42 protein-coding genes (1 of these 42 cut by a window edge) are annotated in these 45,710 nt (G+C 62.2%); 31 read left to right on the forward strand and 11 right to left on the reverse strand.

Annotated elements, in window-relative coordinates:
- On the forward strand, window positions 1-648 hold the 3' end of the coding sequence (locus CSQ95_RS15165; protein WP_099410097.1) for a lactate permease LctP family transporter. 1,059 nt of this gene lie to the left of the window's left edge; only the last 648 of its 1,707 coding nucleotides appear in the window; the start codon falls outside the window, past its left edge; its stop codon occupies window positions 646-648.
- 58 nt (window positions 649-706) lie between these two features.
- Here the strand turns inward: CSQ95_RS15165 and CSQ95_RS15170 are convergent, their stop codons facing one another.
- Window positions 707-1,234: an NADPH-dependent FMN reductase gene (locus CSQ95_RS15170; RefSeq protein WP_099410123.1), complete on the reverse strand. Its 528-nt coding sequence runs from the start codon at window positions 1,232-1,234 to the stop codon at window positions 707-709.
- A gap of 98 nt (window positions 1,235-1,332) precedes the next feature.
- Window positions 1,333-1,566, reverse strand: coding sequence for a DUF3563 family protein (locus tag CSQ95_RS15175; RefSeq protein WP_080698581.1), 234 nt, complete (start codon window positions 1,564-1,566; stop codon window positions 1,333-1,335).
- 436 nt (window positions 1,567-2,002) lie between these two features.
- On the opposite strand from CSQ95_RS15175, the gene fucP reads away from it, so the two are divergent.
- Window positions 2,003-3,304, forward strand: coding sequence for an L-fucose:H+ symporter permease (gene fucP, locus CSQ95_RS15180; protein WP_099410124.1), 1,302 nt, complete (start codon window positions 2,003-2,005; stop codon window positions 3,302-3,304).
- Window positions 3,305-3,355: 51 nt separating this feature from the next.
- On the opposite strand, the gene CSQ95_RS15185 is transcribed toward fucP, so the two are convergent.
- Complete coding sequence (locus tag CSQ95_RS15185; RefSeq protein ID WP_070310298.1) at window positions 3,356-4,249, reverse strand: LysR substrate-binding domain-containing protein; 894 nt, start codon at window positions 4,247-4,249, stop codon at window positions 3,356-3,358.
- A 160-nt stretch (window positions 4,250-4,409) separates the two neighbouring features.
- On the opposite strand from CSQ95_RS15185, the gene CSQ95_RS15190 reads away from it, so the two are divergent.
- Window positions 4,410-5,906, forward strand: a complete 1,497-nt coding sequence (locus CSQ95_RS15190; RefSeq protein ID WP_099410098.1) for an acetyl-CoA hydrolase/transferase family protein — start codon at window positions 4,410-4,412, stop codon at window positions 5,904-5,906.
- Between the two features lie 56 nt (window positions 5,907-5,962).
- Here CSQ95_RS15190 and CSQ95_RS15195 read toward each other — a convergent pair whose 3' ends face one another.
- Both CSQ95_RS15195 and CSQ95_RS15200 read right to left on the reverse strand, forming a co-directional pair.
- On the reverse strand, window positions 5,963-6,334 hold the full coding sequence (locus tag CSQ95_RS15195) for a hypothetical protein (RefSeq protein ID WP_099410099.1): 372 nt from the start codon (window positions 6,332-6,334) through the stop codon (window positions 5,963-5,965).
- A gap of 96 nt (window positions 6,335-6,430) precedes the next feature.
- Window positions 6,431-7,093, reverse strand: a complete 663-nt coding sequence (locus CSQ95_RS15200; RefSeq protein WP_099410100.1) for a TetR/AcrR family transcriptional regulator — start codon at window positions 7,091-7,093, stop codon at window positions 6,431-6,433.
- A gap of 299 nt (window positions 7,094-7,392) precedes the next feature.
- On the opposite strand from CSQ95_RS15200, the gene CSQ95_RS15205 reads away from it, so the two are divergent.
- On the forward strand, window positions 7,393-8,514 hold the full coding sequence (locus tag CSQ95_RS15205; RefSeq protein WP_099410101.1) for a M14-type cytosolic carboxypeptidase: 1,122 nt from the start codon (window positions 7,393-7,395) through the stop codon (window positions 8,512-8,514).
- Between the two features lie 12 nt (window positions 8,515-8,526).
- Window positions 8,527-8,991, forward strand: a complete 465-nt coding sequence (locus CSQ95_RS15210; RefSeq protein WP_070310307.1) for a CYTH domain-containing protein — start codon at window positions 8,527-8,529, stop codon at window positions 8,989-8,991.
- Between the two features lie 261 nt (window positions 8,992-9,252).
- On the opposite strand, the gene CSQ95_RS15215 is transcribed toward CSQ95_RS15210, so the two are convergent.
- The 5 genes from CSQ95_RS15215 to CSQ95_RS15235 form a co-directional block, all read right to left on the reverse strand.
- Entirely contained in the window at window positions 9,253-10,506 is a 1,254-nt protein-coding gene (locus CSQ95_RS15215) for a DUF2863 family protein (RefSeq protein ID WP_070219186.1), read from the reverse strand.
- A gap of 213 nt (window positions 10,507-10,719) precedes the next feature.
- Window positions 10,720-13,440, reverse strand: coding sequence for an aconitate hydratase AcnA (acnA, locus tag CSQ95_RS15220; protein WP_070219187.1), 2,721 nt, complete (start codon window positions 13,438-13,440; stop codon window positions 10,720-10,722).
- Between the two features lie 87 nt (window positions 13,441-13,527).
- A complete protein-coding gene (locus CSQ95_RS15225; RefSeq protein WP_099410102.1) occupies window positions 13,528-14,073 on the reverse strand; it encodes a hypothetical protein in 546 nt (181 codons plus the stop codon).
- 13 nt (window positions 14,074-14,086) lie between these two features.
- Window positions 14,087-15,085: a CoA ester lyase gene (locus tag CSQ95_RS15230; protein ID WP_099410103.1), complete on the reverse strand. Its 999-nt coding sequence runs from the start codon at window positions 15,083-15,085 to the stop codon at window positions 14,087-14,089.
- 113 nt (window positions 15,086-15,198) lie between these two features.
- The gene (locus CSQ95_RS15235) at window positions 15,199-16,188 is read right to left on the reverse strand and encodes a malate dehydrogenase (protein WP_070219190.1); all 990 of its coding nucleotides are present in this window, start codon (window positions 16,186-16,188) and stop codon (window positions 15,199-15,201) included.
- 305 nt (window positions 16,189-16,493) lie between these two features.
- On the opposite strand from CSQ95_RS15235, the gene CSQ95_RS15240 reads away from it, so the two are divergent.
- The 9 genes from CSQ95_RS15240 to CSQ95_RS15280 all read left to right on the forward strand — a co-directional run bounded on the left by CSQ95_RS15240 (window position 16,494) and on the right by CSQ95_RS15280 (window position 24,035).
- Window positions 16,494-17,378: a GntR family transcriptional regulator gene (locus CSQ95_RS15240; protein WP_086136318.1), complete on the forward strand. Its 885-nt coding sequence runs from the start codon at window positions 16,494-16,496 to the stop codon at window positions 17,376-17,378.
- A gap of 307 nt (window positions 17,379-17,685) precedes the next feature.
- Window positions 17,686-18,108: a succinate dehydrogenase, cytochrome b556 subunit gene (sdhC, locus tag CSQ95_RS15245; protein WP_034752080.1), complete on the forward strand. Its 423-nt coding sequence runs from the start codon at window positions 17,686-17,688 to the stop codon at window positions 18,106-18,108.
- A 2-nt stretch (window positions 18,109-18,110) separates the two neighbouring features.
- Window positions 18,111-18,476, forward strand: coding sequence for a succinate dehydrogenase, hydrophobic membrane anchor protein (sdhD, locus tag CSQ95_RS15250; protein WP_034752078.1), 366 nt, complete (start codon window positions 18,111-18,113; stop codon window positions 18,474-18,476).
- A gap of 2 nt (window positions 18,477-18,478) precedes the next feature.
- Window positions 18,479-20,260 carry a succinate dehydrogenase flavoprotein subunit gene (gene sdhA / locus CSQ95_RS15255; protein ID WP_099410104.1) on the forward strand — a complete coding sequence of 594 codons (1,782 nt, stop codon included), beginning with the start codon at window positions 18,479-18,481 and terminating at the stop codon, window positions 20,258-20,260.
- 9 nt (window positions 20,261-20,269) lie between these two features.
- A complete protein-coding gene (locus CSQ95_RS15260) occupies window positions 20,270-20,980 on the forward strand; it encodes a succinate dehydrogenase iron-sulfur subunit (RefSeq protein ID WP_034752075.1) in 711 nt (236 codons plus the stop codon).
- Window positions 20,981-21,097: 117 nt separating this feature from the next.
- Window positions 21,098-21,379 carry a succinate dehydrogenase assembly factor 2 gene (locus CSQ95_RS15265; RefSeq protein ID WP_034752073.1) on the forward strand — a complete coding sequence of 94 codons (282 nt, stop codon included), beginning with the start codon at window positions 21,098-21,100 and terminating at the stop codon, window positions 21,377-21,379.
- A gap of 121 nt (window positions 21,380-21,500) precedes the next feature.
- Window positions 21,501-22,802 (forward strand): citrate synthase, encoded by a 1,302-nt coding sequence (gene gltA, locus CSQ95_RS15270; protein WP_034752071.1) that lies wholly within the window; start codon window positions 21,501-21,503, stop codon window positions 22,800-22,802.
- Window positions 22,803-22,925: 123 nt separating this feature from the next.
- Window positions 22,926-23,267: a helix-turn-helix domain-containing protein gene (locus tag CSQ95_RS15275; RefSeq protein WP_099410105.1), complete on the forward strand. Its 342-nt coding sequence runs from the start codon at window positions 22,926-22,928 to the stop codon at window positions 23,265-23,267.
- A gap of 225 nt (window positions 23,268-23,492) precedes the next feature.
- Entirely contained in the window at window positions 23,493-24,035 is a 543-nt protein-coding gene (locus tag CSQ95_RS15280) for an NAD(P)H-dependent oxidoreductase (RefSeq protein WP_099410106.1), read from the forward strand.
- Window positions 24,036-24,052: 17 nt separating this feature from the next.
- Here the strand turns inward: CSQ95_RS15280 and CSQ95_RS15285 are convergent, their stop codons facing one another.
- Complete coding sequence (locus CSQ95_RS15285; protein WP_099410107.1) at window positions 24,053-24,508, reverse strand: hypothetical protein; 456 nt, start codon at window positions 24,506-24,508, stop codon at window positions 24,053-24,055.
- Between the two features lie 116 nt (window positions 24,509-24,624).
- On the opposite strand from CSQ95_RS15285, the gene CSQ95_RS15290 reads away from it, so the two are divergent.
- From CSQ95_RS15290 to CSQ95_RS15370, 17 genes are all read left to right on the forward strand, one after another.
- Entirely contained in the window at window positions 24,625-25,599 is a 975-nt protein-coding gene (locus CSQ95_RS15290) for a LysR family transcriptional regulator (RefSeq protein WP_099410108.1), read from the forward strand.
- 257 nt (window positions 25,600-25,856) lie between these two features.
- Entirely contained in the window at window positions 25,857-28,709 is a 2,853-nt protein-coding gene (locus CSQ95_RS15295; RefSeq protein WP_034752063.1) for a 2-oxoglutarate dehydrogenase E1 component, read from the forward strand.
- 116 nt (window positions 28,710-28,825) lie between these two features.
- On the forward strand, window positions 28,826-30,082 hold the full coding sequence (gene odhB / locus CSQ95_RS15300) for a 2-oxoglutarate dehydrogenase complex dihydrolipoyllysine-residue succinyltransferase (RefSeq protein WP_099410109.1): 1,257 nt from the start codon (window positions 28,826-28,828) through the stop codon (window positions 30,080-30,082).
- A gap of 94 nt (window positions 30,083-30,176) precedes the next feature.
- A complete protein-coding gene (locus CSQ95_RS15305) occupies window positions 30,177-30,560 on the forward strand; it encodes a PspC domain-containing protein (protein WP_099410110.1) in 384 nt (127 codons plus the stop codon).
- On the forward strand, window positions 30,550-31,980 hold the full coding sequence (gene lpdA / locus CSQ95_RS15310) for a dihydrolipoyl dehydrogenase (protein WP_035820749.1): 1,431 nt from the start codon (window positions 30,550-30,552) through the stop codon (window positions 31,978-31,980). Before CSQ95_RS15305 ends, lpdA begins: the two co-directional genes overlap by 11 nt.
- A gap of 70 nt (window positions 31,981-32,050) precedes the next feature.
- The gene (gene zapE / locus CSQ95_RS15315) at window positions 32,051-33,148 is read left to right on the forward strand and encodes a cell division protein ZapE (RefSeq protein WP_070290592.1); all 1,098 of its coding nucleotides are present in this window, start codon (window positions 32,051-32,053) and stop codon (window positions 33,146-33,148) included.
- A 16-nt stretch (window positions 33,149-33,164) separates the two neighbouring features.
- A complete protein-coding gene (locus tag CSQ95_RS15320; RefSeq protein ID WP_180279061.1) occupies window positions 33,165-33,884 on the forward strand; it encodes a hypothetical protein in 720 nt (239 codons plus the stop codon).
- A 133-nt stretch (window positions 33,885-34,017) separates the two neighbouring features.
- Window positions 34,018-34,218 carry a YdcH family protein gene (locus CSQ95_RS15325; protein ID WP_034752051.1) on the forward strand — a complete coding sequence of 67 codons (201 nt, stop codon included), beginning with the start codon at window positions 34,018-34,020 and terminating at the stop codon, window positions 34,216-34,218.
- Between the two features lie 43 nt (window positions 34,219-34,261).
- Window positions 34,262-36,316, forward strand: a complete 2,055-nt coding sequence (locus CSQ95_RS15330) for an ATP-dependent DNA helicase (RefSeq protein ID WP_373632067.1) — start codon at window positions 34,262-34,264, stop codon at window positions 36,314-36,316.
- A gap of 269 nt (window positions 36,317-36,585) precedes the next feature.
- Window positions 36,586-37,191, forward strand: coding sequence for a toll/interleukin-1 receptor domain-containing protein (locus CSQ95_RS15335; protein WP_070290594.1), 606 nt, complete (start codon window positions 36,586-36,588; stop codon window positions 37,189-37,191).
- Between the two features lie 19 nt (window positions 37,192-37,210).
- Window positions 37,211-39,676 (forward strand): tetratricopeptide repeat protein, encoded by a 2,466-nt coding sequence (locus CSQ95_RS15340; RefSeq protein ID WP_180279062.1) that lies wholly within the window; start codon window positions 37,211-37,213, stop codon window positions 39,674-39,676.
- A gap of 94 nt (window positions 39,677-39,770) precedes the next feature.
- Window positions 39,771-40,508 (forward strand): 5'/3'-nucleotidase SurE, encoded by a 738-nt coding sequence (gene surE, locus CSQ95_RS15345; protein ID WP_070290596.1) that lies wholly within the window; start codon window positions 39,771-39,773, stop codon window positions 40,506-40,508.
- Window positions 40,509-40,517: 9 nt separating this feature from the next.
- The gene (locus CSQ95_RS15350) at window positions 40,518-41,408 is read left to right on the forward strand and encodes a protein-L-isoaspartate(D-aspartate) O-methyltransferase (RefSeq protein WP_099410111.1); all 891 of its coding nucleotides are present in this window, start codon (window positions 40,518-40,520) and stop codon (window positions 41,406-41,408) included.
- A gap of 42 nt (window positions 41,409-41,450) precedes the next feature.
- Window positions 41,451-42,368 carry a peptidoglycan DD-metalloendopeptidase family protein gene (locus CSQ95_RS15355; RefSeq protein WP_099410112.1) on the forward strand — a complete coding sequence of 306 codons (918 nt, stop codon included), beginning with the start codon at window positions 41,451-41,453 and terminating at the stop codon, window positions 42,366-42,368.
- A gap of 8 nt (window positions 42,369-42,376) precedes the next feature.
- Complete coding sequence (gene rpoS / locus CSQ95_RS15360) at window positions 42,377-43,408, forward strand: RNA polymerase sigma factor RpoS (RefSeq protein WP_070223369.1); 1,032 nt, start codon at window positions 42,377-42,379, stop codon at window positions 43,406-43,408.
- A 244-nt stretch (window positions 43,409-43,652) separates the two neighbouring features.
- Window positions 43,653-44,996, forward strand: coding sequence for a 23S rRNA (uracil(1939)-C(5))-methyltransferase RlmD (gene rlmD / locus CSQ95_RS15365; protein ID WP_099380785.1), 1,344 nt, complete (start codon window positions 43,653-43,655; stop codon window positions 44,994-44,996).
- A 398-nt stretch (window positions 44,997-45,394) separates the two neighbouring features.
- On the forward strand, window positions 45,395-45,710 hold a 316-nt coding region (locus CSQ95_RS15370; protein ID WP_373632071.1), incomplete at its 3' end, for a carbohydrate-binding protein.

Genomic DNA, 45,710 nt, shown 5'->3' on the forward strand with positions numbered 1-45,710 from the left:
ATTCACGTGCCCTATCTCGATAAACTGGTGATGAAGACGATGCCCATCGTGGCGGAACCGAAAGCGTATGACGCCGTGTTCAAGCTCGATCTGCTGTCGGCCGTGGGCACGGCGATCTTGCTGACGGCCGTGCTGTCGATGCTGATGCTGCGCATGAAGCCGCGCGATGGCGTCAAGGCGTTCGTGGAAACCGTGGTGGAATTGCGCCGTCCCGTGCTGTCGATCGGCCTGGTGCTGGCGTTTGCCTTCGTTGCCAATTACTCGGGCATGTCGTCCACGCTGGCCCTGCTGCTGGCCGGCAGCGGCGCCGCCTTCCCGTTCTTCTCGCCGTTCCTGGGCTGGCTGGGCGTCTTCCTGACGGGCTCCGACACCTCGTCGAACGCCTTGTTCTGCTCCCTGCAAAACACGACGGCGCACCAGATCGGCGTGTCCGACACCTTGCTGGTGGCGGCCAATACGACGGGCGGCGTGACGGCGAAGATGATCTCGCCCCAGTCGATCGCCGTCGCCTGCGCGGCAACGGGGCTGGTGGGTAAGGAATCGGACCTGTTCCGCTTCACCTTGAAGCACAGCCTGTTGTTTGCCATCATCATCGGCATCATCACCATGCTGCAAGCCTATGTGTTCACCGGCATGATCCCGCATTGAGCGGTCCGTAGAAGTACGTAGTAAAACTAGATGAATTGATAGTAAAACGTGCAGGCGGTCATGAAAATGACCTGATGCGCTGCAACATATCGAGGATGGCCCGGCGCAATGCCGGGTCTGCGGCGATGCCTTCCGCATCGAGTCCCGACCCCAGCAGGGGCAGGCTGATGCAGGCCTCGTCGATCAGGCGCGCCGACATGGTGCGCACCGTTTCGCGCAGGGCCGCCTGCGCGTGCGTGGCGCGCGGCGAGGCGTTCAGCAGCACCAGCGGCTTGTCGATGAACGATTCATTTCCCACCATCCAGTCCAGCGCATTCTTCATGGGTCCGCTCACGCCGTGCGCATACTCGGGGCTGGCCAGCATCAGCACGTCGGCCGCCAGGATGGCGTCGCGCAGACCCGTCACGGCGGGCAGGCTGTCGGCGTCGAGGTCGGGATTGAACAGCGGCAGTTCACCGAGTCCCGGATGGATGCGGATGTCGAATGACGGCGGGGCAAGCCGGGCAATGGCGCGCAGCAGGGCGGTGTTCAGGGAGGCGGCGCGCAGGCTGCCGGCGATGGCGAGGATGGTAATGGGCGTTTGCATCCCGCCTGTATAGCCCATCCTGTGCTCAAGCGCAAGGCGAGCAGGATGGCGCTATCGATGTTGCAACAGCCGGTGGGCGACTGGGTACTGCGTCACTCTTAACGGCTCAGACCGCTCATCCAGCTTGGCTGCGGGTTGGCACGGGCCAGTTCGCGCATGCGGTATTCCAGATCGTAACGGTCGGTCGATTCGGCCAGGTAGGCTTCTTCGTAAGCGCGCTCGCGGCGGTCGCTGCTTTGGTTCAGCCAGGCACCGACGCGTTTGGCGGCGTGGACCAGGGTGGCGACGATATTGCTGTTTTGCGTGGTGTGGTAAGTAAATGCGGTAGACATGGCAGACTCCTTATGTGGCGTGCCGCGTTGTGCTGCACTGCAATATAAGTATAGCGACTCCAAGTTATAAGGCTACTTTTGATTTCAAATGTCAGCTATTCAATTTTTAAATAACAGGCAGGAAAGCTGCGCAATACGGGGCTTTAAGGCATAATGCCGGCGCAGTATCGTAGTTTTACTACAAGACTGTTTTGCCCCGAATGTTGTTTTCAGACGCAGCCCGCAGGCGTGCCGCGCCCACAAGACATCATTCTGGCGAGAAACGGTCGGCCGTGCGCCTGCCGCGCGCAAGAAGCGCCCAGCCTGCCCCCGTATCGCTGATGGCAGTCATGGCCCACGCTGATATCTGCGTGGCGCTTGCGCGTCCTGGTGCTGCCCGGGTGGAAACGCTTCCATGCCTGGCAAGATCAACTTGGAATTGAAAAATGGAGAAGGTATGGAATACGTAAAGCAAGGCCAGGGCATGCAGTCCGCACAGGCCGGCACGCAAAACAATACAGGCGCCCTGATCATTGTCACGGTACTGTTTTTCATGTGGGGACTGTTGACCTCGCTCAATGATGTGCTGATTCCCCATCTGCGCTCGATCTACACCTTGACCTATGTCCAGGCGATGCTGGTGCAGTTCTGCTTCTTTGGCGCCTACGCCATCGTCTCGCTGCCCGCCGGCATGCTGATCAAGAAAATCGGCTACCAGCGCGGCGTCGTCGCCGGCCTGCTGATCGCCGCCGCCGGCTGCGCCATGTTCTACCCGGCCTCGACCGGCAGCTATGCGTTGTTCCTGTTGTCCTTCTTCATCCTGGCGGCCGGCATCACCGTGCTGCAGGTGGCGGCCAACCCGTACGTGACGGAACTGGGCGACCCGCAGACGGCGTCGAGCCGATTGACCCTGACGCAGGCGTTCAATGCGCTGGGCACCACCGTGGCGCCTGCGCTGGGCGGCATGCTGATTTTGTCCGGTACCGTGCTGACAGTGCAGCAGTTCGACCTGCTGCCGGCGGCCGAGCAGCTGGCCTACCGCGCCAAGGAAGCCGCTTCCGTGCAAGGCCCGTACCTGGTGCTGGCTGCCACCCTGGTGATCCTGGCCGTGCTGTTCGCGCTGGCCAAACTGCCAAAGATTTCGCATGCCGACGATGCGGCCGCCCTGGCGCAGGACGGCAACAAGGTCTCGATCTGGTCGCACCGCCACCTGGTGCTGGGCGCGCTGGCCATCTTCCTGTACGTGGGCGGTGAAGTGAGCATCGGCAGCTTCCTGATCAACTTCCTGGGCGAGAGCCACATCGCGGGCCTCAGCCACGCAGACGCCGCCTATTTCGTCAGCTATTACTGGGGCGGCGCCATGCTGGGCCGCTTCGTCGGCTTTGCCGTGATGCGCTATGTCAGCCCGGGCAAGACTCTGGCCTTCAACGCCGCCGTCGTCATCGCGCTGATCCTCGTCGCCGTGTTCTCCAGCGGCCACACGGCCATGTGGGCATTGATCGCCGTCGGCCTGTTCAACTCCATCATGTTCCCGACCATCTTCAGCATGGCCTTGAACAAGCTGGGCGCGCAAACGGGACAAGGTTCGGGCATCCTGTGCATGGCCATCGTCGGCGGCGCCATCGTGCCGTTCATCCAGGGCTTCCTGGCCGACCACATCAACCTGCAGCTGTCGTTCCTCGTGCCGGCCCTGTGCTACACGTTTATTTTGTACTTCGGCTGGAAGTACGCGAGCATGTACAGCGACGACGCCAAGTAAGCAAGGTAGCGTTATCAATATAAAGGGTGGCCTCGGCCACCCTTTTTTACGTCAGTGCGCGAACTGCGTGCCCAGCACGTCCTGGCACACTTCGAGCCAGGCGCGCGCCGCGTGCGACAGATAGCGCCCGCTCCAGACGTGCGCCACCTGCCACGCCACCTCCGGCTCGACGAGGCGCACCGCCTCCAACGGTTCGCCGGCCAGGCGGTGGATGAACGGCTCGGGCAGCAGGGCCACGCCCAGGCCGGCCGACGCCATCGCCACCAGCCAGTCCCATTGGCCGCTCTGCGCCGCGATCGTCGGCGCGAAGCCGGCTTGCGCGAAATGCTGGCGCAGGCTGCGCGTGAGGGCGAAATCATCTTTCAATAACACCAGCGGCAAGTCGGCCAGCGCCTTGAAGGGCAGCGTCGTGCGGTTTTTCTGGAACGTGCCCGGCTCGGCCAGGGCCCAGATCGGGTAGCTGGCCACTTCCACGGCCACGAGATCGAGCTCCGGGTCGGCCGGCAGCACCGTCATGCCGATTTCCAGTTCGCCGGCCGCCACCTTGCGCTCGATCTGCTGGCCCGTGTCTTCCTGCAGGGTCAGGCTGATGTGCGGATGGCGCGCGCGGAAGGCTTTCAAGACGGGCGTAAACAGCACATTGATCATGGGCGGGATGCCCACCGTCAGGCTGCCGCGCTGCAAGGCCTGGGTATCGCGCACTTCCAGGGTCAGCTGGCGCATGTTTGCCAGCATTTCCTGGCCGTGCTGGTAGACGATGCGGCCCGTGTCCGTCAAGGTCAGCTTGCGCCCGTCGCGCACCAGCAGCTGCGCGCCCACCTCGTCTTCCAGCTGGCGCACCATCTTGCTGATGGTCGACTGGGTCAGGTGCAGCGATTCGGCCGCCTGCGTAAAGCTCGACAGGCGCACGGTTTCGACGAAATAGCGCAGGGAACGGATATCCAAGAGGGTGCTCGGCAGTGGCGCGACATGAAAATATCGACTGGATGTAGCGAAATTAATTCATGCCATGCATGTAAGCGGGATTTTATACTGAAACCACTTATGGGGTTGGTGTATGACAGCCATCCAGTTTGAGAATATTAAGAATATCAGGAGCATCACGATGTACGAGGACCGTATCCGCCACCCAGGCTTGCTCAGTAAAATCATGAGCGCCGACGAGGCAGCCAAATTGTTCCACAACGGCATGCGTGTCGGCATGAGCGGCTTCACCCGTGCCGGCGACGCCAAGGCCTTGCCGCGCGCACTGGCCGAGCGCGCCCTGCAAGATCCGTTGAGCCTGACCCTGATCACGGGCGCCTCGCTGGGCAATGGCAGCGACGGTCTGATGGCCGAGGCGGGCGTGCTGGCGCGCCGCATGCCGTTCCAGGTCGACCCTGTGCTGCGCGGCAAGATCAACAAGGGCGAAGTCATGTTCATCGACCAGCATCTGTCGGAAACGGCTGAGCAGCTGCGCTCGGGCAACCTGGCTGCCGTCGACATCGCCGTCATCGAAGCGACGGCCATCACGGCGGCCGGCGCCATCATCCCGACCATGTCGGTGGGCAACTCCGCCGCCTTCGCCCAGCAGGCGAAGCAAGTCATCATCGAAATCAACCTGTCCACGCCGCTGGCGCTGGAGGGCTTGCACGACATTTATATTCCACACACCTTGCCGGGCCGTGAACCGATACCCCTCACGCGCGTGGACCAGCGCCTGGGCAGTACGGCCATCGCCATCGACCCGGCCCGCATCGCCGCCATCGTCATCACGGACAGCCCCGACAGCCCGTCGAACGCCTTGCCGCCCGACGCGGAAACGCAGGCGATCGCCGGCCATGTAATTGCCTTCCTCGAAGGCGAAGTGGCGGCCGGGCGCATGGGGCCCGAATTGCTGCCGCTGCAGGCGGGTATCGGCACCATCGCCAACGCCGTGCTGCACGGCCTGATCGGTTCGCCCTTCCAGAACATGACGATGTATTCGGAAGTGCTGCAGGACAGCGCCATCGAACTGCTCGATTCGGGCCAGTTGGCGTTTGCCTCGGCTTCGTCGATCACTCTGTCGGCCACCGTGCACCGGAAGCTGATGGACAATATCGACCACTACCGCTCGAAAATCGTGCTGCGCCCGCAAGAGATCAGCAACCACCCGGAAATCGTGCGCCGCCTGGGCATCATCGCCCTGAACACGGCACTCGAGTTCGATATCTATGGCAACGTCAATTCCACGCACGTGTGCGGCACGCACATGATGAACGGCATCGGCGGCTCGGGCGACTTCGCGCGCAACGGGCAAGTGTCGATGTTCGTGTCGAAATCGGCGGCCAAGGGCGGGCGCATTTCCAGCGTCGTGCCGATGGTCTCGCATGTCGACCATACGGAGCATGACGTCGACGTGCTGGTGACGGAGTGGGGCTATGCGGACTTGCGCGGCCTGGCGCCGCGCGAACGGGCACCGCTGATCATCGAGCGCTGCACGCATCCCGAGTACCGCGAGCAATTGCGTGCCTATTACGACGCGGCATGTCAGCGCGGCGGCCACACGCCGCACATCCTGGAGCAGGCCCTGTCGTGGCATACGCGCTACCAGGAAACGCAGAGCATGCTGGCAGCGCGCTAAGGCCGGGGCGGCGCAAGGGCAGGGCGGTACGGCACCGCGCCTGCCTTTTTCACTACTCAATACATATGCAGCGCCTTGGCGCCCAGGCCCAGCAGGGCAAACGTGGTGGTGGCCTGGATGCCCATGAACCACAGGAAGTGGGTGTGCATGTGCTTGCGGATGTCGCCCAGTTCCGTGTGCAAGGCGTGGCAGTCGCCGCGCAGGTCGCCGCGAAATTGCGTCAGGTCGGCCCGCAGCAGCTGCGACTCGTCGCGCAATTCCGCACGCACGTTGTCCAGGCCTTCGCCAAGACGCTGTTCCAGGGTCTTGAACCATAGCCGGTCATGTTCCCGGTCCGTTTCCAGTTTTGTCAGGCGCGCTTCCATGCGTACAGCATTGTTCGCGCTTTGCTGTTTGTCAAGCCGGTCCGTGGCATAGGCTTCGTTCATCTCGCACTCCTTCGCGCGAGCCGCGCTGCACCAGCGCAGGCGGCGTCACCCCACTGTCCGCCTTTTCCGTCCGGGCGGTTTGCGCTGGGTCAAACGTCACGAGGACGGTGCAAAGCGCAGGCGGATGCCTGCCGTGACGACGGCCAGCAAGTCGTCGATATGTGCGTTCATTTCCAGGTGCGGCGTCCATGGGTCGCCCGCATCCATGACGATGCGCAGGGAAACGAGGCCGTGCAGCGATTGCCAAAAGATTTGCGTCATCGTGTGCAGCGCCGGCTCGTCCTGGCGTACCTGGCCCGCCTGCGCCAGTTCGCCGAACAGGTGCAGCGCGTAGGCATACGGGTCTTGCTCGATATTGCCGTGTTCCACTTCGACGGCGTCGACTTCCGCGTGCGGACGCAGCTCCATGAAGATCAGCGAATACTCGTCCGGATGCTGGAAGCCGTACTCGATGTAGGCGCGGCCGACCAGGCTGATGCGTTCCCATGGATCCATGCTGGTGTCGCAAGCAGTGCGCATGGCGCGTACCAGTTCCAGCAAATCCTTGTCCATGGCTTGGGCGATCAGGGTGGCCTTGTCGCGGAACAAGGCGTACACGACGGTGGTGGAGAAACCGGCCGCCTCGGCTACCTTGCGGATGGAGACGGCGCGCGCGCCACCCTTCTTGATGAGGTCTTTGACGACGTCGATGATGTGTTCGCGCCGCGCCTGCGCCTCGCGCAACTTTCTTTCCTGAATATTGGTCAACTTCTTGTCCACGACTCTTTCCTGGCGACTCTATGAAAGCAGGAATTATAGGGGCGCGATGGCCCGCTAATGTGTCTGGCATTGTTACAATTCAGTTTTTTGTCCGGTGGATGCGACAGTAGACCGATTTTTCGCGCTTTTGACCCCCGCTTTTCCATCGATGCCCCGGAATGGTGCACGAATCGACCGGCCAGGCTTTGCGAACGGGGACAAAGGGCGGAAAATAGAGGGATAGCTTACACTGCGTTTAGCGCAACGGCGGCCGCCCGCGAGGCGACGCCGGCACACTTACATTCGGACGGGATCATTACATGACCATTAAAATCAGCCAGAACTTCGACTCGGGCGCCATCGACGTGGTGAGCGCCACCAGCGCCGGCGCCATCGACCTGAACTTGCGCAAGGATAGCCACGCCGACATCCACCAGTGGTTCCACTTCCGCCTGCAGGGCGCGCGCGGCCAGGCATGCACGATGCGCTTCCTGAACGCGGGCCAGGCCACCTATCCGGCCGGCTATGAAGACTACCAGGCCGTGGCCAGCTACGACAGCGAAAACTGGTTCCGCGTGCCGACCTCGTTCGACGGCCAGGTCATGACGATCTCGCACACGCCGGAACTTGACAGCGTGTACTACGCCTACTTCGAACCGTACACGTGGGAACGCCATTTGCGCCTGCTGGGCGAAGTGGCCGAGCATCCGCTGGCGCGCGTATCGGACCTGGGCAGCACGGTCGACGGCCGCGACATGAACATGGTTACCATCGGCAATCCGCAGGCGGAAAAGAAAATCTGGGTCATCGCGCGCCAGCATCCGGGCGAATCGATGGCCGAATGGTTCGTCGAAGGCTTGATCGACTCGCTGCTCGACGACGCCAACCCGATCGCACGCAAACTCTTGCAGCGCGCCGTGTTCCACATCGTGCCGAACATGAACCCGGACGGCTCGATTCGCGGCAACCTGCGCACGAATGCGGCTGGCGCCAACCTGAACCGCGAATGGATGACGCCATCGCTGGAGTCCAGCCCGGAAGTGCTGTGCGTGAAAAACAAGATCCACGAAACGGGCGTCGACATGTTCTTCGATATCCACGGCGACGAAGCGCTGCCGTACAACTTTGTGGCCGGCAACGAAATGCTGGAAAACTTCACGCCGGCGCAAGCGGCGCACCAGAAAGCCTTTATCGAACGCTACAAGCAGGCCAGCCCCGATTTCCAGGACAAGTTCGGCTATGCCGCCAGCAAGTACAAGTCGGACATGCTGACCCTGGCGTCGAAATACATCGGCCACCACTTCGGTTGTCTGGCGCTGACCCTGGAAATGCCGTTCAAGGAAAATGCCGACTTGCCGGATCCGGCCGTGGGCTGGAACGGGGCGCGCAGCGCGGCCCTGGGCGCGGCCATGCTGCAGCCTATCCTGCTGTCGCTGGATTGAGCGGCGTTGATCATGGGCGTCGAGATCGAGCGTAAATTCCTGCTGCAAGGCGATGCCTGGCGCGGCCTGGGGCAGGCAGTACTGCTGCGCCAGGGCTATTTGTCGTCCGCGCGCGAGCGCGTGGTGCGCGTGCGCATCGAGGGCGAACAGGCGATGCTGACCATCAAGGGCGCCAACGTGGGAACGACGCGCGGCGAGTGGGAGTATCCGATTCCGCTGGCCGACGCCGTCGAACTGCTCGACGGCCTGTGCGAACAGCCGCTGATCGAAAAATACCGCCACCGCATCGAACACGCGGGCATGGTGTGGGAAGTCGATGAGTTTCTGGGCGTCAATGCGGGCTTGCTCGTGGCCGAGATCGAACTGGCCTCGGAAGACCAGCCCTTCGAGAAGCCGGAATGGATAGGCGCGGAAGTGTCGGGCGATGCGCGCTACTACAACGCGAATCTGATCCGCCACCCGTTCTCGCAGTGGTGATGGTGCGTTAAGCGTAGCGTGAAATGCAAAAAAGGCGGAACCGGGGTTCCGCCTTTTTTATGCGCCAACGCTGTTGTCGGATTACGCCGTTCCGGCTAATCCGACTTGCGGTCTGCCTTTCAACTATTGCATCGACATCTCTTCAAACCGTAGCGAGCAAGCCCGATATCGGGTTGAGTAACGCAGCTGTACTAAAGGTACAGCGAGTAACGCCGACCTGAGAGTGGGCTGCGCAGTAGGTTTGAAGAGTGTGTCATCAGATCAATGGAAATGTTCGGTGCCCTGTGGCGTATCTTCCGGCATTTCCGCATGCGCCAGCTCGCCGACCGGGTCGGCAAACAGGGGGGCGCCGCAATCGTCGCAATACTCTCCGACAAAACGTTCCGCGTGGCGCTTGATCTGCGTCACGCCGGCGGCGTTCAGATGTTCGATGATTTCATCGACGGGCGTCTTTTGCTTGTCCAGCGCGGCGATGCCGACCTGGATCAGGCCTTCGATCGGCGTGCCATCCTCGTCTTCCTGGCCGTACAGGGGCCAGACGATGCCGTAGATGACGTCCGGCGCCTGGCGCAGGGTGAAGGCGATGCGGTACTCGTCGACCTGGCCGTCGGCCGCCTCTTCGCCGAAGCCGGCGATCACGGCGCGCAGTTCCGACGGCTCGATGGCCAGCGTGTGCGTCAGGTAGTGCACGGCGGCGCGCACGGACACGGGACGTATCAGCTTGTCCGCTTCGCGGCAGGCCACGTAGTACGCTTCCGGCAGCAGCAATTCCAGGCCGCAGCCGGGCAGCAGGCGGGCGATGGTCGGCGTCGCCTGCGTGCGCCATTGTTCCAGGGCGGCGCTGCGCTCGGCGATGAAGTCGAGCTGGCTCGAAGGCGTCTGCCAGCGGAACAGCGGTGCGCCGGCAGGCGCCACCACGGCCACCAGCAGGTAGCGCGTATCGGCCAGGAAGGGCGCCGTTTCCGCTTCTTTGCTGGAGGGCTTGACGGCCGTGCCCTTCAGGGCGGCCAGGGCCAGCTTTTGCGTCTTGGCATAGGTCTCGACGTGGCTGCGCGGCAGCTGGTCGATCGAATACAGGGTGGGCGCCATGGCCATCTTCGTGCCGTCGGCCAGCAGGTGGGCGGCGAAATGCGCGGACAGCACGCCGTGCGCGTCGCCGGCCATGGGGCCGGAGGCGATGGAAAAGCGCGTCCACGCGAGGATGGGCACGGCGACGAGCAGGGCGTCGTAGCGCACGTCTTCATGTGTGACGACGGTCGATTCGCTGATGGCTTCAACGCAGTCCATCAGCACGTCGTAGGCGTTCAAGTCTTCCTTGAACAGGCTGCCCAGGGTGTTGTCGATGGTGTCCTGGTGGCCGGTTTTGAGTAATTTCTGGAGCTGCGTATCCAGGCTGTGTTCCCAGGACCGCTCTTCGAGACGGCTGGCTGCCTGTACGATCGCCTGGGCAAAGGTGACCAGGCGCTGGCTGTCGGCAGTCAGTTTATGGGATGAATCTTTGGAAGGACGACGCATAGCGGGATAAGAGTCTCGGAAAGTGAAAAAAATGGATCAGTCAAACAATGATAAACCCTTATAACCGTATTGTAGAGGATTCAGCCGCACGCAATACGTAAGCTGTCCTTAGATCATGCCAATAGTCGAAATTTCAAGTCGGAACGGGGCGCAGGGGCGAAAAAAAGCGCCGGTCGAAACCGGCGCTTTTATCTTACCTCACAGCTGGGCTGATTACTCTGCCAGCAGTTGACGCAGCACGAATGGCAGGATACCGCCATGCTTGTAGTAATCGACTTCGATCGGCGTATCGATGCGCAGCAGGACTTTGACTTCCTGGCTGCTGCCGTCGGCGCGGTGGATCACCAGGGTAGCCAGTTGCTGTGGCTTGATTTCGCCTTCGAGGCCTTTCAGGTCGAAGGTTTCATTGCCGGTGATACCCAGCGTCTGCACGCTGTCGTCGCCGATGAATTGCAGCGGCAACACGCCCATGCCCACCAGGTTCGAGCGGTGGATGCGCTCGAACGAACGGGTGATCACGGCTTTCACGCCCAGCAGCTGGGTGCCCTTGGCTGCCCAGTCGCGCGACGAACCCGTACCGTACTCTTCGCCGCCGAAGACCATGGTTGGCGTGCCTTCAGCAACATATTTCATCGCTGCGTCGTAGATCGACATTTGCTCGCCGGAAGGCTGGTGGATCGTGATGCCGCCTTCGACCGCCGAACCGTCCGCCTTGGCAGGGATCATGCGGTTTTTGATACGCACGTTGGCAAACGTGCCGCGCATCATGATTTCATGGTTGCCGCGACGCGAGCCGTAGGAGTTGAAGTCCGCTTTCAGGACGCCGTTTTCCTTCAGCCATTTGCCTGCAGGACCGTTTTCCTGGATCGAGCCGGCTGGCGAGATGTGGTCGGTGGTGATGGAATCGCCGAACACGCCCAGTGCGCGCGCGCCTTCGATGCCGGTGGCCACTGCCGCAGGCGTCATCGAGAAGTTGTCGAAGAACGGCGGTTCCGCGATGTAGGTCGATTTCGGCCAGTTGTAGACTTGGCCGGAGACGGTGGTGACTTTCTCCCACAGCTTGCCTGGCGCGCCCTTGACGTCGGCGTAGTTGTCCTTGAACACCTTGGCATTCATGGCGAACTTCATCATGGCCGAGACTTCAGCCGAGGTCGGCCAGATGTCGCCCAGGTAGACGTCCTTGCCGCCCTTGCCCTTGCCGACAGGCTCCGTCATCAGGTCGCGCGTCATGTTGCCGGCGATGGCGTAGGCGACGACCAGCGGTGGCGAAGCGAGGAAGTTCGAGCGGATGTTCGGGTGGATACGCGCTTCGAAGTTGCGGTTGCCCGACAGCACGGCCGACGCGACGATGTCGTGCGTGGCAATCGCTGCGTTCAGCTCAGGCGTCAGGTCGCCCGCATTGCCGATACAGGTGGTGCAGCCGTAGGCGGTCACGCCGAAGCCCAGTTTTTCCAGGTAGGGCAGCAGGCCGGCGGCGGTCAGATATTCGGTCACGACGCGCGAGCCGGGAGCCAGCGAGGTCTTGATGTGCGGAGCGACCTTCAGGCCGGCTTCCACGGCTTTCTTGGCCAGCAGGCCGGCAGCCAGCATCACGCTCGGGTTCGAGGTGTTGGTGCACGAGGTGATCGCGGCGATCAGCACGTCGCCGTTCGACACTTTCACGCCGTTCGTCGTTTCGTACACGGCAGCCAGGTCGGCCGGATTCTTGTTGAAGCCGTTTTCGGTCGTCGGCTTGGCGAACAGCTCGGCGAAGTTGGCCTTGACGTTGCCGATTTCGATACGGTCTTGCGGGCGTTTCGGGCCGGCCAGCGACGGAGCGACCGACGCAAGGTTCAGTTCCACCACGCGGGTGTAGTCGATGTCGCCGGCTTTTGGCACGCCGAACAGGTTCTGCGCCTTGAAGTAGCCTTCGAACGCGGCGATTTCAGCCTTGCTGCGGCCGGTGCCCTTGAAGTAGTCGATGGTCGCTTCGTCGACGGGGAAGAAGCCCATGGTCGCGCCGTATTCCGGTGCCATGTTGGCGATCGTCGCGCGGTCCGTCAGGGTCAAGGACTCAGTGCCTTCGCCGAAGAATTCGACGAACTTGCCGACGACTTTTTCTTTGCGCAGCAGTTCGGTAATCGTCAGTACCAGGTCGGTGGCGGTGCAGCCTTCGCGCAGCGCGCCCGACAGGTTCACGCCGATGACGTCAGGCGTCAGGAAGTAGACCGGTTGGCCCAGCATGCCGGCTTCCGCCTCGATGCCGCCCACGCCCCAGCCGACTACGCCGATGCCGTTGATCATGGTGGTGTGCGAGTCGGTGCCGACCAGGGTGTCAGGGTAGTACACGTCGCCGGCTTTCTTGCCTGCGTGGTGCACGCCGCGCGCCAGGTATTCCAGGTTGACCTGGTGGACGATGCCGAAGCCCGGCGGCACGACGCCGAAGGTGTCGAATGCCTGCATGCCCCATTTCATGAACTGGTAACGCTCGTTGTTACGCGAGAATTCCAGCTTCATGTTCAGGTCCAGCGCTTTCTTTTCGCGGTAGTGGTCGATGGTCACCGAGTGGTCGACCACCAGGTCGACCGGCACCAGCGGTTCGATCTTCTTGGCGTTGATGCCCATCTTGGCGGCCACGTTGCGCATCGCTGCCAGGTCGGCCAGCAGCGGTACGCCGGTGAAGTCTTGCAGCACGACGCGCGCCACTACGAACGGGATCTCGTCGGTGCGCTCGGCGGTCGGGCCCCAGCTCGCCAATTGCTTGACGTGTTCTTCGGTGACTTTTTTGCCGTCGCAGTTGCGCAATACCGATTCGAGCACGATACGAATCGACACTGGCAGGCGGGAGACATTGATGCCCAGGCTTTTTTCCAGCGCAGGCAGGGAATACAGCTTGCCCTTCTTGCTGTCCGAAATATTAAAGTCCTTGAGCGTGTTCAGAGTGTTGCGGGACATGACCTCTCCTTGTTGGGTATCGTCTATTATTGATTATTCAAATTACAAAACATGACTGAGCCCCCGAAGAGGCCCTTGCTACGCACATCAGCCGCCGGTCGCCGGCAGCACGCCCAGCGATGGCGGGGCTTCCACCACTGCCGCCGGCTTGGCTTGCTCCGCGTCCTTGCATTCATTGGCCAGCTGGCGGCCCTGCTTGGAGTCGAGCAGCATGCCTTTGGCCGGGATGCCGATCCACACGAGACCATACAGACGGTTCTCGAAGCGGTTGGCGCCGGTGGTGGTGCCAACGCGGCTCAGGCGGTGCAGGCGCTTCTTCCAGCGCAGGGCGATGTGTTTGTCGTCAGTAGCATTGGTGTAGATGGTAATTTTATTACCAAGTTCACAATTGAAATCGGTGGAGGCCGAGCCTGCCGTGTTCGGTTCATCGGCTTCTTCCTTGTCGGCGACCGACATGGCGAGCGGATGGGCTTCCTTGGCGGCAGCTTTTGCCTTGGCGGCCTTGGCCTTTGGCTTGGCCTTGACGGCCTTGGGATTTGCCTCTGCCGTGGCGGCGAAGCTGGCTGGCGCCAGCGTGAGGGTCATGGCGCCCAGCGCGACGCTGCAGGCAATTGCTAATTTGGAGAGGGACATCGTGTAATTCCTGTCAGTTTTCAGTGGTGCTGGAAGAGGGGGTGTTGAGTAATGCAGCAGCCGCCTCGGGCAGGCCGAGGCCCGCCAGTTTGGCGCGTTGCAAAACGGTCCAATAATATCGGTAGCTGGCGCGGTCGTGCAAGCGGCCATTTTGCGCAATCGGCCCCCAGTTGGCGCGCAGCGCTTCGTTGAGGATGTTGCTGGCCTCGTTGACTTCGGACAGGCGCGGCGTAAAGGCCTTGATGATGGGCTTGATCTGGTCCGGGTGGATGCTCCACATGCGCGTGTAGCCGAACTCGGCTGTCGCGCGCTGGGCGTCGTTGGCCACCACGGCCGAATCGCGCACGTCCGTCGTCACGTTATGCGACGCCACCTTGCCGTGCGCGTGGCAGGCGGCCGCCACTTCGAGCTTGGCGCGCACCACCAGCGGGTGCGTGAACTGGCCCGGCGTGCGCATGGCGGCGGCGGGAATGGCGCCGTAATGGGCCGAGACGAAATCCATGATGCCGAAGGACAGGCATTCGACCTGGGGCAGGGCGGCGATCGCATAGGCGTCGCGCAGCGCGCCGTGCGTCTCGATCAGGATGTGCACGGGCAGGTTGTCGCGGCCGGCGCGGCGCGCGTGCAGGTTGATCAGGTCGATGGCCAGCATGGCGTCCTGCACGCCGGCCACCTTGGGCACGGCGATGTAGGCCAGGCGGGATGCGGCCGTGCAGATGATTTCCACGTCGCGCGCGAAAAACGGGCTGTCGACGTCGTGCACGCGCACGCCGATGCGGTTGAACTGGTTGTCGTCGCTGGCCAGCAGGCCGGCGATCATCAGGGCGTGGGATTCTTCATTGCCGGCGCTGGCGCCGTCTTCGCAGTCGAACGTGATGTCGAACAGGGGACCAAGCTCTTGTTGCAAAGCAATCGATTTACGCATCAGCTTTTCAGAGCCGGCGTAGTGGTCGCAAGCGGCGAGCAACAGCGGCTGGCGTTTGCCTTGGAATAAAACCTCGGAAGGGTGCATGCTTAAGGCATTTCTGCAGGTAAAGACTACTTGATAAAACAGCCGCGCCGCGAATCTCGCGGGGCGGCCTTCGTGGCGGGCGGCACGTTTGCGCCGCGCCGCCAGAACTGGACTTAGGCCAGCAGGTGTTTCACGCCTTCGCGCTCTTCGGTCAGTTCTTTCAGGGTCAGGTTGATGCGCTCTTGCGAGAATGCATCGATTTCCAGACCTTGAACGATCGTGTACTCACCGTTGTCGGTGGTGACCGGGAAGCCGAACACGGTGCCTTCCGGGATGCCATACGAGCCATCCGAAGGAACACCCATGGTGGTCCACTTGCCGTTCGTGCCCAGCATCCAGTCATGGATGTGGTCGATGGCCGCGTTCGCTGCCGACGCTGCCGACGACAGGCCGCGCGCTTCGATGATGGCCGCGCCGCGCTTGCCGACGGTTGGCAGGAACACGTTGGCGTTCCATTCCTGGTCGTTGATCAGGTCTTTTACAGCCTTGCCGTTGACGGTGGCGAAGCGGTAGTCGGCGTACATCGTTGGCGAGTGGTTGCCCCACACGGTCAGCTTTTCGATGTCTTTCACGGCGGTGCCGGTCTTGGCAGCGACTTGCGACAGCGCGCGGTTGTGGTCCAGGCGCAGCATGGCGGTGAAGTTTTTCGCCGGCAGCGATGGCGCCGATTTCATGGCGATGTAGGCGTTGGTGTTGGCAGGGTTGCCGACCACCAGCACTTTGACATTGCGCGAAGCGACGGCGTCGAGCGCCTTGCCTTGCACCGTGAAGATCTGGGCGTTCGCTTCCAGCAGGTCCTTGCGTTCCATGCCTGGGCCGCGTGGGCGCGCGCCAACCAGTACGGCCACGTCGACATCCTTGAAGGCGGTCAGCGGATCGGAGTGGGCGGTCATTTCCGTCAGCAGCGGGAAGGCGCAGTCGTCGATTTCCATCATCACGCCCTTGAGCGCCTTCTGGGCTTTTTCGTCCGGGATTTCAAGCAGTTGCAAGATGACAGGCTGGTCTTTGCCGAGCATGTCGCCATTGGCGATGCGGAACAACAGGGCGTAGCCGATCTGGCCGGCGGCGCCGGTCACTGCAACACGCATTGGGGTTTTAGCCATGATGAATCTCCAAAAATGGGAAAGAAAACGGGCTTGAAGCTGGGCTTACGCTTATCCGGAAAAACTATAATGATACCAAAACCGGCCCGCGCCACCGAATTGCTGGTGTACGCTGCCGTCACGCTCGTGCTGCACGAAGCCAGAGTGGCTGGCCGACAACATAAAACGCGGGCTCACATGTTTTATCGAGGGCAGTTTAGGCCTCCGATCCCTATCTGTCAATCATATCTTATGTCTTATATAAGACAGATAACCGCGTCTGTTTTACTGGACGCGGGCAGTGATTTGTGTTGAAATGTCGGACTATGAATTCCGCCTCGTCCAATCTGACCAACAATGCCACTGCTGCAAGCGGGGCGGTCAGTCCGACCGCGGGCACCCCGGCCACGCCCGTCGCTGCGGCGGCCAGTACGCCAGTCACCGTGACGGCTGCCAGCAATACCACTGCGTCCGCCGTGCCTGCAGTCACTGCTTCGCCCACCTTCAGTCCCCTGTACCAGCAGATCAAGGCGCTCATCACGCAAAGCCTGCAATCGGGCGAATGGAAGCCGGGCGAGCTCATTCCCAGCGAGGTCGAGCTGGCCGGCCGCTTCAAGGTCAGCCAGGGCACGGTGCGCAAGGCCATCGATGAACTGGCCGCCGAGAATCTCGTCATGCGCCGCCAGGGCAAGGGCACTTTCGTGTCGACCCACCATGAGGCGCGCGCGCATTTCCGCTTCCTGCGCCTGGTGCCGGACGAAGGCGTGCCGCATTATCCCGAAAGCAAATTCATCGAAGTCAAGCGCGTGCGCGCGCCGGCCGACGTGGCGCGCCTGATGGACCTGAAGTCCGGCGACGCCGTCATCTTCATCAAGCGCGTCCAGTATTTCGACGGCGTGCCGACCATCGTCGAAGAGCTGTGGCTGCCCGGCCTGATCTTCAAGGGCCTGACGGCCGAGCGCCTGGTGGAATACAAGGGGCCCATGTACGGCCTGTTCGAAACGGAATTCGGCACGCGCATGATACGCGCGTCCGAGCAGATCCGCGCCGTGTGCGCCGACGCGGGCGCCGCGCAACTGTTGAATATCGACCTCGGCACGCCCTTGCTCAGTTCCGAGCGCGTGTCGTTTACCTACGGCGACAAGCCGGTCGAACTGCGCCGGGGCTTGTACCTGACCAGTCGCCACCATTATCAGAATGAACTCAGCTGAAGCTGCGGGGCGCCTGCGGGTGTCCGCACAAGCGGCAAGGCTGAAGTGCATCGCTTGCAAGATGCCTGCCGCAAGGCGGGCTACGGAGACAACGGAAAGCGCAGCGACAACATGGCCCGCCCCCGGCGGGCCGTGTTTTGCCAGCGATTCTGTAATTAAATTACGTGAACTACGGAAAGTAGCGCGGTATTTTGTAGTAAAAAACCATTTTGGTTATATGTAACAATAGATATTGGTATGGGTTGCGAAAATCGGCGAAAATCGCGGCTTCAATATTTAGTTGAAATTCAAAGGGGAGGTTTTTGTTATGTCTGAAGCCGTAAGAGAAGTACCAAAAAAAGAACGGCCGCAATTCCGTAACATTCATGTTACCGAATTGTCGAACTACCGCATGGCTGTCGGCGCCATCGTCTCGATCCTGCATCGCATCAGCGGTTTCATCATTTTCGCCTTGCTGCCATGCATACTGTACATGCTGGAACTGAGCCTGCGTTCCGAAATGTCCTATGCCTACTTCCAGGGCATCGCCTCGCACTGGTTCGTCAAGCTGATCACCCTGGGTCTGGTCTGGGCCTTCCTGCACCACTTCTGCGCCGGTATCCGTCACCTGTTCATGGATGTGCACGTTGCCATCGAAAAAGATTCGGCCCGCAAGACCGCGTCGTCCGTGCTGGTCGTGAGCCTGGTGTTGACGGCTTTGGTTGCTTTGAAACTGTTTGGAGTATTTTAAACATGGCAGACAATAATATCGGACCGAAACGCCTCGTCGTCGGTGCCCATTACGGCTTGCGCGACTGGCTGGCGCAACGCGTCACCGCCATTGTCATGGTGGCTTATGTGGCCATCCTGCTTATTTCTTTCTTGACTGGCAGCAACTTCAGCTATGAAGGCTGGGCTGGTCTGTTCGCACAGCAGTGGTTTAAATTGTTCAGCCTGGTGACCTTCGTCGCCCTGTTCTACCACGCATGGGTCGGCGTACGCGACATCTGGATGGACTACGTGAAGAGCGCTGGCCTCCGTCTGACCCTGCAAATTGCCACCATGCTGTGGTTGATCGCTTGTGCCGGCTGGACGGTACAGATACTCTGGAGTGTGTAATCGTGGCAGCATATAAATCTGCAATCCCTACCCGCCGCTTTGATGCGGTCATCGTTGGCGCCGGCGGTTCCGGCATGCGTGCGTCGTTGCAGCTGGCTGAAGCCGGCCTGAACGTCGCAGTTCTGTCGAAGGTCTTCCCGACCCGCTCGCACACCGTGGCAGCGCAGGGCGGCATCGGCGCGTCGCTCGGCAACATGGCTGAAGACAACTGGTTCTGGCACATGTTCGACACCGTCAAGGGCGGCGACTATCTGGGCGACCAGGATGCCATCGAATTCATGTGCCGCGAAGCACCGAAAGTCGTGTACGAGCTGGAACACTTCGGCATGCCGTTCGACCGCAACCCTGACGGCACCATCTATCAGCGTCCGTTCGGCGGCCACACGGCCCACTTCGGCGAAAAGCCGGTGCAGCGCGCCTGCGCGGCAGCCGACCGTACCGGTCACGCCCTGTTGCACACCCTGTACCAGCGCAACGTGCGCGCGCGTACGCACTTCTTCGTCGAATGGATGGCGCTCGACCTGATCCGTGACGCCGAAGGCGACGTGATCGGTGTCGTCGCGCTGGAAATGGAAACCGGCGAATGCATGATCCTGGAAGCAAAGACGACGGTCATGGCAACGGGCGGCGCAGGCCGCATCTTCGCCGCGTCGACGAATGCGTTCATTAATACCGGCGACGGCATGGGCATGGCGGCACGCGCCGGCCTGCCGCTGCAGGACATGGAATTCTGGCAGTTCCACCCGACCGGCGTGGCCGGCGCGGGCGTACTGATCACCGAAGGCGTGCGCGGCGAAGGCGGCATCCTGATCAATAGCGAAGGCGAACGCTTCATGGAGCGCTATGCGCCGACGCTGAAGGATCTGGCGCCGCGCGACTTCGTCTCGCGTTCGATGGACCAGGAAATCAAGGAAGGCCGCGGCTGCGGTCCGAACAAGGACCACGTGATGCTGGACCTGCGCCATATCGGCGCCGACACCATCGCCAAGCGCCTGCCGTCGATCCTGGAAATCGGCCACAAGTTCGCCAACGTCGACGCCACCAAGGAACCGATTCCTGTCGTGCCGACGATTCACTACCAGATGGGCGGCATCCCGACGAACATCCACGGCCAGGTCGTCACCCCGACCGGTCCGGATAATTCGGCCAAGGTCGTCAACGGCCTGTACGCGATCGGCGAATGCGCCTGCGTTTCCGTGCACGGCGCCAACCGCCTGGGCACGAACTCGCTGCTCGACCTGGTGGTCTTCGGCCGCGCGGCCGGCAACCACATCGTCAACAGCGGCCTGAAAGCCAAGGAAAACAAGCCTTTGCCAGCCGATGCTGCCGATTTCGCCATGGGCCGTCTGCAGCGCCTGGAAAACTCGACCGGCACGGAAACCGTGCAGGGCGTGGCGAACGACATCCGCGCAACGATGCAGAAGTACTGCGGCGTGTTCCGTACCGACGAGATGCTGAACAAGGGCGTCGAAGAAATCATGAAGCTCGACGAGCGCCGCAAGCACGTCTCCTTCAAGGATAAATCGATGGTCTTCAACACGGCCCGCGTGGAAGCGCTGGAGCTGGACAACCTGATCGAGACGGCGAAAGCGACCATCGTTTCGGCAGCGGCCCGCAAGGAATCGCGCGGCGCGCACGCCCAGGACGACCATCCGCAACGCGACGACGAGAACTGGATGAAGCACACTCTGTGGTATTCGGAAGGCAACCGACTGGAATACAAGCCGGTCGTGACCAAGCCGCTGACGGTTGATACCTTCAAACCGAAACCACGTACTTTCTAAGGCTATACCATGGCACGCACTCTCAAATTCAAAATCTACCGCTACGATCCTGACCAGGATGCCAAGCCGTACATGCAAGACCTGACGGTCGAACTGAAAGACACCGACAAGATGCTGCTCGACGCACTGCAGCGCATCAAGGCGGACGTCGATGACTCGCTGGCCCTGCGCCGCTCGTGCCGCGAAGGCGTGTGCGGTTCGGACGCGATGAACATCAACGGCAAGAACGGCCTGGCATGCACCACCAACCTGAACGAACTGTCGGAGCCTATCGTGCTGCGTCCGTTGCCAGGCTTGCCGGTCATCCGCGACCTGATCGTCGACATGACGCAATTTTTCAAGCAGTACGATTCGATCAAGCCGTTCCTGATCAACGATTCGATCCCGCCTGAAAAAGAGCGCCTGCAGTCGCCGGAACAGCGCGAAGAACTCGATGGCCTGTACGAGTGCATCCTGTGCGCATGCTGCTCCACGTCGTGCCCGTCGTTCTGGTGGAATCCGGACAAGTTCGTCGGTCCTGCCGGCCTGCTGCAAGCCTACCGCTTCATCGCCGATTCGCGCGACGAAGCCACCGGTGCGCGTCTGGACAACCTGGAAGACCCGTACCGCCTGTTCCGCTGCCATTCGATCATGAACTGCGTCGACGTCTGCCCGAAAGGGTTGAACCCGAACAAGGCGATCGGCAAGATCAAGGAATTGATGGTCCGCCGCGCGATCTGATCCTCCTGATCGCGTCCGCCGGGCGCCGTTTGCCGGAAGAGGGTATCCTCTCTTGCCTGCAGGCGGCGCCTGCAAAGCAGCACCGTGCCGCAAGACACACGTAAAGTGGTAAACCAAATGACAGAATCAATTTTGTCCTCGCATCAGGCCGACCCGGCCAACCGCGCCCGCCTGCGCTGGCGTTCACGCCGTGGCCTGCTGGAAAACGACATTATCCTGACCCGTTTTCTCGATGCGTATGAAACCGAATTGACCGATGAAGAAGTTGACGCGCTGACGCGTTTGCTGGATTTATCGGACAATGCGTTAATGGATCTGGTACTGGCCCGTAAAGAGCCGGAAGGCGAAGTCGATCTGCCGCATGTGCGCGCACTGCTGCAACGACTGCGCATTGCCTAGACGCCTGGGCGATATATTGCAAACGGTGCGAGTGGCGCGCTGTAGCACTGCCGAATGCGGTGCGAATTGCAGCCAGAATTTTTGATTTTAATTTCGACTCACTCCCGAGAAGGAAGAGCCCATGAATATCTCTGACACAAAAGCTACCCTGTCGTTCTCCGATGGCAGCCCATCGCTTGAATTTCCAATCTACAAAGGCACAGTTGGCCCGGACGTCATCGACATCCGCAAACTGTACGCCGGTAGCGGCAAGTTCACCTACGACCCAGGCTTTATGTCGACGGCCGCCTGCAACTCGTCGATCACCTACATCGACGGCGACAAGGGCGAGCTGCTGTACCGTGGTTACCCGATCGAACAGTTGGCCGTCAACGCCGACTTCATGGAATCGTGCTACCTGCTGCTGAACGGCGAACTGCCGAACGCGGCGCAGAAGGCCAAGTTCGTCGACACCGTCACCAAGCACACGATGGTGCACGAACAGATGCAATTCTTCTTCCGCGGCTTCCGCCGCGACGCGCATCCGATGTCGGTCCTGGTGGGCACCGTCGGCGCGCTGGCATCGTTCTACCATGACTCGCTGGACATCAACGACCCGCGTCACCGCGAAGTGTCGGCCATCCGCCTGATCGCCAAGATGCCAACCCTGGTCGCCATGACCTACAAGTACTCGGTCGGCCAGCCGTTCGTGTACCCACGCAACGACCTGTCGTACAGCGCCAACTTCATGCACATGATGTTCGCCAACCCGTGCGAAGAGTACAAGGTCAACGACGTGCTGGTGCGCGCCTTGGACCGCATCCTGATCCTGCATGCGGACCACGAGCAAAACGCATCGACTTCGACCGTCCGTCTGGCCGGTTCGTCGGGCGCCAACCCGTTCGCCTGTATCGCTGCCGGTATCGCCTGCCTGTGGGGCCCTGCCCACGGCGGCGCCAACGAAGCGGCACTGAACATGCTGAAAGAAATCGGCACCGTCGAGAACATCCCTGCTTTCATCGCGCAAGTCAAGGACAAGAACTCGGGCGTCAAGCTGATGGGCTTTGGCCACCGCGTGTACAAGAACTTCGATCCACGCGCCAAGCTGATGCGTGAAACCTGCTACGAAGTGCTGCAAGAACTGGGTCTGCAAGACGATCCGCTGTTCAAGCTGGCGATGGAGCTGGAAAAGATTGCACTGAACGACGAATACTTCGTGTCGCGCAAACTGTACCCGAACGTCGACTTCTACTCGGGCATCGTGCAATCGGCGCTGGGCATCCCTGTGTCGCTGTTCACCGGTATCTTCGCTATGGCCCGTACGATCGGCTGGATCGCCCAGTGGAACGAAATGATCGCCGACCCAGAGCAAAAGATCGGCCGTCCGCGCCAGCTGTTCGTCGGTTCGACCACGCGTGAAGTGCTGCCACTGGACAAGCGTTAATCCAGAGCGGTATCGAGTAAACAAAAAACGGGCTTCGGCCCGTTTTTTTATGCGCGTGCTCGACGCAAGCCGGGGCCGCCGGGCTGTTATGCTCGTACTCTGATCAACAGGAAGCACAACGCGATGAATGAAGAAACCTGCGCCCCCGGCGGCGTGGCCCTCGGCGATACTGCATTTGGCTATACCTTGTCGCTGATCGGCGGGAAATACAAGATGCTGATCCTGTACGCGCTGGCGGAAAACAAGGTGCTGCGGCATAACGAACTCAAGCGCCATCTGGGCGGCATCGCCTTCAAGACCCTCAGCGTCGTGCTCAAGGAGCTGGAAGCGGACGCGCTGATCGTCCGCAAGGAGTATCCGCAAGTGCCGCCCAAGGTGGAATACTCGCTCTCCAGCAAGGGGGACTCGCTGATCCCTGTGCTGCATACCCTCTGCGAGTGGGGCGAGCGGCACCAGCCAGTCTGATGCGGATGCGCATGGCAAGGCGCTTTTTCACAGTCAGGTAACTTACTTTTTGTATGGTATGAGCAGTTAATGTGCGTACTTGTGAAAAGTACCCAGCATGGCTATGCTGTTTCTGCCCTTGGAGGCGCGCGGCCACGTGCGGCGCGTCATGGGGCAGGGCATCGGCTTGCCTGCTTTCCTGAGAAGGCGGGGCCGGTGCATCCCTCTCATTTTCAGGAAAGCAGCATGATGAAAACCCTTGTGATCGTCTTCCATCCGTCCATCGCCACGTCGGTGGCCAACAAGCGCTGGCTGCAGGAACTGGCGCGGTATCCCGACCGCTATACCATCCACGACGTGCACCAGGCTTATCCGGACGGGCACATCGATGTGGCGCGCGAGCAGGCGTTGGTGGAGGCGCACGCCCACGTGGTCTTGCAGTTCCCCGTGTACTGGTTCAGCTGCCCGCCCTTGCTCAAGCGGTGGCTCGACGAGGTGCTGGCGTATGGCTGGGCCTACGGCTCGGGCGGCGACGCCTTCAGGGGCCGCAAGGTGGCGCTGGGCGTGACGGCAGGTATCCGCGAGGAAGACTTCACGCCGCAAGGCAAGTGGCACGTCACCCTGGCGCAGCTGCTGGCGCCGTTCGATGTCACCCTGGCGTATATCGGCGCCGACAACCGCCGCTTCTTTGCCTTCTATGGCGCGGAAGACGGGCCGAAGGAAACGGGCTATGCCGAGCGGCTGGCGCGCAGCGCGCAAGAGTATGAGCGCTTCCTGACCGCGTTGTAGAGCCGGCCGGAGCGGCCTCAGTTCAAGGCCGCTTCCAGCTGGCGCAGCGCGACCTGTCTTCCTTCCAGCTGCAGGCTGGTGCCCTCATAGGGCTGGGGCATGACGATGCAGCGCGGCGCGTTGTGCTTGAGGATGCCGCCCCAGTGGGCGACCCTGGCGCCGGCCTGGCGGCGGATCGCCTCGACCGTGGCGCCGCTGGCGAGGATGCGGGCTTGCGGAAAGGCTTGGCGCAGCACGCCCAGGCCGAAATACGCTTGCGGTTCGGCCGCGCTGATATAGATGGTGATCAAGCGCTTGCCGCTGGCGGCGATGGTGTGCGCTAACTGCGCCGCATCGTCGCGCAGGAACTGGGCATTGACGAGGATGGCGTCGGCCACGCCGCTCAGCAGCAGCGAAGTGGACGGTGCGCGGCCCAGTACATCCAGCTGGAAAGTTTCCAGCGTACGGGAGGGAAGGGCGGCGCGTGCAAACATATTATTCTTTCTGCATTAGGTGCTCATGTCGCATATTATCCTTTCGACCAGGCGCGACAAATAGGGTAGATTGCAATACTTAGTTGCATGGATCGGATGAATCAAGGGAGTAGCGCATGGACCGTATCACCGCCGCACAAGTATTCGTCGCCATCGCCGAGCGGGGCAGCATGGTGGCCGCCAGCGAGGCGCTCGACATGTCGCGCGCCATGGTGACGCGCTACCTGGCCGAGATGGAAGAGTGGGCGGGGGCGCGCCTGTTGCATCGCACCACGCGCCGCCTGAGCCTGACGGATGCGGGCGAGGCTACCCTGGCGCGCTGCCGGCAGATGCTGGACGTGGCCGGCGCCATGGCCGTCACGTCGCCCGAGGGTCTCGACACGCCGCACGGCTTGCTGCGCATCACCTGCTCGCAATCCTTGGCGCAGACGGCGCTCGCTGGCGCAGTGACCGCTTACCTGCGGCGCTACCCGCGCGCCGCCGTCGACCTGCAGATGGAGAACCGGGCCGTCAACCTGGTGGAACAGCGCATCGACCTGGCCATCCGCATCACGAACGCGCTCGAACCGAACCTGATCGCGCGCCAGCTAGCCAGCTGCGCGTCGGTGGTGTGCGCCGCACCATCGTATCTGGCGGCGCACGGCACGCCGCGCCGGGCGGAAGACCTGGCCCTGCACAACTGTCTGACGTACACGTATTTCGGCAAGAGCCTGTGGCAATTTACGCATGACGGGGAAGCGCTCACTGTCCCCGTCAGCGGCCGCCTGTCGGCGAATGAGTCGCTGGTCTTGCTGGTGGCCACGGTGGCGGGGGCGGGCATCGCCATGCAGCCGCGCTATTCGGCCGCGCCGCTGATCGCCAGCGGACAGCTGGTGGAACTGCTGCCCGCTTACGTGCCGCAGGATATGGGCATCTATGGTGTCTACACTTCGCGCCAGCACATGTCGCCGCTGCTGCGCACCATGCTCGACTTTCTGGTCGAGTGGTTTGCCGGCGATCCTGATTGGCTGGCGGCCATCGCGGCGGGGCCGTTGCCGGGCAGACCAGTTGGGCGCAAGCGGCACGCCGGCAGGGCCGCCGATGTGCCGTAAGCACAACAGTGACAGGCTTGCAAGCCCGGGAAAATCAACAACACAGCTTACATTTGCTTGCCAAATAAAATTCAACTTGCAGTTGTTGCGTTACAATACCGCGTGCTATTCTAAATGACGGTATGCAGAATGCTGGTGCAATAAAAAAGCCCTTCCCCACAACTTGATGTGCAATCCGCTAACCGGTCAGGCCGTGTCGCGGAAGGTTAGATTAACCCGCTAATTCCTCGCGAAGCGCGAAGAAAGGTGAGCAATATATGCAGCAATTAACGACCAACTCCTACCTGTTCGGTGGGAATGCTCCGTACGTGGAAGACCTGTACGAGGCGTATCTGAACAATCCAGGCTCGGTACCCGATAACTGGCGTTCCTACTTCGACGCAATGCAGCACGTGCCTGCCGTCGATGGCACCAACAAGCCTGACGTGGCACATGCCTCCGTCGTCGCCTCGTTCGCCGAGCGCGCAAAAGCAGGTCCGATCCGCACAGTGACCGCTTCCTTCGATGCTGAAATGGGCCGCAAGCGCGTCGCCGCCACGCAGTTGATCGCCGCTTACCGCTACCTCGGTTCGCACTGGGCCAACCTGGATCCGCTGCAACGCCAGGAGCGTCCGATGATCCCTGAGCTCGAGCCGAGCTTCTACGGTTTCACCGACGCGGACATGGACACCGTGTTCAACATCAGCAATACCTATTTTGGCCCCGAGACCGCCACCCTGCGCGATCTGCTCAACTATCTGCGCGATACCTATACGCGTTCGATCGGCGCCGAATTCATGTACATCTCCGATCCGGCCGAAAAGCGCTGGCTGCAAGAGAAACTGGAATCGATCCGTTCCACCCCGAATTTCACCCCAGAGAAAAAAATCCACATCCTCGACCGCCTCACCGCGGCTGAAGGCCTGGAACGCTATCTGCACACCCGCTACGTGGGCCAGAAGCGCTTCTCCCTGGAAGGCGGCGAAACCTTCATCGCCTCGATGGATGAAACCATCCAGCGCGCCGGCGAAAAAGGCGTGCAGGAAATCGTGATCGGCATGGCCCACCGCGGCCGCCTGAACGTGCTGGTGAACACCCTGGGCAAGGCGCCGCAGGAACTGTTCGAAGAATTCGAAGGCAAGCATGGCGATGACCTGCCTGCCGGCGACGTGAAATACCATCAGGGCTTCTCGTCGGACATCTCCACCGCGGGCGGCCCGGTCCACCTGTCGCTGGCGTTCAACCCGTCGCACCTGGAAATCGTCAACCCTGTGGTCGAAGGTTCCGTCAAGGCCCGCATGGACCGCCGCGGCGACGCGCAGGGCGCGCAAGTGCTGCCTATCCTGGTGCACGGCGATGCCGCTTTCGCCGGCCAGGGCGTGGTCATGGAAACGCTGAATCTGGCGCAAACCCGTGGCTACCATACCGGCGGCACGGTGCATATCGTGATCAACAACCAGATCGGTTTCACCACCTCGGATCCGCGCGATGCACGCTCGACCCTGTACTGCTCGGACGTCGTCAAGATGATCGAAGCACCGGTCCTGCACATCAACGCCGATGATCCGGAAGCCGTGGTACTGGCGACGCAGATCGCGCTCGACTACCGCATGGAATTCAAGAAGGACATCGTCCTTGACATCATCTGCTACCGCAAGCTTGGCCACAACGAGCAAGATACGCCGGCACTGACGCAGCCACTGATGTACAAGAAGATCGGCCAGCATCCAGGCACCCGCAAGCTGTACGCGGACAAGCTGGTAGCGCAAGGCGTGATCCCTGCCGATGGCGGCGACAAGATGGTGGCCGCGTTCCGCGACGCCATGGACGCCGGCAAGCACACCGTCGATCCGGTCATCTCGAACTTCAAGAACAAGTACGCCGTCGACTGGCTGCCGTTCCTGAACAAGAAATGGACCGATTCGGCCGACACCGCCGTGCCGATGACGGAACTGAAACGCCTGGCCACCCGCATCACCACCGTGCCGGAAGACTTCAAGGTCCACTCGCTGGTGGAAAAAGTGCTGGGCGACCGTGGCACCATGGGCCGCGGCGAAATGAACCTGGACTGGGGCATGGGCGAACACCTGGCCTACGCATCGCTGGTATCGTCCGGCTACGCCATCCGCCTGACGGGCCAGGATGCCGGCCGCGGCACCTTCGTGCACCGCCACGCCGTGCTGCATGACCAGAACCGCGAGCGTTGGGATGCAGGTACCTACATTCCGCTGCAAAACGTGTCGGACAACCAGGCGCCGTTCACCGTCATCGACTCGGTGCTGTCCGAAGAAGCCGTACTGGCCTTCGAATACGGCTACTCGACCGCTGAACCGAACACCCTGACGATCTGGGAAGCCCAGTTCGGCGACTTCGCCAACGGCGCGCAAGTGGTGATCGACCAATTCATCAGCTCCGGCGAAGTGAAGTGGGGCCGCGCTTCCGGCCTGGTCATGATGCTGCCGCACGGTTACGAAGGCCAGGGTCCTGAGCACTCGTCCGCGCGTCCCGAGCGTTTCCTGCAGCTGTGCGCAGACAACAACATGCAAGTGGTGCAGCCGACGACGGCTTCGCAGATCTTCCATTTGCTGCGCCGCCAGATGGTGCGCCAGTTCCGCAAGCCGCTGGTCATCCTGACGCCGAAGTCGCTGCTGCGCAACAAGGATGCCGGTTCGCCGCTGACCGACCTGGCCAAGGGCGGTTTCCAGACCGTCATCGGCGAAGTCGACGACAAAATCGACGCCAAGAAAGTCAAGCGCGTGGTCGCCTGCTCGGGCAAGGTCTACTACGACCTGGTCAACGCACGCAAGACCCGTGGCCAGACCGACACGGCCATCGTGCGCCTGGAACAGCTGTATCCGTTCCCGCACAAGTCGTTCGCTGCTGAACTGAAGAAGTTCCCGAACCTGGTCGAAGTCGTCTGGGCACAGGACGAGCCGCAAAACCAGGGCGCCTGGTTCCAGATCCAGCACAACATCTTCGAAGGCCTGGAATCGGGTCAGCGTCTGGCCTACGCCGGCCGTCCTGCTTCGGCGTCGCCTGCTGTCGGTTACTATGACAAGCACTACGCCCAGCAAAAAGACCTGCTGGAAACGGCATTCTCGAAGCTGAAGGGTTTTATCCTGACCAAGTAATTGGCTCGATAAGGGGCGCCATGCGAGTGCATGGCGCCTGCTCGCATACATCATGACGGAGCGCCGCACTTGCTACGCAGGGCGGCGCCGCAATAACAAAATAAACGGAGTTTTACATGGCACAAATCGAAGTCAAAGTTCCCCAGTTGTCGGAATCGGTTGCGGAAGCGACCCTGCTGGCATGGCACAAGAAAGTCGGCGAAGCAGTCGCGCGCGACGAAAACATGATCGACATCGAAACCGATAAAGTAGTGCTGGAACTGCCGGCGCCGGCCGCTGGCGTGATCGTGCAAATCATCAAGGATAACGGCGCCACCGTCGTTGCCGGCGAAGTCATCGCCATCATCGATACCGACGGCTCGGCCAAGGTCAGCCCGATGGAAGTCTCCGCCGTGCCTGCGCCAGCCCTGGCTGCCGCCGCGCAAGATACCGCTAACGCTTCGGCGCCAGCTGCTGCGACCAAAGGCGATGTCGCCATGCCTGCCGCCGCCAAGATCCTGTCCGAAAAAGGCCTGTCCGCCGGCGACGTCGCCGGTTCGGGCAAAGACGGCCGCGTGACCAAGGGCGACGCCCTGGCCGCTTCCGCCAAGCCAGCCGTTGCGCCGCTGGCGCCAGCCGCTGCCAAGCCGGCGCTGCAACAAGTTGCCACGCCGTCGGCCGCCAACTTGGGCGACCGCCCTGAAGAGCGCGTGCCGATGAGCCGCCTGCGCGCACGTATCGCCGAGCGCCTGCTGCAATCGCAATCGACGAACGCCATCCTGACCACGTTCAACGAAGTGAACATGCAGCCGGTCATCGACCTGCGCAACAAGTACAAGGACAAGTTCGAGAAAGAGCACGGCGTCAAGCTGGGCTTCATGTCCTTCTTCGTCAAGGCCGCCGTCGCCGCCCTGAAAAAGTACCCGATCATCAATGCCTCCGTTGACGGCAACGATATCGTCTACCACGGCTACTTCGACATCGGCATCGCCGTCGGTTCGCCGCGCGGCCTGGTCGTGCCTATCATCCGCAACGCGGACCAGCTGTCGATCGCCGACATCGAGAAAAAAATCGGTGAATTCGGCGCGAAAGCCAAGGAAGGCAAGTTGACCCTGGACGACCTGACGGGCGGTACGTTCTCGATCTCGAACGGCGGCACCTTCGGCTCCATGCTGTCGACCCCGATCATCAACCCGCCGCAATCGGCCATCCTGGGCGTGCATGCGACCAAGGACCGCGCCGTCGTCGAAAACGGCCAGATCGTGGTGCGTCCGATGAACTACCTGGCCATGTCCTACGACCACCGCATCATCGACGGCCGCGAAGCCGTCCTGGGCCTGGTGGCGATGAAAGAAGCGCTGGAAGATCCTGCACGCCTGCTGCTGGACCTGTAAGCACTGTAGTCCCCCGGCGTAGCCGCCGGGGCAATGTAGCTGATACCCCTTGCCAGAAGACGCAGCTGGCTGATCTCAATGAAAGAGGATTCCTATGAACATCTCTGAAGAAATCAAGCGTCTGCACGAGTTGCACCTGGCGGGCGCCCTGAGCGACGCGGAATTCGCGCAAGCGAAAGCCAAGCTTCTGAGCAATATCAATCTGGACAAGCCGGACAGCACGTCCGGCGCCGGTGCCGCTTCCGGCCCGGCGAACGACCTGGTGCAGGAATTCAACCGCCTGCGCCGTTCGCGCGACGACCGCTGGCTTGGCGGCGTCTGCGGCGGCCTGGGACGCGCTTCCGGCATGGAAGCGTGGATCTGGCGCCTCGTCTTCCTCCTGTTTACATTGACCTTCGGCTTCGGCGTGGTGATTTACCTTCTATTGTGGATTTTCGTACCAGACGAAGAGATTGGAATAACAAAACATGAGTACTAAACAATTTGACGTAGTTGTCATCGGTGCGGGCCCTGGCGGCTACATCGCCGCCATCCGCGCAGCGCAGTTGGGCTTTTCCGTCGCTTGCGTCGACGAGTGGTCGAACGCCAAGGGCGGCGCCGCGCCTGGCGGTACCTGCACCAACGTCGGCTGCATCCCGTCGAAAGCGCTGCTGCAATCGTCCGAGCATTTCGAACACGCGGGCCACAGCTTCGCCGAGCACGGCATCGACGTCGCCGGCCTGAAGCTGAACCTGGGCCAGATGCTCAAGCGCAAGGACACCGTCGTCAAGCAGAACAACGACGGCATCCTGTACCTGTTCAAGAAGAACAAGATCGCCTTCTTCCACGGCCGCGCCGCTTTCGCTGCCGCCGCCGCTGGCGCGTATGAAATCAGCGTGACGGGCGAAGCCAACGAAACCTTGTCGGCCAAGCACGTGGTCATCGCCACGGGCTCGAACGCGCGCGAACTGCCGGGCGCACCATTCGACGAGAAACTGATCCTGTCGAACACGGGCGCACTGGCCATCGACGCCGTACCCGCCAAACTGGGCGTCATCGGCGCCGGCGTGATCGGCCTGGAAATGGGCAGCGTCTGGCGCCGCCTGGGTTCCGACGTCACCGTGCTCGAAGGCCTGCCGGTCTTCCTGGGTGCCGTTGACGAGCAGATCGCCAAGGAAGCGTCGAAGCTGTTCACCAAGCAAGGCTTGAAGATCAACCTCGGTTGCAAGATCGGTGCGATCACGCCGGGCAAGAAAGACGTCACCGTGGAATTCGTTGACGCCAAGGGCGAAGCGCAAAAAGCCGTGTTCGACAAGCTGATCATCTCGATCGGCCGCACGCCGAACACGAACGGCCTGGGCGCCGACAAGGTCGGCCTGCAGCTGGACGAGCGCGGCTTCATCGCCGTCGACGGCGACTGCAAGACCAACCTGCCGAACGTATGGGCAGTGGGCGACGTCGTGCGCGGCCCGATGCTGGCGCACAAGGCCGAAGAAGAAGGCGTTGCCGTGGCCGAGCGTATCGCCGGCCAGCATGGCCACACCAACTTCAACACGATTCCTTGGGTAATCTACACCTCGCCGGAAATCGCGTGGGTCGGCAAGACCGAGCAAACCCTGAAGGCCGAAGGCATCGCCTACAAGGCCGGCACCTTCCCGTTCATGGCCAACGGCCGTGCGCGCGCGCTGGGCGACACCTCGGGCATGGTGAAATTCCTGGCCGATGCGACCACCGATGAAATTCTCGGCGTGCACATCGTCGGTCCGATGGCGTCCGAACTGATTTCCGAAGCCGTCGTGGCGATGGAATTCAAGGCCTCGGCCGAAGACATCGCGCGCATCTGCCACGCGCACCCATCGCTGTCCGAAGCGACCAAGGAAGCAGCACTGGCTGTTGACAAGCGTACCTTGAACTTCTAATTGTAGTTAGTCCAGCAGGGGCGCTCGCGGATTTTTTCCGCCGGCGCCCTTGTGCGTTAAAGCGAATCCCATGAACGTAGAAGAGTTTTACCAGCACGCGTTGCAGAAGCGTGATTTCAAGGCCGACGCCGCCCAGCGGCGCGCGGTCGACCGCCTGCAGCTGTGCTATGACGAGTGGGTGGCCTACAAGGGCCAGCGCTCGAGCACCTTCAAGCGCCTGCTGAATCGTCCCGCCGTGCCGAAAGGCGTGTACATGTGGGGCGGGGTGGGGCGCGGCAAATCGTTCCTGATGGACAGTTTTTACTCGGTCGTGCCCCTGGTGCGCAAGACGCGATTGCACTTCCACGAATTCATGCGCGGCGTGCACCAGCAGCTCGATGAATTGAAAGGCGTGGCCGATCCGCTCGACGAGGTGGCCAAGCGCATCGCCAAGAAATACCGCCTCATCTGTTTCGATGAATTCCACGTCTCGGACATCGCCGACGCGATGATCCTGTACAACCTGCTGTCGGCCCTGTTCGCCAATGGCGTGTCCTTCATCATGACCTCGAATTACGACCCGGACCTGCTGTATCCGGACGGCCTGCACCGCGACCGCATGCTGCCGACCATCGCGCTACTCAAGGACAAGCTCGACGTGATCAACGTCGACGCCGGCGTCGATTACCGCGGCCGCGCGCTGGAGCAGGTGGAGAGTTACTATACGCCGCTGGGCGCGGACACGGACCGGGCCCTGCGCGACGCCTACACGCGCATCGCCGAGACGGCCGACGAAGATGCGCGCATCCGCATCGAAAGCCGCGAAATCCACTGCCTGCGCCGCGCCGGCGGCATCATCTGGTTCGATTTCGCCACCTTGTGCGGCGGGCCCCGCTCGCAAAATGACTACCTGGAAATCGCCAGCCGCTTCCATACGGTGATATTGTCCGGCATACCGGCCATGTCGGCGGCGCAGTCGTCCGAGGCGCGCCGCTTCACCTGGCTGATCGACGTGTTTTATGACCAGAAGGTCAAGCTGATCATGTCGGCCGAAGTGCCGCCTGATGAGCTGTACACGAACGGCATGCTGGCCAACGAGTTTCACCGCACCGTTTCGCGTATCATCGAGATGCAATCGCGCGAATACATGGAAAAAGAACAGCGCGGCGCGGCCGACGCGATCGTTTGAGGCAGGGATAAGGAACATGATGGCAAATACACTATACAAGCTGGGTGCGGCGCTGGGCCTGGTCCTGGCGTTGTCCGCCTGCGCGCACAAGGGTGCCGCGGCATTGGATGAGGTCGGCGCACCGCAGGTGCCCGCCACCTTGTCCGTGGAAGAGGCGGACGCCAAGCTGAAGCAGTCGGCCAGCGAGCGCGAAGCGGCGGAAAACGAGTTTGCCGCGCGCGAAGTCGAGTGCTACAACAAGTTTTTCGTGAATAATTGCCTCGACAAGGCCAAGGAAAAGCGCCGTCTGATCCTCGTGCGCCTGCGCGCCATCGACGCGGAAGCGAATTATTTCAAGCGCGCCGAGTCCGTGCGCCTGCGCGATATCGACCTGGCCAGGACGCAGGAAAGCGCGCGCCTCGACGCCGAGCAGCGGGCCGCGGCCGTGCCCAAGCCCGTGAAAGTGGTCACGCCCGATCCGGCGCCGCCCAAGCCGCAAGGCAAGAGCGTTGCCGAGCGCGAGGCTGAGCAAGCGGCGAAGGTGGCGAAACAAGCCGCCGACGATGCGGCCGAGGCGCCGCGCCGCGCCGCCCGCGAAGCAGCCTATGCGAAGAAACAGGCTGACGCCGTGGCGCGCCAGAAACGCGTGGCGCAACGCCTGGCCGAGCGCCAGGCCGAAGCCGATGCCAAGGCTGCCAAGGCGGCCGCCGCTGCCAGCGCGCCGGCGGCTGCCGTGCCTGTGCCGCCGGTCAAATAACACCGCCGCGTTAGGGGACGCCGGAAATGGCGTGCCCTAACGCGCGCGGCAGGTTAAACTATGCACCATGGCTGCCTGCGCGCGCCGCGCCGGTTTCCCAACACTGTTACCAACACTGCCTGGAACGCAACACATGAGCGATGCACAGCAAATAGAGCGGCGCCTGATTGAACTCAACGTGGAGCACCGCGACCTCGATGCCGTCATCGAGTTGCTGATACTCGATGGTCACCATGATGAGCTGCAGCTGCGCCGCCTGAAAAAGCGCAAATTGCAATTGAAGGATCACATCACCTTGCTGAAAATGCAGTTGGTGCCCGACGTTCCCGCCTGAGGGGCGCCAGTAGCGTCCAGTCCAGCCTTCACCTAAGTATATTTTGACCGATCACAATTTATTGCCAGTAAACCCGGATGGCCAGCCGACCGATCTGCAAGCCAGTCCGCCGGCTGAACCACAGGCGGCGCCTGGCAAGCACGATGCCGACATCGAGCGCCTGTTTGGCGCCGGCGGCCCGCTCGGTCCGGCCGTGGGCAGCTACAAGCCGCGCCGTTCGCAAACGGACATGGCCAAGGCCATCGCCAGCGCCATCGACAGCCAGACGACCCTGATCGCCGAGGCGGGCACGGGCACCGGCAAGACCTTCGCCTACCTGGTACCGGCCCTGATGTGGGGCGGCAAGACTATTGTTTCCACCGGCACCAAGAACTTGCAGGATCAATTGTTCCTGCGCGATATCCCCACCGTGCGCGCCGCGCTGCAGGCGCCCGTCTCCGTCGCCCTGCTGAAGGGTCGCTCGAACTACGTCTGCCACTATCATCTGGAACGCACGCTGCAGAACGGGCGCATGACCTCGCGCGACGACGTGGGCCATCTGCGCGAAATTTCGCGCTTCATCAAGATGACCAGCTCCGGCGACAAGGCCGAACTGACCAAGGTGCCGGAAAACGCCATGATCTGGAACCTGGTGACGTCCACGCGCGACACCTGCATGGGCGCCGAGTGCCAGTATTACCAGGATTGCTTCGTCATGAAGGCCCGCAAGGAAGCGCAGCAGGCAGACGTGGTGGTGGTCAACCACCATTTGTTCTTTGCCGACGTGGCCCTGAAGGACACGGGCGTGGCGGAATTGCTGCCTTCGGCCAATACCATCATCTTCGATGAGGCGCACCAGCTGCCCGATACGGCAACCTTGTTCTTCGGTAACACGGTATCGACCTCGCAAATCCTGGAACTGTGCCGCGACGTGCTGGCCGAGGGGCTCGCGCACGCGCGCGGCATCGACTGGGCCAAGACCGTCACCGTGGTGGAAAAGGCGGCGCGCGACCTGCGTTTGACGTTCCCGCAGGATATCGTGCGCCTGTCCCTGCCGCAGATCGCCCCGTCGAGCGACTTTTTCCCCGCGCTCGACACCCTCAAAGATGAGCTTGACGGCATGGTGGCCGTGCTGGAAACGCAGGCGGAACGGGCGGAGACGCTGGAGCAGTGCCGTGTGCGCGGCGTCGAACTGGCGCAGCAGCTGAGCGGCTGGAAGTTCGATCCGAAGGCGAAAGTGGCGGCCGGCGAAGAAGCCGTGTTCTGGGTGGAAGCGTTTTCCAGCTCCTTGCAGTTGCACAAAACGCCATTGTCGATCGCGCCGATCTTCAACAACCAGCGCGAAGGCACGCCGCGCAGCTGGATTTTCACGTCGGCCACCCTGGCCGTGAAAAACGATTTCAAGCATTTTTCCGAGCAGATGGGCTTGACGGGCGAACCGTCGCACACGTGGCCGAGCCCGTTCGACTATGGCCAGCAAGGCTTGCTGTTCGTGCCGCAAAACCTGCCGCAACCGAACTCGCTGGGCTACACGGACGCCGTCATCGACTGCGCCTTGCCCATCATCGAGGCGGCGGGCGGGCGCACCTTCTTCCTGTGCACTACCTTGCGCGCCGTCAAGCGTGCCGCCGAGCGCCTGGCCGACGAATTCAAGCAGCGCGGCCTGAACTTCCCCCTGTTCGTGCAGGGAGAAAGGGGCCGCACGGAATTGCTCGATCAGTTCCGCGCGGCCGGCAATGGCGTGCTGATCGGCAGCCAGAGCTTCTGGGAAGGCGTCGACGTGCGCGGCGATGCCTTGTCCCTGGTGATCATCGACAAGCTGCCGTTCGCGCCGCCGGACGACCCGGTGCTGGCCGCCCGCATCGAAGTGATGGAAAAGCAGGGCAAGAATGGCTTCATGCACCACTCGCTGCCGGAAGCCATCATCAACCTGAAGCAGGGCGCGGGCCGGCTGATCCGCGACGAGGGCGACCGGGGCGTGCTGATGATCTGCGATCCGCGCCTCATCTCCAAGCCATACGGCAAGCGCATCTGGCAAAGCCTGCCGCCGTTCAAGCGCACGCGTGACACGGCTGAAGTGGTGGAGTTCTTCCGCAACCTGCCCGCCAAGGACGCCTAGCCTTGCTTGCCGGCGCCATCCGCGCGCCGGCTTATTTCCCTTTGTTATCAAGCGAGTAGCGTTTTTCGCGCGCTGCGTGCCTGCGCGCCCGGCATGCCAGAAAGCGGCGCGATCACGCCATTTTCTGGCATTGTGACGCGTGTCCAGGACGCCAGACACATCTTTGTGCCAGCGCAAACAGTCTTGTTGCCGGGCAGTCTACAGTGAGCTCATGCCTTGCAGGATGAGGCGCGGCGATGGCAGGGCCGCACGGGGAACAGGGGGATGCCATGGAGATCCGCTACGGCTGTTTCTTGAGTTATGCACACGGCCAATATGCGTTCATGAACAAGTTCAAGAATGACCTCATCGAGGCGCTGGCGTGCTATCTGGAGCCGCACCTCGACCGCGAGGAAGTCCTGTTCATCGACAGCGAGCAACTGGGCGGCGGCGACGATATCGACCAGCGCGTGGCGCGCGCCATGTGCCAGAGCGTCTGCATGATCGTGCTGTACACGCCGAAATATGAAGCGCATGGCTATACGCGGCGCGAATTTGCCGCCATGCAGCTGATCGAGCAGGAGCGGCGCGCCTGGTATGAACTGCCCAGCCACCTGATCATCCCCATCATCATGACGCGCCATCCGGACGGCTTGCCGCCGCAAATCACGGAGTCGGGGCTGTACGTCGATTTTTCCGGCTACACGCTGGCCAGCGGCGACCTGAAGTCGAATCCGCAATACCTGCCCGACATCGAACGCATCGTGCAGCGCATCGCCACGCATTACCACTTGCTCAAGCGGTCAACACCGGCCGGTCACGATTGCAGCCGTTTCGTGTTGCCCGATATTCCACCGGAATGGCGCGCCATTCCTCCTCCCCACTTTCCACGTTAATCACGTAAAAGGTCCCGTCATGGAATGCCAACGCCTCTCCCTGCCACCTTTGAGCGCCCCTGGCGAAGTCGTCACCTTCTATTCCTACAAGGGCGGTACCGGCCGCACCATGGCCTTGTCGAACATCGCCGTACTGCTGGCGCGCCGTGAAAACGCCAGCGTGCCCGTGCTGATGCTGGACTGGGACATGGAGGCGCCGGGCCTGCACCATTATTTCGAACAGCACGAGGAGCGGCCCGGCGTGCTCGAATTCTTCGAGGCCTGCCGCCAGCAGATCGAGCGCATCAGCCTGGAAACGGCGGGCGCGCGCGCCAGCGGGCAGGGCGCCGGCCGCGAGGATGCGGCGCTGGCCCAGCGCGTGCTCGACGCCATCGACTGGCAGCAGTACGTGGTGCGCGTCGATCAGGGCAGTCCCCTGTACCTGATGCGCGCGGGGCGCTTCGACGCCAGCTACAGCGAACGTCTGGCGCAGATGCGCTGGGATCAGCTGTTCGACAGCTGCCCGGCCCTGTTCCGCTGCTTTGCCGATACCCTGGCCCAGCATTTCCGCTACGTGCTCGTCGATTCGCGCACGGGGCGCACGGACAGCGCCGGCATCTGCACCACCTTGCTGCCGAAAAAGCTGGTGGTGGTCTTCACGCCGAACCGGCAAAGCCTGGAAGGCGTCGACGCGCTCGTCACGCGGGCCATCGAGTACCGGCGCAGCCATGAAGATGAACAGCGCCCGCTGCTCGTGTACCCCTTGCCGTCGCGCATAGAAATGGGCGACGGGGCGCAGCGTGCCGAGTGGCGCCGCGGCGACGCGCACAAGGGCATCGCCGGCTTCCAGCCCATGTTCGAGCGCCTGCTGCGCACGTCCTACGGCTTGCCGCAGATCGCCCTCGACAGCTATTTCGACGAAGTCCAGCTGCAGCAGACGAAAACCTTTGCCTATGGCGAGCAGCTGGCCGTGCGCATCGACCAGGGCGGCGACCGCTTTTCCCTCACGCGCACCTTCGAAGCCTTTTTGCACTGGCTGACGGGCGGCTACTTTCCCTGGCAATCGAGCCGCGAAATCGCCTTGCTGGGCGCCATCAGCGAAGCGCGCCAGGCCTTGCAGCTGGAACCGGGCCGCGCCGTGGCCCTGCCGCTGGCGCGCGACCTGGCCCGCCTGGGCGAGCTGTACCGCAAGGATGGCCGCAGCGCGCAGGCGCTCGACGCCTTCCGCCAGAGCGTCGAGATCCGCGTGCGCCTGCTGGGCGAGGAGCATCCCGACAGCCTGGCGTGCAAGAGCGGCATGGCGCGCCTGCTGCGCCAGCTGGGCAAGCTCGATGAGGCGCGCTTCCTGGAAGAAGACGTGCTCGACGTGCGCGAGCGCGTGCTGGGCAGCGAGCATCCCGACACCCTGGCCGCCCGGGCTTGTCTGGCGAAAACCCTGTTGCTGCAGGGCGAGCTGGCGGCGGCGCTGCTGCTGCAGGATACGGTGCTGGCTACCTACGTGCGCCAGCTGGGCGGCGAGCATCCGCTGACCCTGGATGCGATGGATGGCCGCGCCGCCACCTTGCTGCGCATGGGCAGGCTGGCGCAGGCGCGGCAATTGCTGGGCACGGTGGTGGCGGCGCGCGAGCGCCTGTTTGGCGCCGAGCATGGCGATACCTTGCGCAGCAAGCTGGCCCTGGCGCAGGCGCTGGGACGCGAAGGCGACCTGGAGGGCGCGCGGCGCCTGCTCGCCGCCGTGTTGCGGGTGCAGGAGCGGCGCCTGGGCGGTGACCATGCGGCCACGCTGTCCACGCGCGACTTGCTGGCAGATATCGTGGCCGGGCAGGGCGACTGGGCCGGCGCGCGCCAGCTGCACGAAGACCAGGTGGCCGCGCGCGAGCGCACGCGCGGGCTCGACCATCCGGAGACCCTGATGAGCCAGCGCAAGCTGGCCGAGGCGCTGCTGCGGCGCGGTGAACTCGATGCGGCGCGCAGCGTGCAGGAGCAGGTACTGGAAGTGCATGCGCGCCTGCTGGGCGAAGACCACCTCGATACCTTGCACAGCAAGAAGCAACTGGCTGGCACCCTCCAGCAGCAGGGCGACAGCGAGGCGGCGCGCCTGCTGGAAGATGCCGTGCTCAGCGGCAGCGACCGGCTCTTGAATGCGCCCGTCACGGGGCATGCGGACAGCGTGCTCGACGGTGCGCGGCATTTGCAGGAAACCATCCTGGCCGGCCGCGCCAACGAACAGGATGCGGCCGAGCCGGATACCCTGGCCAGCATGATCTCGATGTTGCAAGGCATGATCGAACGGGAACAGTATGCGCAGGCGGGCGAACTGGCCGAACATTTGAAGTCCTGCCTGCTGCGCCCGGGCGTGCCGGGCAAGCTGCGCAGGCGCGGCATGGCGCAGCTGAAAAGAATGTACAAATTGCAAGGCGACCTGAATGCCTTGCTGGCCTTGCAGGAAGATGAAGTGCAGGCGCTGGAAGGGGCGTTGTCGGAAGCGCGCATCGAGCAGCGCTGATGCGGCGCGCCATGTCCGCGCGGCAGCACAAATAATGCTGTCTATCGGCGTGCGGCATGCGCAGTGTGGGCATCGCTTCGGGTAAAATCCCGTTATGAGAATCCTTATCAGTAACGACGACGGCTACCTGGCGCCTGGCCTGGCGGCCCTGGCCGACGCGCTCGCGCCCATTGCCGACATCGTGGTGGTGGCGCCCGACAGCAACCGTTCGGGCGCGTCCAATTCGCTGTCGCTGGACCGGCCCCTGTCCGTGCACAAGGCCGCCAACGGCTTTTATTTTGTCAACGGCACGCCCACCGATTGCGTGCACGTGGCGCTGACGGGCATGCTCATCGAACGTCCCGACCTGGTGGTGTCCGGTATCAACAACGGCCCCAACATGGGCGACGACACCCTGTACTCGGGCACCGTGGCGGCGGCCACGGAAGGCTATCTGTTCGGCATTCCCGCCATCGCCTTTTCCCAGTCGCAGTTCGGCTGGGCCAATCTGGACGCGGCTGCCCGCGTGGCGCGGGAAATCGTCGAGCGCCAGTTCGACGCCCTGCAGAAACCGTATTTGCTGAACGTGAATATTCCCGCCATTCCTTACGAGCAATTGCAAGGCATGGCGGCCACGCGCCTGGGCAAGCGCCATTCGGCCGAGCCCGTCATCCGCGCGCTCGACCCGCGTGGCCGTGAAATCTTCTGGATCGGCCCCGCCGGCGCGGCCAAGGAAGGCGGTCCGGGCACGGACTTCCATGCTGTTGAACATGGACAAGTATCGATCACGCCGCTGCAGATCGACCTGACTCATACCACCCAACTCGATGCACTGGCAAAAGGCCTGGCATGACCGCTCACTATGACTGACAAGCCGCGTACCTTCCCCCTTTCCCTCGATTCGCTGGCCGGCAAGCCCGCCAGGCAGGGCGGGGGGCAGTCGCTGGCCCAGTCCAGGATCGCCACGCCGCAGACGGCCACGCAGAATGCGGCGCAAAACGCGGCGCGCGGCGTGGCGCAGCCGTATGGCGCGCACGCGGCCATCGCGCCATCGCGCGCGCAAGCCATCGCCAATGAGCGGGCGCAGCCGGCCGTGGTGTCGCCGCCGCGGCAAAACCCGCTCGTCTCGGAGGCCGTGCGCCGGGCCATGGTGGCCCGCGTGGCGAAGCAGGGCGTCAAGGACCAGCTGGTGCTCGACGCCCTGCAAGCCGTGCCGCGCCACCTGTTTATGGACGAGGCGCTGGCGTCGCAAGCCTACATCGACGCCTCCTTGCCCATCGGCCACCACCAGACCATCTCGCAGCCGTATATCGTCGCGCGCATGATCGAGGTGATGCGCCAGGGCGGCAGCTTGCAGCGCGTGCTGGAAATCGGTACGGGTTGCGGCTACCAGGCGGCGGTGCTGTCGCTGGTGGCGAAGGAGGTGTATTCGATCGAGCGCATCCGGCCCTTGCACGAGCTGGCGAAGGCCAATCTGCGCCCGCTGCGCGTGTCAAATCTGCGCTTGCAGTACGGAGATGGTATGCTTGGCCTGCCGCAGGCGGCGCCCTTCGACGGGATCATCCTTGCCGCAGCCGGCCTGGAAGTCCCGCAAGCCTTGCTGGAACAGCTGGCGCCCGGCGGGCGTCTGGTTGCGCCGGTGGGGGCTAAATTGCAACACTTACAACTCATTACCCGGGTGGGGAAAATGGAATGGACTAGCCAAACCCTGGAAGATTGCCATTTCGTGCCTTTGCGCCCGGGCACCATATGATCCCCGGATCAGCTAGCAAGCAGGACATATAATTACATGCGAATGATTAAGAAAAGTAACCTACTTCTATGTAGCATCACCTTGGCCGCGCTGTTGAGCGGTTGCGGCACGACGGGCGTCCAGGCACCCGTCGTTGAGCGCCATCCATCGAGCAGCAGTGCCGCCGCCAGCGATCCGCGCGACCGCGACCCGGCCTATTACACGGTCAAGCGCGGCGATACCCTGTTGCGCATCGCTCTCGAGCACGGCCAGAATTACCGCGACCTGGTGGCCTGGAACGACTTGAGCAACCCGAACGACATCAAGGTCGACCAGGTATTGCGCGTGCTGCCGCCGACTGGCGACACGGGCGGCGCGCAGACGTCGGCCGTCGTGATGCCGCCGTCGACGGAAATCAAGCCGGCCGCGCCTGCCGTGCCGAAGAAAACGGGCCCGCGCGGCGAGAAGCGCGCGTATTCCGACGCCACCCTGGCCGAGCTGCGCGCCGATGGCGGCACCGGCGACGCCAAGCCGGCGCCCGCGCCGGCGGCAACTGTCGCCGCCGCACCGGCCGCCGCCGCTGCAGCCCCTGCCGCATCGGCGCCTGGCGACGACAGGATCAGCTGGATGTGGCCTTCCGAAGGCAAGGTCATCGGCACTTTTGACGAAGGCAAGAACAAGGGCGTCGATATCGCCGGCAAGGCGGGCCAGCAAGTGGTGGCCGCAGGCGCGGGAAAAGTCATGTATGCCGGGAGCGGAATCCGTGGTTATGGTAATCTTGTCATCGTGAAGCACAGTAATAGTTTATTGTCGGCATATGCGCATAACCGCAGCATCCTGGTGAAGGAAGGGCAGAACGTCAACAAAGGCCAGGCCATCGCTGAAATGGGCGACTCCGATGCCGACCGCGTGAAGCTGCACTTTGAAATCCGCCAGCAGGGCAAGCCTGTCGACCCTTCGAAATTCCTGCCTAACCGTTAGGTAAAGCAATGACACACGCGCCGCACGATCAGCTGGACGATGACCCGGAACTGCCGGAAGACGGGGCAGACGAAGTCGTGACGGACGATGCCGGCGAGCTCGACGGCATTGACGCCGTCGACGCGGGCGAGGGCGGCGAGGTGGCCAGCGTCAGCGTGGTGGTCGAAAGTGTCGATGAACTGAAAAAGGTGCTGGCGGCCGAGCTGTCGACCGATACCACGCAGCACTATCTGAACCAGATCGGCACGCGGCCGCTGCTGACGGCGGCGCAAGAAGTGCATTACGCCACCCTGGCCAAGCAGGGCAATTTCGAAGCCCGGCAAACCATGATCGAGCACAACCTGCGCCTCGTTGTGTCGATCGCCAAGCATTACATCAACCGCGGCGTGGTCCTGCTCGACATGATCGAGGAGGGCAACATCGGCCTGATGCGCGCCATCGACAAGTTCGAGCCCGAGCGCGGTTTCCGTTTCTCTACCTACGCCACCTGGTGGATACGCCAGAGCATCGAGCGCGCCATCATGAACCAGGCGCGCACGGTGCGCCTGCCCGTGCACATGGTGCGCGAACTGAATCAAATCTTGCGCGGCAAATATCATCTGGAAGCCCAGCACCACGACGGCAAGGATGCCACTGCGGAAGATATCGCTCACCTCGTGGGCCGTCCCGTGGAAGAGGTGCAGGATATCCTGGCCCTGTCCGAGCACGCCACATCGCTCGACGCGCCGCTCGACAACGATCCGCAGTCGTCGCTGATGGACATGTTGCCCGGCGCCAGCGAAGACAGCCCCGACGCGCGCGCGGAACACCATGAAATGACGGTGCTGGTGCGCGACTGGCTGACCAAGCTGCCCGACAAGCAGCGCGTCGTCATCATGCGCCGTTTCGGCCTCGACAACGACGATCCGGCCACCCTGGAAACCCTGGCCGAGGAAATGGGCGTGACGCGCGAGCGCGTGCGCCAGATCCAGCAGGAAGCCTTGATTAAACTCAAACGGGCCATGGCGGCACGCGGCGTCGTACGCGACTCGCTGCTGTAGCGTGTCCGATAAAACGCACATGGCGGCGTTGCAATGCCTCGCCGTACTGGCGTACTGTCTTCGGCAATGCGCCTTGCCCTGTACATTTTCTCAGGCACGCTAAATCGGCGCAACTGTGCTGCGGACTTAAGCTAGTCGGCATCTGCTATCATACGCCCCGCTCGCGGCGCCTGACCTTTCCCCCAATTGTTTGCAAGTTCCAGCGCGGCCTTGCGTCCTGGCCCACTCTTACCTATTGATCGCTATGCAAGAAAATATCATCGAAATCAAATCGCTCGACATGGACGCCCGTGGCGTTGGCCATATTGAGAACGAAGACGGCTCGCCGGGCAAGGTCGTGTTTGTCGAAGGCGCGCTGCCGGGCGAGCGCGTCAGCTTTGTGACGTTCAAGAAGAAGAAAAACTGGGAAATGGCCCGCATGACGGCGCTGCACCGCGAATCGTCCATGCGCGTCACGCCCAAGTGCAAGCATTTCGACAATTGCGGCGGCTGCTCGATGCAGCACCTGGAACCGTCGGCGCAGGTGGCGATCAAGCAGCGCGTGCTGGAAGACAACCTGTGGCATATCGGCAAGGTACGTCCGCAAAGCATCATGCGCCCCATGTATGGTCCGACCTGGGGCTACCGCTACCGCGCGCGCCTGTCCGTGCGCCACGTCAAGAAGAAAGATGCCGTGCTGGTGGGCTTCCATGAAAAGAAATCGGCGTTTGTTGCCGACATGGATAGCTGCGAAATCTTGCCGCCGCACATCTCGGCCATGCTGCTGCCGCTGCGCGGCTTGATTGCGTCGCTGTCGATCTTCGACCAGATGCCGCAGATCGAGCTGGCTGTCGGCGAAGACGTGACCGCCATGGTCTTGCGCATCATGGCGCCGTTGACGGCGGACGATGAAACGAAATTGAAGGCTTTTGCCGACGAGTACGGCGTGCAATGGTGGCTGCAGGTGAAAGGCCCGGAAACGGCCGTGCCGTTCTATCCGCTAGACAAGCAATTGCACTACCTGCTGCCGGAATTTGGCGTCAAGATGCCGTTCAAGCCCGTCGATTTCACGCAAGTGAACCACCACATCAACCGCGTGCTGGTGTCGAAAGCCCTGCGCCTCCTGGAAGTGCAGCCGACCGACCGCGTGGCCGACCTGTTCTGCGGCCTGGGCAATTTTACTTTGCCGCTGGCCACGCAAGGCAGCGAAGTGGTCGGTATTGAAGGCAGCACCACCCTGACGGAGCGGGCGCTGGAAAACGCGCTGGCCAATGGCCTGGCGGAAAAAACCTCGTTCTCGACGCGTAACCTGTTCGAAGTGACGACGGACGACCTGATCGCGCTGGGCCGTTTTGATCGCATCCTCGTCGACCCGCCGCGCGACGGCGCCATGGCCCTGTGCCAGGCACTGGTCGGCCTGTCGCAAGTGCGTCCGGACCTGCTGCCCAAGCGCATCGTATACGTGTCGTGCAGCCCGTCGACCCTGGCGCGCGACGCCGGCATCCTGGCGCTGGAAGCGGGTTATGTATTGAGCAAGGCGGGCGTGGTGAATATGTTCCCGCATACCTCGCACGTGGAATCCATGGCAGTGTTTGATTTGCCTCAATAATTCTGCCTGGCTCGGCGGGTGGTTTTGCAGGCACCCGCCGCTGCCGTATTCAACGGCGTAGCAAGCAACAGCAATACCACTTACAGCGTATTAAAAAACTGGTCTGTCTTTTCCCGATCCAGCGTCTTTTTTCATCCTCCCTCTGCCGTTTTTTGATTGTCCAGTAGGACAACACGCCGTTCGCATAAGCCGCTGCGCTTTCTGCGCGAAGTGGTATTGCCCACTTCGAGGCCACTTCAAAACCACTTGACCGCCTATTTTTTCAGCAGCATGCTGTTCTTGCAACTGCAGAAAAACAAAATCACAGGGTAGCTTTTTATCGAAGCAGAGTGGTATTTCCGCAAACCTGAACAGGAGACAGCGTGGAAAATTTAATACTCAAAAAAACGATCAGGAATATGATGATATGTCTGGCCAGCGGTGGCGTGCTGGCGGCTTGCGGCGGTGGCGGCGACGCCAGCGCGCCGGCTGGCTCGCAATTGCTGGCGGCCAGCACGGTGGTCGCCTGCGTGCCGTGGCAAGAGGGCGGCACGTATAACGCGGGCACGGTGGTCACTTACCTGGGCGCCAATTATACGGCCCTGGTGACGCAGACCGACCACGTGGGCTCGGGCTGGAACCCCGTTTCCACGCCTAGCCTGTGGAGTGCGGGCGGCACGTGCGATGGCGGAACTACGCCAACTCCTACGCCGACCCCGACACCGACTCCCACAC

The sequence above is a fragment of the Janthinobacterium sp. BJB304 genome (assembly GCF_002735765.1).
Classification (GTDB): domain Bacteria; phylum Pseudomonadota; class Gammaproteobacteria; order Burkholderiales; family Burkholderiaceae_D; genus Janthinobacterium.

Excerpts from the sequence above, each read along its gene's own strand:
- CSQ95_RS15170 (WP_099410123.1), bottom strand. The coding sequence starts at position 1,234 with ATGCAAACGCCCATTACCATCCTCGCCATCGCCGGCAGCCTGCGCGCC.
- CSQ95_RS15175 (WP_080698581.1), bottom strand. The coding sequence starts at position 1,566 with ATGTCTACCGCATTTACTTACCACACCACGCAAAACAGCAATATCGTC.
- fucP (WP_099410124.1), top strand. The coding sequence starts at position 2,003 with ATGGAATACGTAAAGCAAGGCCAGGGCATGCAGTCCGCACAGGCCGGC.
- CSQ95_RS15190 (WP_099410098.1), top strand. The coding sequence starts at position 4,410 with ATGTACGAGGACCGTATCCGCCACCCAGGCTTGCTCAGTAAAATCATG.
- CSQ95_RS15195 (WP_099410099.1), bottom strand. The coding sequence starts at position 6,334 with ATGAACGAAGCCTATGCCACGGACCGGCTTGACAAACAGCAAAGCGCG.
- CSQ95_RS15205 (WP_099410101.1), top strand. The coding sequence starts at position 7,393 with ATGACCATTAAAATCAGCCAGAACTTCGACTCGGGCGCCATCGACGTG.
- CSQ95_RS15210 (WP_070310307.1), top strand. The coding sequence starts at position 8,527 with ATGGGCGTCGAGATCGAGCGTAAATTCCTGCTGCAAGGCGATGCCTGG.
- CSQ95_RS15215 (WP_070219186.1), bottom strand. The coding sequence starts at position 10,506 with ATGCGTCGTCCTTCCAAAGATTCATCCCATAAACTGACTGCCGACAGC.
- acnA (WP_070219187.1), bottom strand. The coding sequence starts at position 13,440 with ATGTCCCGCAACACTCTGAACACGCTCAAGGACTTTAATATTTCGGAC.
- CSQ95_RS15225 (WP_099410102.1), bottom strand. The coding sequence starts at position 14,073 with ATGTCCCTCTCCAAATTAGCAATTGCCTGCAGCGTCGCGCTGGGCGCC.
- CSQ95_RS15230 (WP_099410103.1), bottom strand. The coding sequence starts at position 15,085 with ATGCACCCTTCCGAGGTTTTATTCCAAGGCAAACGCCAGCCGCTGTTG.
- CSQ95_RS15235 (WP_070219190.1), bottom strand. The coding sequence starts at position 16,188 with ATGGCTAAAACCCCAATGCGTGTTGCAGTGACCGGCGCCGCCGGCCAG.
- CSQ95_RS15240 (WP_086136318.1), top strand. The coding sequence starts at position 16,494 with ATGAATTCCGCCTCGTCCAATCTGACCAACAATGCCACTGCTGCAAGC.
- sdhC (WP_034752080.1), top strand. The coding sequence starts at position 17,686 with ATGTCTGAAGCCGTAAGAGAAGTACCAAAAAAAGAACGGCCGCAATTC.
- sdhD (WP_034752078.1), top strand. The coding sequence starts at position 18,111 with ATGGCAGACAATAATATCGGACCGAAACGCCTCGTCGTCGGTGCCCAT.
- CSQ95_RS15260 (WP_034752075.1), top strand. The coding sequence starts at position 20,270 with ATGGCACGCACTCTCAAATTCAAAATCTACCGCTACGATCCTGACCAG.
- CSQ95_RS15265 (WP_034752073.1), top strand. The coding sequence starts at position 21,098 with ATGACAGAATCAATTTTGTCCTCGCATCAGGCCGACCCGGCCAACCGC.
- gltA (WP_034752071.1), top strand. The coding sequence starts at position 21,501 with ATGAATATCTCTGACACAAAAGCTACCCTGTCGTTCTCCGATGGCAGC.
- CSQ95_RS15275 (WP_099410105.1), top strand. The coding sequence starts at position 22,926 with ATGAATGAAGAAACCTGCGCCCCCGGCGGCGTGGCCCTCGGCGATACT.
- CSQ95_RS15280 (WP_099410106.1), top strand. The coding sequence starts at position 23,493 with ATGATGAAAACCCTTGTGATCGTCTTCCATCCGTCCATCGCCACGTCG.
- CSQ95_RS15285 (WP_099410107.1), bottom strand. The coding sequence starts at position 24,508 with ATGTTTGCACGCGCCGCCCTTCCCTCCCGTACGCTGGAAACTTTCCAG.
- CSQ95_RS15290 (WP_099410108.1), top strand. The coding sequence starts at position 24,625 with ATGGACCGTATCACCGCCGCACAAGTATTCGTCGCCATCGCCGAGCGG.
- CSQ95_RS15295 (WP_034752063.1), top strand. The coding sequence starts at position 25,857 with ATGCAGCAATTAACGACCAACTCCTACCTGTTCGGTGGGAATGCTCCG.
- odhB (WP_099410109.1), top strand. The coding sequence starts at position 28,826 with ATGGCACAAATCGAAGTCAAAGTTCCCCAGTTGTCGGAATCGGTTGCG.
- CSQ95_RS15305 (WP_099410110.1), top strand. The coding sequence starts at position 30,177 with ATGAACATCTCTGAAGAAATCAAGCGTCTGCACGAGTTGCACCTGGCG.
- lpdA (WP_035820749.1), top strand. The coding sequence starts at position 30,550 with ATGAGTACTAAACAATTTGACGTAGTTGTCATCGGTGCGGGCCCTGGC.
- zapE (WP_070290592.1), top strand. The coding sequence starts at position 32,051 with ATGAACGTAGAAGAGTTTTACCAGCACGCGTTGCAGAAGCGTGATTTC.
- CSQ95_RS15320 (WP_180279061.1), top strand. The coding sequence starts at position 33,165 with ATGATGGCAAATACACTATACAAGCTGGGTGCGGCGCTGGGCCTGGTC.
- CSQ95_RS15325 (WP_034752051.1), top strand. The coding sequence starts at position 34,018 with ATGAGCGATGCACAGCAAATAGAGCGGCGCCTGATTGAACTCAACGTG.
- CSQ95_RS15335 (WP_070290594.1), top strand. The coding sequence starts at position 36,586 with ATGGAGATCCGCTACGGCTGTTTCTTGAGTTATGCACACGGCCAATAT.
- CSQ95_RS15340 (WP_180279062.1), top strand. The coding sequence starts at position 37,211 with ATGGAATGCCAACGCCTCTCCCTGCCACCTTTGAGCGCCCCTGGCGAA.
- surE (WP_070290596.1), top strand. The coding sequence starts at position 39,771 with ATGAGAATCCTTATCAGTAACGACGACGGCTACCTGGCGCCTGGCCTG.
- CSQ95_RS15350 (WP_099410111.1), top strand. The coding sequence starts at position 40,518 with ATGACTGACAAGCCGCGTACCTTCCCCCTTTCCCTCGATTCGCTGGCC.
- CSQ95_RS15355 (WP_099410112.1), top strand. The coding sequence starts at position 41,451 with ATGATTAAGAAAAGTAACCTACTTCTATGTAGCATCACCTTGGCCGCG.
- rpoS (WP_070223369.1), top strand. The coding sequence starts at position 42,377 with ATGACACACGCGCCGCACGATCAGCTGGACGATGACCCGGAACTGCCG.
- rlmD (WP_099380785.1), top strand. The coding sequence starts at position 43,653 with ATGCAAGAAAATATCATCGAAATCAAATCGCTCGACATGGACGCCCGT.